40 protein-coding genes (1 of these 40 running past the window's edge) are annotated in these 57,671 nt (G+C 64.4%); 16 read left to right on the top strand and 24 right to left on the bottom strand.

The window, feature by feature from the left end; translation table 11 throughout:
• From H6718_06945 to H6718_06925, 5 genes are all read right to left on the bottom strand, one after another.
• Nucleotides 1–197, bottom strand: partial view of a hypothetical protein gene (locus H6718_06945; protein ID MCB9585116.1) — the start only. Its footprint begins 412 nt before the window's first position; 197 of the gene's 609 nt are visible here — the first part of the coding sequence; its start codon is at nt 195–197; its stop codon lies off the left edge, out of view.
• A 57-nt stretch (nt 198–254) separates the two neighbouring features.
• Complete coding sequence (locus tag H6718_06940) at nt 255–1,079, bottom strand: DUF1109 family protein (GenBank protein MCB9585115.1); 825 nt, start codon at nt 1,077–1,079, stop codon at nt 255–257.
• Nucleotides 1,080–1,154: 75 nt separating this feature from the next.
• A complete protein-coding gene (locus H6718_06935; protein MCB9585114.1) occupies nt 1,155–1,748 on the bottom strand; it encodes an RNA polymerase sigma factor in 594 nt (197 codons plus the stop codon).
• A gap of 179 nt (nt 1,749–1,927) precedes the next feature.
• The gene (locus H6718_06930; GenBank protein MCB9585113.1) at nt 1,928–3,577 is read right to left on the bottom strand and encodes a hypothetical protein; all 1,650 of its coding nucleotides are present in this window, start codon (nt 3,575–3,577) and stop codon (nt 1,928–1,930) included.
• A 10-nt stretch (nt 3,578–3,587) separates the two neighbouring features.
• The gene (locus H6718_06925; GenBank protein ID MCB9585112.1) at nt 3,588–7,310 is read right to left on the bottom strand and encodes a DUF255 domain-containing protein; all 3,723 of its coding nucleotides are present in this window, start codon (nt 7,308–7,310) and stop codon (nt 3,588–3,590) included.
• A gap of 536 nt (nt 7,311–7,846) precedes the next feature.
• Between H6718_06925 and H6718_06920 the strand changes: the two genes are divergently transcribed.
• The gene (locus H6718_06920) at nt 7,847–8,452 is read left to right on the top strand and encodes a hypothetical protein (GenBank protein MCB9585111.1); all 606 of its coding nucleotides are present in this window, start codon (nt 7,847–7,849) and stop codon (nt 8,450–8,452) included.
• Nucleotides 8,453–8,550: 98 nt separating this feature from the next.
• Here H6718_06920 and ppc read toward each other — a convergent pair whose 3' ends face one another.
• The gene (ppc, locus tag H6718_06915; protein MCB9585110.1) at nt 8,551–11,310 is read right to left on the bottom strand and encodes a phosphoenolpyruvate carboxylase; all 2,760 of its coding nucleotides are present in this window, start codon (nt 11,308–11,310) and stop codon (nt 8,551–8,553) included.
• A gap of 254 nt (nt 11,311–11,564) precedes the next feature.
• Here ppc and H6718_06910 point away from each other — a divergent pair, with 254 nt between their 5' ends.
• The 5 genes from H6718_06910 to H6718_06890 all read left to right on the top strand — a co-directional run bounded on the left by H6718_06910 (nt 11,565) and on the right by H6718_06890 (nt 16,005).
• On the top strand, nt 11,565–13,559 hold the full coding sequence (locus H6718_06910; GenBank protein MCB9585109.1) for a YgiQ family radical SAM protein: 1,995 nt from the start codon (nt 11,565–11,567) through the stop codon (nt 13,557–13,559).
• A gap of 59 nt (nt 13,560–13,618) precedes the next feature.
• Nucleotides 13,619–14,095: a hypothetical protein gene (locus H6718_06905; protein ID MCB9585108.1), complete on the top strand. Its 477-nt coding sequence runs from the start codon at nt 13,619–13,621 to the stop codon at nt 14,093–14,095.
• A gap of 80 nt (nt 14,096–14,175) precedes the next feature.
• Nucleotides 14,176–14,556 (top strand): VOC family protein, encoded by a 381-nt coding sequence (locus H6718_06900; GenBank protein ID MCB9585107.1) that lies wholly within the window; start codon nt 14,176–14,178, stop codon nt 14,554–14,556.
• Between the two features lie 138 nt (nt 14,557–14,694).
• Nucleotides 14,695–15,129, top strand: a complete 435-nt coding sequence (locus H6718_06895; protein ID MCB9585106.1) for a hypothetical protein — start codon at nt 14,695–14,697, stop codon at nt 15,127–15,129.
• An 84-nt stretch (nt 15,130–15,213) separates the two neighbouring features.
• Nucleotides 15,214–16,005, top strand: a complete 792-nt coding sequence (locus H6718_06890; protein ID MCB9585105.1) for a hypothetical protein — start codon at nt 15,214–15,216, stop codon at nt 16,003–16,005.
• On the opposite strand, the gene H6718_06885 is transcribed toward H6718_06890, so the two are convergent.
• From H6718_06885 to H6718_06860, 6 genes are all read right to left on the bottom strand, one after another.
• Nucleotides 15,985–16,578, bottom strand: a complete 594-nt coding sequence (locus tag H6718_06885) for a TetR/AcrR family transcriptional regulator (GenBank protein ID MCB9585104.1) — start codon at nt 16,576–16,578, stop codon at nt 15,985–15,987. The genes H6718_06890 and H6718_06885 overlap by 21 nt on opposite strands.
• Nucleotides 16,579–17,221: 643 nt before the next feature.
• Nucleotides 17,222–17,512 (bottom strand): hypothetical protein, encoded by a 291-nt coding sequence (locus H6718_06880; protein MCB9585103.1) that lies wholly within the window; start codon nt 17,510–17,512, stop codon nt 17,222–17,224.
• Between the two features lie 109 nt (nt 17,513–17,621).
• Entirely contained in the window at nt 17,622–19,721 is a 2,100-nt protein-coding gene (locus H6718_06875) for a sodium-translocating pyrophosphatase (protein ID MCB9585102.1), read from the bottom strand.
• A gap of 529 nt (nt 19,722–20,250) precedes the next feature.
• Nucleotides 20,251–21,954 (bottom strand): hypothetical protein, encoded by a 1,704-nt coding sequence (locus tag H6718_06870; GenBank protein ID MCB9585101.1) that lies wholly within the window; start codon nt 21,952–21,954, stop codon nt 20,251–20,253.
• Nucleotides 21,955–22,190: 236 nt separating this feature from the next.
• On the bottom strand, nt 22,191–23,828 hold the full coding sequence (locus H6718_06865) for a hypothetical protein (protein ID MCB9585100.1): 1,638 nt from the start codon (nt 23,826–23,828) through the stop codon (nt 22,191–22,193).
• Between the two features lie 37 nt (nt 23,829–23,865).
• Nucleotides 23,866–25,671, bottom strand: a complete 1,806-nt coding sequence (locus H6718_06860; protein MCB9585099.1) for a hypothetical protein — start codon at nt 25,669–25,671, stop codon at nt 23,866–23,868.
• Nucleotides 25,672–26,016: 345 nt separating this feature from the next.
• On the opposite strand from H6718_06860, the gene H6718_06855 reads away from it, so the two are divergent.
• Nucleotides 26,017–26,451 carry a GtrA family protein gene (locus H6718_06855; GenBank protein ID MCB9585098.1) on the top strand — a complete coding sequence of 145 codons (435 nt, stop codon included), beginning with the start codon at nt 26,017–26,019 and terminating at the stop codon, nt 26,449–26,451.
• Nucleotides 26,448–27,599, top strand: coding sequence for a glycosyltransferase (locus tag H6718_06850; GenBank protein ID MCB9585097.1), 1,152 nt, complete (start codon nt 26,448–26,450; stop codon nt 27,597–27,599). Before H6718_06855 ends, H6718_06850 begins: the two co-directional genes overlap by 4 nt.
• Before the next feature lie 47 nt (nt 27,600–27,646).
• Here the strand turns inward: H6718_06850 and H6718_06845 are convergent, their stop codons facing one another.
• Nucleotides 27,647–28,870, bottom strand: a complete 1,224-nt coding sequence (locus H6718_06845) for an OmpA family protein (GenBank protein MCB9585096.1) — start codon at nt 28,868–28,870, stop codon at nt 27,647–27,649.
• A 24-nt stretch (nt 28,871–28,894) separates the two neighbouring features.
• Entirely contained in the window at nt 28,895–34,183 is a 5,289-nt protein-coding gene (locus tag H6718_06840) for a hypothetical protein (GenBank protein MCB9585095.1), read from the bottom strand.
• Between the two features lie 748 nt (nt 34,184–34,931).
• On the opposite strand from H6718_06840, the gene H6718_06835 reads away from it, so the two are divergent.
• Complete coding sequence (locus tag H6718_06835; GenBank protein MCB9585094.1) at nt 34,932–37,418, top strand: hypothetical protein; 2,487 nt, start codon at nt 34,932–34,934, stop codon at nt 37,416–37,418.
• A 39-nt stretch (nt 37,419–37,457) separates the two neighbouring features.
• Nucleotides 37,458–38,033 carry a hypothetical protein gene (locus H6718_06830; protein ID MCB9585093.1) on the top strand — a complete coding sequence of 192 codons (576 nt, stop codon included), beginning with the start codon at nt 37,458–37,460 and terminating at the stop codon, nt 38,031–38,033.
• 33 nt (nt 38,034–38,066) lie between these two features.
• On the opposite strand, the gene H6718_06825 is transcribed toward H6718_06830, so the two are convergent.
• Entirely contained in the window at nt 38,067–40,607 is a 2,541-nt protein-coding gene (locus H6718_06825; protein ID MCB9585092.1) for an alkaline phosphatase family protein, read from the bottom strand.
• Between the two features lie 587 nt (nt 40,608–41,194).
• On the opposite strand from H6718_06825, the gene H6718_06820 reads away from it, so the two are divergent.
• Genes H6718_06820 through H6718_06810 form a run of 3 tightly spaced genes read left to right on the top strand, consistent with a single transcriptional unit; the run spans nt 41,195 to nt 45,254 of the window.
• Nucleotides 41,195–42,835 carry a hypothetical protein gene (locus H6718_06820; protein MCB9585091.1) on the top strand — a complete coding sequence of 547 codons (1,641 nt, stop codon included), beginning with the start codon at nt 41,195–41,197 and terminating at the stop codon, nt 42,833–42,835.
• Nucleotides 42,835–44,493, top strand: a complete 1,659-nt coding sequence (locus H6718_06815) for a hypothetical protein (protein ID MCB9585090.1) — start codon at nt 42,835–42,837, stop codon at nt 44,491–44,493. The genes H6718_06820 and H6718_06815 overlap by 1 nt, the downstream gene beginning before the upstream one ends.
• Complete coding sequence (locus H6718_06810) at nt 44,493–45,254, top strand: hypothetical protein (protein MCB9585089.1); 762 nt, start codon at nt 44,493–44,495, stop codon at nt 45,252–45,254. The genes H6718_06815 and H6718_06810 overlap by 1 nt, the downstream gene beginning before the upstream one ends.
• Here the strand turns inward: H6718_06810 and H6718_06805 are convergent.
• The 3 genes from H6718_06805 to H6718_06795 all read right to left on the bottom strand — a co-directional run bounded on the left by H6718_06805 (nt 45,251) and on the right by H6718_06795 (nt 47,923).
• Nucleotides 45,251–45,724, bottom strand: coding sequence for a hypothetical protein (locus tag H6718_06805; GenBank protein MCB9585088.1), 474 nt, complete (start codon nt 45,722–45,724; stop codon nt 45,251–45,253). The genes H6718_06810 and H6718_06805 overlap by 4 nt on opposite strands.
• A gap of 210 nt (nt 45,725–45,934) precedes the next feature.
• Nucleotides 45,935–47,479 carry a L,D-transpeptidase family protein gene (locus H6718_06800; protein ID MCB9585087.1) on the bottom strand — a complete coding sequence of 515 codons (1,545 nt, stop codon included), beginning with the start codon at nt 47,477–47,479 and terminating at the stop codon, nt 45,935–45,937.
• A gap of 93 nt (nt 47,480–47,572) precedes the next feature.
• The gene (locus H6718_06795; GenBank protein MCB9585086.1) at nt 47,573–47,923 is read right to left on the bottom strand and encodes a hypothetical protein; all 351 of its coding nucleotides are present in this window, start codon (nt 47,921–47,923) and stop codon (nt 47,573–47,575) included.
• Between H6718_06795 and H6718_06790 the strand changes: the two genes are divergently transcribed.
• Genes H6718_06790 through H6718_06780 form a run of 3 tightly spaced genes read left to right on the top strand, consistent with a single transcriptional unit; the run spans nt 47,904 to nt 51,371 of the window.
• Nucleotides 47,904–48,944: a CapA family protein gene (locus H6718_06790; GenBank protein ID MCB9585085.1), complete on the top strand. Its 1,041-nt coding sequence runs from the start codon at nt 47,904–47,906 to the stop codon at nt 48,942–48,944. The two genes, H6718_06795 and H6718_06790, sit on opposite strands and share 20 nt — an antisense overlap.
• Nucleotides 48,941–50,002: an SUMF1/EgtB/PvdO family nonheme iron enzyme gene (locus H6718_06785; protein ID MCB9585084.1), complete on the top strand. Its 1,062-nt coding sequence runs from the start codon at nt 48,941–48,943 to the stop codon at nt 50,000–50,002. Before H6718_06790 ends, H6718_06785 begins: the two co-directional genes overlap by 4 nt.
• 10 nt (nt 50,003–50,012) lie before the next feature.
• Nucleotides 50,013–51,371, top strand: a complete 1,359-nt coding sequence (locus H6718_06780; GenBank protein ID MCB9585083.1) for a phenylacetate--CoA ligase family protein — start codon at nt 50,013–50,015, stop codon at nt 51,369–51,371.
• On the opposite strand, the gene H6718_06775 is transcribed toward H6718_06780, so the two are convergent.
• The 6 genes from H6718_06775 to H6718_06750 all read right to left on the bottom strand — a co-directional run.
• Nucleotides 51,368–52,369, bottom strand: a complete 1,002-nt coding sequence (locus H6718_06775; protein MCB9585082.1) for a hypothetical protein — start codon at nt 52,367–52,369, stop codon at nt 51,368–51,370. The genes H6718_06780 and H6718_06775 overlap by 4 nt on opposite strands.
• Before the next feature lie 48 nt (nt 52,370–52,417).
• Nucleotides 52,418–53,317, bottom strand: a complete 900-nt coding sequence (locus H6718_06770; protein MCB9585081.1) for a hypothetical protein — start codon at nt 53,315–53,317, stop codon at nt 52,418–52,420.
• A 38-nt stretch (nt 53,318–53,355) separates the two neighbouring features.
• Entirely contained in the window at nt 53,356–54,183 is an 828-nt protein-coding gene (locus H6718_06765) for a methyltransferase type 11 (protein MCB9585080.1), read from the bottom strand.
• The gene (locus tag H6718_06760) at nt 54,183–55,508 is read right to left on the bottom strand and encodes a UDP-glucose/GDP-mannose dehydrogenase family protein (GenBank protein MCB9585079.1); all 1,326 of its coding nucleotides are present in this window, start codon (nt 55,506–55,508) and stop codon (nt 54,183–54,185) included. Before H6718_06760 ends, H6718_06765 begins: the two co-directional genes overlap by 1 nt.
• 282 nt (nt 55,509–55,790) lie before the next feature.
• Nucleotides 55,791–57,044 (bottom strand): hypothetical protein, encoded by a 1,254-nt coding sequence (locus tag H6718_06755; GenBank protein MCB9585078.1) that lies wholly within the window; start codon nt 57,042–57,044, stop codon nt 55,791–55,793.
• Nucleotides 57,045–57,214: 170 nt separating this feature from the next.
• The coding region (locus H6718_06750) for a hypothetical protein (GenBank protein MCB9585077.1) at nt 57,215–57,671 on the bottom strand (457 nt) is incomplete at its 5' end.

Raw genomic sequence — 57,671 nt, 5'->3', positions numbered from 1 at the left:
TTGCTGGTCCAGCGCTCGCGCTCGAAGACGCGAATGTAGCTCGGTACCTCAACTTGCTCTGGCAGGCGCCGTGTCCGCAGGGAGATAGCGACCAAGCTGCCCTTGATGCAGCAGTCGGGATATGAGCGCTCAGCATGCGGCAAGCCGTCGAGGTACGCCTCGAGGTATCCACCCATCGCTCGCACGATGGCATGCACACCGAGCCTTGGGAAGCCGCTAGCGCGAAGTCGGTCGCGCCTGAGACCGCGCGGGCTTCAGGCTCGGATTCTTCCGCGCAGCGCCATCCAGCCCATGAGCGCGAAAAGCAGGGCGCTGAAGTGACCGAGGAGCAAATGTGCCGGATTCTGCAAGGGACAGTGGATGTGCAAAGCGAGCACTCCGCTCAGCCCGCCAGCCGCACCGGCGTGCAGCACCAAGGCAGGCGGCGCGAGCTTGTTGCGATCGAGCAACACCAGCATCAGGCCGAGGGGTAGGCTAGAGCCGACTCCGAACAAGAAGCAGCTCAGGGCGCGGCGACCAAAGCCGGGCGCTGACTCGACGAATGGAATTTCTCCAAGGAAACTCTGCGAGATGAAGTAGACGAAGGGCAGCCCGGCGGAGAGTGCCAGCAAGGCGCTCGTGCTGGCGCTGCTCTTCTGTTTGAGATGAGCGCCTCGCAGCGTGCCCCTCACCCCCAAGAAAACCAGGAGCAGGGCGACCACGAGCGGGCCCGAAAACTCGAGTAAGTGCAGGGAGTGAAGATCGGGTCGCGGCTTGCGGAAGTTCAGGGCGACCAACGCGCCTACCACTCCGAGCGCCAGCGCCACTCGTGCCGGCGTGCTCAGGCTCTTCAGGCGCTTGAGGCCCCGTTGTTCACTCGCGAGCTCTGCATCCAGCGCGCTGTGGAGCGCGCGCAGATCGGGCTCTGGAGTCGCCTGGGAGGCCGCCTGCGTGAGCGCGTCGCGTAAGGGCGGGTCCCACAGCTCCCTGCATCCCGCGCAGCTCTCGAGGTGCACCCGCGCCCAGTCGGGCTCGTCGCCTGACAGCAGCGCTTCGCGCAGCTCAGAGCAGGTGTGGGGGCTTTGGGAGGGCTGAGTCATGGGAGAACTTCGGAGCTTATGGTGGGCCGACCGCTCGGTTACGGCGCTCAGTGGGGTGAATGCGAAAAAGTCGCGCTAGTCCTGAGCAATCGGCTCATCGAGCAACGCGCGAAGCGCCTGATAGCCGCGGTGGGCGCGTACCTTCACGGCGGACAGACTGGCACCCACGACCTCCGCCACCTCGGGGAATGGGATCCCCTCGAACCAGTGCAGGGTGATGACTTCGGCCTGATCCGCGGGAATGCGCTGCAGCGCCCAGACCAGCGTGTGTTGCGCGTCCGCGCGCTGGTGGTCGCCCTGCACGCTGGTCGGATCACTGCGCCCGTCGAGGTCCAACGGCGCCTCGGGGCGGCGCTTCAGCCGTCGGAAGTGCTCCCGCTTCAGGTTGATCGCGATCGTGAACAGCCACGGACGCAGCCGCGCGCCTTCACGGAAATCGTTGCGACTCCGATGCAGCTGAAGAAACGTCTGCTGCACCAAATCGTTGGCTTCCTCCCGATTCGGCAGCTGGCGAGCCAACACCCTGAGCAGCACAGGAGCAAGGCGCTGGAATAGCTCATCTAACGCCGCCCGATCGCCGGCGACGTAGGCCGCCATCAGCTGCTCCTCACTGCGCGTGCAGTCAGTCAGCTCGGCGAGCGACGCCCGCGAGGCGCCTCGTTCCGTCACTCCACTCAAACCATCAGGCTCCGGCGCCGTACTACTCGCGCCAACTGCTGGGGTTACTCCGCGTGCGTCGATTTATTTCGTGGCCAACCAGTCGCCTGGAGGATCAGCGCGTTGCCGCGCCCTGAAGTCAGCCTGCGTTTGCTTTTTTGGGGGGGAGAGGAGCACCGCTTGCCGCAGCTCTAATGGGTCGGCAGCGGTCGCGGTACGAACACCGGGGCGCCCACGAACTCACAGCGCTCGGGTTCGGCGAGGGAGTGCTTCCCGCGCTCTCGCTTGCGTTCGTAGAAGCCGGTTGGCCCCATCAGGTCGCCGAGCCCCTCGCTCCAAACCTCGCCATGAGGACCAGCGTCCAAGCGGCCGAAGATGCTGTACTCTTGGAGCAGCGCCGGCCACTGCGCTTGCTTCAGCCAGGGACTGAACAGGTCCCGCTGAGTGGCGATCACCACGTCGTACTCGCCGCTACGTAGCCGCTCTGCGTATCCGAGCGGATACGACGATAGAGACACGTCTTCCGCCGACATCACCCGATCCCGCGGCACCTCGGAGCCCTGCAGGTAGCACGCCGCTCCGCGACCCAGGTACACACGTTCCCCGCAGCGCTGTCGAGCTTGGACGTAAGCGCAGAGCGCTTGCCCGTAGCTGTAATCAGCCTCCACGGGCAGACGCTTCGTCGGTCGCCAGATGGTCAGGCAAAGCAACGCAAGCACCACACTGTGTGCGATCCGCACGCTCGGCTTGCCAACGTTGGCGCGCCACACCAAGAGCGGCGCGCCGAGCATGCTGTAGAGGAAGAGCAGCACCATCAAGTTGTTCGGTCCCCCGAGGGCCTTGAACAACGCGACGAGTGCGAGAGGCGTATAAAGCAGCGTCGGCAAGCAGGCGCGAAGATAGGCTTGGTTTGCTGCACTAGCGCGTTGCCGCAGGGCAACCACTAGCCGGAAAGCAACGAGCGCGAACATCGGGTAGAGCGCGATCCCGATGCCGCTTGTAAAGTCCTTCAGCTTGAAGAGCTTGAACCCCGCCGATGAGGGAATGACCCACACCCAAGCCACGAAGTCAGCTCCCCACGCGACCCACATCAGCGCGAACGCCAGCGCAGACGACGCCGCGGCACCCAAGCACAAGAGCGCCCGCTCTCGTCGCTCGATGCCAGGCGAGAGCAGCGCGACCAACATCAGCGCTCCCGTCACCGCGACCGCGCCCGTCTGCTTGAAACAGAGCGCCAACGCAGGCAGCAGTAGCCACAGCGCCAGGCGTCGCTTGCGGCTCATGCTGGGAGCGCAGAAGCATGCCCAGCTCGCGCCCGCGAGCACCGCGAGCTCCAGGTTCGTTGGGTGCAACGAATCCGCGATCGGGTTCATGTACGCCGCGAGGGCCAGCAACATGGCGAGGCCAGCGCTTGACCAGCGCAAGGTACGCCTGTCACCTCTGAGCCCCGCGCCCGCTTGCTCCGCGCGCATCACCGAGAGACCTAGCCGCGCGGCCAAGTAGACGGCTGCACCGAGCCACAGCTGTGAGAGCAACTTGTGGGCGAAGAACGAGCGCACCAGCCCGAGCGGCTTCAGCAAGAGCCAGCCGAGATACGGCGCGCCTGGGGTGTAGATCCAGGAGTCCGCCTCGCTAGGGTTTCCGTACGGATGCTTCCCGAGGTCGATACGCAGCAGCGTCGTGAGGTAGTAGTCGTCAGGCCAGTACAGAAGATCGTAAGGAAACTGCAGACGGCGCCAGACGGCGCTGAGCACCCCTGCTAGCTGCCAAGCCACGAGTGCTAGGAGCGCGCCCCAAACGAACTGAGGGATCCAGCGCTTGCTGCTCTGGGGGTCGCGCATGCCGCGCTGACTATCGCACGCTGCTCGTCAGTTTCAGCAGGCTTTGCGTGTCGAAAGTCAGCGGGCTTCGCGCGCTTTCCAGGGCATCGTCCACGTACTCCTCCTGACGCATCCCGACGAGCACGGAGCTAACGCCCGGAGTCGCCAAGAGCGCCGCGACGGCCAGCTGGGACACCGGCCGCTCCGGAGCTCCGCTGTCTCTTAACGCGCCGCTGTCTCCTAGCGCGCCGCTGTCTGCCAGCGCCTGAGCGACCGGCGCGAGGGACTTCGCGCTGGCTTGGGCCGCCTGCTGCCGCAGCGCGGAGATGTACTCGTCCAGCGCACGGATGTAGCGCCCGCGCCACTCCCGCCAGGCTTCCCCCCGAGGTCCCGAAAACGCGTTGTCCAACGCCGACAAGTAGCGGCCCGTCTCCCGGGCGATCACTCGCTGCTCGAGGTCGTGCCACTGTAGCAAGCTCGAAATCCTGGATTCGTCGAGCTTTTCTCGGTGGAGCGCCCCGAGGCGCTCTGCCCAATTGAAGAAGCTCTCCGGCTTGAGGGGGCTACCTTGGGGAGCCCGCAAGTCTGGAGCGAAGTTGCGGCGGTACTCTTGCTCTAGCCCAGCCACGCGGCTCTGGGCGGCCTGCAGCGGCTCAGTTGTTTCCTTGAGGATTTGATCGGAGGGTGCCGCGAGGCGCAACAAGCCGTGCTCGGTGATGGCGTTCAAAGGCCTGTTCGCCAACACCAGGAGCCCGGCCCGCTGGGCCGCAGACAGCACGCTCTCCGGTCCGCTCGGGCCCTGATGGTTCAGCGTGAGCGCGGCGCCTGCCTCCAGCAGATTGAAAGGTAGCTGAACCACACGGAAATGATGTTCAGTTCGTTTGAGCACCTGCTTCGCGGCCGCTTCGGCGCACTCCAGGAAGCGACTCAAGTTGGTCGCTTCGGGTTGCTCTGCTGCCTGGATCAAGGTGTTGCTCGAGACACCGTAGGCCTGGATGCGGCCCCTTCGTACCTCACGCTCGAGCTGTTCAAAGGCGCGCGACACGCGCTCATAGAAGGCTTCACGATTAGCCTCGAGCTGCTGCTCGGTTTGGGAGCGGCCCGCTTCAGCGGCGTGGCTAAGGAAGTACTCCGGGTTGTGCAGCAAGTACACGTCGAGGGTCTCGAGCCCAAGGCGCGCGAGGCTCTCCGTGAGCTGATCCTCGATCCACTCCGGGTGCAGGCAATGCCAACAATCGTCGCTGTACTCGACCATCTCGGCGTACGGCTTGCCCTGTGCGACGCGCGCTCTCGCCTTCTCCAGGTTGGGACCTTGGACGTAGCCCACCTTGCTCACGACAACGACCGCGTCGCGCTCTACGTTGCCCTGGGCGTGCAGCTCGCTGAGCACCGACCCGATCAGCTCTTCGCTGTTTCCGCTGGTGTAGTTGGTGGAGGTATCGATCAGGTTTACGCCCGCGCTCAGCGCGTGGAGCAGCGCCACACGGTGGGCGGGGTGGCCTTGATCGATGCGGTAGCCTCCGAATCCAACACGGCTGACTTGCAGCTCGCTTCCGGACTTGAGTTGCCAGGGGGAAAAGCTACCGGAGGCGTGCGACTTCGCGTAAGCGCGGGTGCCTACGGTGTCTGCCTGCCCAGGTAATCGTTTGCCGGCGACGCGCGACTGTCCCTGCGTTGCCGACTCCTGGAGCGCGGCGCTGAGCGCGGCTGCGACCTGGTCTGGGTTGGTGACGGGAGCTTGGCAGGCGAAATTTCGGCAGATGAACAGCGCGGGTCGCGCGCTCTGCTTGCCTTCGGTGAGCGGGGTTGGCGGCTCTTCAGGGCGCGCGTGGGCGATGACTCGCGCCGGCAGGTAGAGCTTCGCCACTTGTTGCCTGAGCGCCTCGCTGGCTTCGAGGCTTCCAGAAAAGCACAGCTCGAGGGGAGCCGCAGCGAGGAAGCTCGCGGCGTGCAGGCTCGTGGCGAAGCTCCGCGGCTGACGCTGCATGAGTCCGGCGTAGGCGGAGAGGGCGCTGACCGCACGCTCCTCCATGGCGTTATCACCCAGGTGTTTGCCGAGGCGCGCCAGCACCCGCGCCGCTACTGCATTGGCGTTCGGAATGGCTCCATCGTGTCCTTCACGCGAGCGCACCAGTAGCGCCTCGTGTTGCCGTGCGGTATTAAAAAGCGCGCCCTCTTCCTCCGCGAAGTCCTGGAGCATGCGTGTAGTGAGCTGTCGCGCGGCGTCGAGCAAGTGGGTGGAGCCCCCCGCCTCGACCAAATCGATCAGGCCGTCCGCGAGGAAAGCGTAGTCTTCCAGGTACGCGTCGAGGTGCGCCTTGAGCTTGCCATCGGCTCTGCGCGCGGTGCGGAACAGCCCGCCATCGGGTCGACGTAGGTGCGCCAGCAAGAAGGCCGCTGCGCGCTCGGCGCTCTCCAGGTACCTACGGTCACCGAGTACTCGATACCCTTCGGCCATGCTCCCCAGCATCAGGCCGTTCCAGCTCACGAGGATCTTGTCGTCGAGCAATGGCTGGGGGCGGGCGGTGCGTGCCTGGTGCATTGCCTTGCGGATCCGCTCGAAGGCTTGGAGTAGCTCCTCTCCCCCAACCGAGCAGTCTTTCGCGACTGCAGAGAAGGGGCGGGGCGTGTGGGGGATGCTATGGCCCTCCCAGTTCCCGTCGTCGCTGATGTCGTAGTGCGCACAGAAAGCTTCGAGTGCGCCTTGCGGGAGCTGCAGCGACTGGCAAGCGGAGCGCACTTCCTGCGGCGTCCAAACGAAGAACTTACCTTCCTCGCCCTCGCTGTCGGCGTCGGTCGCGCTGTAGTAGCCGCCCTCCGCGTCCTGCATGTCGCGCACAATGTAGTCGAGGGTCTCGCGGGCGACCCGTGCGTAGTCTACGTCGCCAGTGAGCTGATATGCCTCCAGGTACACTCGGGAGAGCTGTGCGTTGTCGTACAGCATCTTCTCGAAATGAGGCACGAGCCAGCGTTCGTCGGTGGAGTAGCGACAGAAGCCGCCGACGATGTGGTCGTACATCCCGCCCCGCCGCATGCCGTCCAGGGTGCCGCGCAGCATCTCCAGCGAGCGTTCGTCCGCTGTTTGTGCGTGGAAAAGTGTCATCAGCCGCAGGGCGGGTGAAGGGGGGAACTTGGGTGCGCTGCCAAATCCGCCGTGCCGCGGATCGAAACTCTGGGATAGCTGAGCCACGGCTTGCTTCGTCCAGTCGAGGTTGATGGGCATCGGCCGGCCGGTGCTGGACTGCTCGCGGATGTGTTCGGTCAGTTCTCGCGCCTGCTCGAACAGCGACTCGCGTTCGCTTTCCCATGCCTCGGCCACTCGCTTCAGCAGGCTTGGGAAACCAGGTCGGCCATACTTGTCTTCCGGGGGGAAATAAGTTCCGGCGAAGAATGGTTCCTGGTTGGGGGTGAGGAAGACCGTCATCGGCCAACCGCCGCCACCACTCATCGCGACGGTTGCGGCCATGTAGATGTCGTCGAGATCCGGCCGTTCCTCGCGATCCACCTTGATGCAGACGAAGTGCTGGTTCATCAAGCGCGCGGTGCGTTCGTTCTCGAAGCTCTCGCGTTCCATCACGTGGCACCAGTGGCAAGCTGCGTAGCCAATGGACAGCAGGATGGGCTTGTCCTCTCGCTTGCTCTTCGCGAGGGCCTCGGCGCCCCACGGGAACCAGTCCACCGGGTTGTGGGCGTGCTGGAGCAGGTAGGGGCTCGTCTCGTGGATGAGGCGGTTGGCCGGTGCGTCGGTGCTCATGCACGGGGTCTAGGGCCGGCGCACCCGAAAGGCAAAACGCCACACTTTTGGCGCAGTTTTCCGAGGTTCGGACGCAGGCGTTAGGCTGCGCGTGGTCACTCAAAGCTCGGTCGGAGCCACAACCCTCGAGGGAGTCGTGAGCTTGCGCTCGGGAACGCGCTTCCGTACGAGTCGGTCCTGACCGCGTGGAATCGGCTACGCCGCGGTATGTGAATCGCGCCTCAGAGGTACAACCCCAAGGGGTGACTGCCGATGGGTTTTCTGCTTCCGCGGGGCGGCCCTCGGCAGTCCCCTGTCGCGTCTGGGTTCAAACTTCGAACCTGCTTCACATTCCCCACGGTAGCGAAACTCTCGTTACTATCGCGGGGCAGTCCCGACGAGTGCGTCGCTTCACGGAACCGGTTTCTCACTCCGGGTGAAAAGCATTCGCACCAGGAAACGCGTGACTTTGCCTCAGAGAAAATTGGGCAGATAAAATGACTTGGTTCGCGGAAAACGGGTGCCCATGGGAAAAAATAGACCTAGTATCCAGCGCGATGGCCAAAGCTAACTTCAAGTGGCCGGCTTCCGCGAAGAAGTCGCCGCCTCCGCCCATGAACCTGGCAGATGCCTACGAAATTGGGCGCATCGTCTACAACCACTTCGAAGAGCATCCTTTGCGAGCGATCATCGAGGAGGAGAAACTCTCCATCTCGAAGCTCACCCTACATCGTTGCCTCGCCGCGTACCGAGTGTTGTTGAACCTCGGCCACACTCCCGGGGATTGTCCCTTCTCCTTTGCGATCGCAGTGCGCCTCGACTTAGTAAAGCCAGAGCAGCAGAAGGCACTCGCAAAGCGTGTCGTCAGCGAGAAGCTTTCAACGAGCCAGCTCGAGTTCGAAATTTCCGCGCTGCGCCAGCAGGAGCCACCCAAGCCTGGTCGCCAGCCGATGCTGCGCTTCGCCCGCGCAATGGGCCGTTTAGAGGCGTTTGTCGATGGTCGCTACCATTTGGGTGGTGACCTGAACCGCGCGGATGAGCTCGACGATGCAAAGCGCGCACAGATGCTCAAGCTAGCCGCCACGGTTCGAGCTCAACTCGAGCAAGTCGAAAAGGCGCTTAGCTCGGGTAAGAAAGCCGCCAAGCGCGGTAAAAAGAAGTAGGCGTTTCAGCCACGTTCTAAGGGCTTTCCGCTGACGCTCACCCCTAGGGGTGAGCGTCTTGCATTTTGTTACCAAGTGGCGCGGAAACGCGGTTGTTCTTAGCCGGTGTTGCGCATGCCCTGCGCAATGCCATTTACGGTGATCCCCAGTGCGGACTCGATGAGTTCACGTTGACCGTCGTCGGCGTTTCCTTGACGTCGCAGTAGGCATACCTGGATCAGACTCAGCGGGTCGACGTACGGATTCCGAAGTTGTATCGCCGCCCGCAGGACTGGGGATCGCTGAAGCAGCGCCGACTGCTCGCGAATCGCTAGCAACGCTTGCACCGTTGTTCGGTACTCCTGCTCCAGGCGCGTGAAGAGTGCACGGTCCGCCCCGAGCTGCTCAACGTATAGCCTGGCAACGCCCAGGTCAGCTTTCGCACACACCATCTCGATCTTGCTGAGCAGGTCGTCGAAGAGCGGCCAGCGTTGAGCCATGTCTTGCAGCAGCGCGAGACCTCCCGGCTCCGCCAAGCAACTCTCGAGCGCGGTGCCGACGCCCAGCCACACCGGGAGCATCATGCGGTTTTGCGTCCAGCCGAAGGTCCAGGGGATGGCACGGATGCCTTGCATCGAGCCCGCTCCTCGCTGACGGTAGACTGGCCTCGAACCGAAGTGGACATGCGCGAGTTCCTTCACCGGTGTTGCCGCGAGGAACATCTCGAATACGCCGCGCTCTTCGTGCACCAGGCGGCGGTAGATGGGCAGGGCCGTCTGGCTCAAACGCTCCATGGTTTCGCGGAACAGCTGGATCTGCTCGTCAGGCACTCCGTCGCGCCAGTCCGTTTCCATTGCCATCAAGGTCCCGCTGAAGAGGACCTCCAGGCTGCGCTCTGCGATCGTGCGAATGCCGAACTTCTGGCTGATGATTTCCCCTTGTTCGGTGACCTTGATGCGCGGCCCGACGGTTCCAGGTGGGAGCGCCATCAGAGCACGGAACACTGGTGAGCCGCCGCCACGACCCACGCTGCCGCCGCGGCCGTGGAAGAGGGTGAGGCTGACTCCAAAGCGCGTCGCAACCTCCACTAGGCGCTCTTGCGCGCGATACAGCTCCCAACTTGCGCTCAGCAGACCTACGTCCTTCGCTGAGTCGCTGTAGCCGAGCATGACCTCCTGGCGCATACCCCGGGCGCGTAGCTGTCGAGCATAGGCCTCGTCGGCAAATAATTCCGCGAGGATATCCGGGCCGGCCAGCAGGTCGTCTCGAGTCTCGAACAAGGGCACCACGTCGAGCTGTGACTGCGGGTCACCCGGGCCTAGATCCACGAGCCCAGCTTCCCGACCGAGCACCAACACACGTAACAGGTCGGCGGCGCTCTTCGTCATCGAGATGATGTACGTCTTGGCCACTCGCTCACCGAGCTCGCGTTGTGCGCGCTGCATGGCACGGAAGACATCGACGGTCTTCTTGGTCTGCTCGTCCAGCGTGATGTGAGGCGAGAGTAGCGGGCGCCGCCCGGCGAGTTCCCGACGGAGCCCCGACGCGTCCAGCTCGGGGATCCCGATGGCACGCGTAATACCGGCGAGTGCCCGGGTGTGTGCCTCGGCGTCTTCCCGCACGTCCAGTCGGTGACCCGCGAAACCTAGAAAGCGGACCTGAGCGACCAAGGGCTCCACCAGGCTCTGACCCGCGTAGTCGGCGCCCGACCGCACCACGGCGTCGCGTATCAGCTCCAGATCCGTCAGTAGCTCCTGGTTGCGTGAATAGGCGTGTGGCTTGGTCAGCTGCTCGCCGCGTTCCCGTGCGGCAATGACGTCTCGCGTGGCATCCAGGCGCTCGGCGATGAAGCTCAGCTTCAATCGCAACGACTCAGAGGCATCCCTCCGAGCGTTCTGTTGCCAGATCTCGGGCATGGACTCGCGGTCGCTAGCTAGCGACTCCTCGAGCTCAGCGCTCACTGAAACCAAGCTATCCGAGATGCTCAGGCGCTCGATCAGCTCTTGCACCTTGTCGTAGTAGTGACTGATCAACGCCCGGGTGCTGCGGCGTACCGCGAACTCGGTGACCTCTGGAGTGACGAAGGGGTTGCCATCCCGGTCTCCGCCTACCCAGCTGCCGATCGGCACCTTCACCGAGACCCCAAGGGGCTCACCAAAGACTTGGTTGAAGGCGTTCTTCACCGCGTAGTCGAGCCATTCGCAACTCTCGTAGAGCTGATCTTCGAGGTACCAGATCACGTTGCTCACCTCGTCGAACACACTCGGGCGATCACGCCGCACCTCATCGGTGAGCCAGAGCAACTCGATCTCGCCTTCGATGGCTTGTTCTACCCGCGTGCGCTGGCTCTCAGTTCCCGTGTCTCGCTTGCGCAGCGCTCGCGCGACTCTCGCCTGGAGCTGCAGGATGGTGCGTCGTGTGGCTTCCGTGGGGTGCGCAGTCAACACTGGTCGTACTTCCATCCGCTCGACCAGCTCGCGCACCTCGCTTGGACTCTTTCCGCGTGCTTTCAGCTGACCGAAGGCCCAGCGCGGGGACGCCGGCTGAGGCTTCTTGTCGCTGCGCTCCCAGTACGCTGCTCGTCGTCGCACGCGGTGGACTTGCTCCGCGGTGTTGATCAACAAGAACAGCAGGCTGAAAGCGCGGGCTACCTTGCCGATGCGCTCTAGAGGGATGGCCTCCACCTCGGCCATGAGCTTCTCGAAGCCGCCATCGCTCGCCTCTCGCCGGCGGTCCCGGCTCAGCACGCGCAATGTTTCAACCGTGCGGAAACATTCGTCACCTTCGAGACGCTGTACGACGCGCCCCAGCAGGCCCGCCAACCAGCGGATGTCGGCGTACAGTGGTTGATCTTCGGGGCGGATATCCAGGCTGCTCACTCGATGTTTGTCACACGCAGCGCGGGCGCTGAAAAGGTTCGACCGCCGCTTTGACCTAGCTTTGCGCGGTGTGTAGGCGGGCTACGTAGGCCGGCGTTGGACCTCACCCCCAAACCCGACGTGGGCGGCCGAGAAGCACCATGTCTGATAGCAATTCTGTGGAGCGTCCACGGCGCCTGCGTGGTGTGGAGATGCGCCATGTTTGGCTGAGATTAGCTGCCGCGAGCGCCCCCTCTGCTATATGCGAGCAGAACATGTCCGCCCCGTTACAGCTGCGTCGCAAGGGTCAAGCGCCCGTGGGCGCCTTTTTGCCGACCACGCGTGACGAGCTCGAGGCGCGGGGCTGGGACGCATTGGACATCTTGCTGATCAACGGCGACGCCTACGTCGATCACCCCGCGTTCGGCGCTGCGCTGATCGGGCGCTTCCTCGAGGCGCGAGGTTTTCGCGTTGGCATCATCAGCCAGCCGCGCTGGGACACGCCTGAGGACCTGGTCCAGATGGGCGCGCCAAGGCTCTTCGTCGGTATTACCGCGGGGAATCTGGATTCGATGCTCAACAAGCTCACGGCGCAGAAGAAGGTGCGCTCGGAGGATCAGTACTCGCCGGGCGGCCGCGTTGGCCTGCGCCCAAACCGCGCGACCATCGTCTATGCGAACCTTGCCCGTCAGGCGTTCGGCAAGCTGCCGATCGTGATCGGCGGCATCGAGGCTTCGCTCCGGCGTATCGCACACTACGACTACTGGTCCGATGGCGTGCGTCGCTCCGTGTTGCTCGATGCCAAGGCGGATATGCTGATCTTTGGCATGGGCGAACGCCCGGTGTGGGAGCTCGCTGAGCGCATGCGCAAGGGCGAGGCGTTCGGGAGTATTCGCGACATTCGAGGCACTGCCTTTCGCCTGGGCAAGGGCGAAATCATTTCCTCGGGGCAAGATTGGTCGAACGTACCGTGGGAGCAGGTGGAGGCGAGCCGCTACGTCAGTGATCGGCGTCCGGTGCTGCTGCCGAGCTACGACAAGGTGAAGGACGACCTGAAGCTCTTCAGCCGCATGAGCGGCGCGTTCCAGCGGGAGACCAACCCTGGCAACGCTCGGCCGCTGATTCAGCGTCACGGTATGGAGGCGGTGTACTTCAACCCGCCGGCGGAGCCGCTGTCAGAGTCGTTGATGGACGAGCTCTACGATCTGCCGTTTCAGCGCTCCGCTCACCCTGGCTACAGCGAGCCGATCCCCGCCTTCGAGACGGTGAAGCACTCCATCGTGACCATGCGCGGCTGCTTCGGCGGTTGCTCGTTTTGCTCCATCACCGAGCACGAAGGCCGCGTGATTCAGAGCCGCTCGGCGGAGAGTGTGCTCAGAGAGGTGCGCCAGCTGCGGCGCATGGGCGACTTCCGTGGGGTGATCAGCGACGTGGGCGGCCCGACCGCCAATATGTACCAGATGCGTTGCCGGGAGGAAAAAATCGAGAAGGCCTGTCGGCGCTTGAGCTGCGTCCATCCCGGTGTGTGTGAGAACCTGGTGACGGATCACGCACCGTTGATCGATCTCTTGGGCAAAGTGCGCGAGGAGAAGGGGGTGAGGAAAGTCTTCATCGCCTCCGGCGTGCGCTACGATCTCGCTGAGCGGAGCCCGGAGTTCGTGGAGCAGCTGGCGCGTCACCACACGGGGGGTCAGCTCAGCGTCGCGCCTGAACACGTCGACGACGCGGTGCTGGACAAGATGAAGAAGCCCGGTGCGGAGAGCTATGAGCGCTTCGAGTCGCTGTTTCACTGTGCCAGCGAGAAGAGCGGCAAGGAGCAGCACTTGATTCCGTACTACATTTCCGGGCACCCCGGCTCGACGCTGAAGAGCATGATCGACCTGGCGGTGTACCTGAAGCGGAAGGGCCTGCGCCCGCGACAGGTGCAGGACTTCATCCCGACTCCGATGTCGATGGCGACCAGCATGTACTTCACTGGACTCGACCCCGTGAGTCAGGAGCCCGTCTACACCGCCAAGCACCTGCGGGATAAGCGCAAGCAAAAGGCGCTGCTCCAGTACTGGGATCCCACGCAGCACGACCTGGCTCGCGAAGCGCTCGCGGAGGCCAAGCGTGCGGATCTCATCGGCTCCGGGCCGGACTGCTTGGTCCCGCCGAAGCACGGCAAGGGGTCACTGTCGATCCATCGTCGGGGGAGCTCGGGTCCGGTGCGCAAGGGACGCACCGGGGCGCGAGGTGCTGGGAGTCGGCGTCCTCAGCGCTCGCGCTAGAGCCCGGGCCAACGCGGGCTTCGACTCCTAGCCTCCGAGAGGTAAGCTCCCGCGAAGCGATGTTGCGAGTCGAAACGACGAATCACAAAGATTCGGGTCCCTGTCCGTGTTGCGGCGATCTCACGCGCTCCGTATGGGGGCACGTCTTTCGCGACGACGAGCCGCGCGCCGTCTACTACGTGCGTTGGACGCTCAACCAGTCGAAGCATGGTGCGATCTGGATGCTTAGCATCGGTGACTGGGTGGACGCGGAGCACGGTCATCGAGAGTGCGTCGGTCTGGACTGTCGGGCACCGGATGGCAACATCGCCTTCATGCTGGTCGACGCAGCGACAACACCGTGGGGAAGCGCACCGGGTCTGGGTACGCCGCTCAAGCGTGAGGAGGTGCTCGGCACACCACTTGCGCAGGAGGCCTTCGACGTGGTGGACGCGGTGCTCGCCCAAGATGAGCGGTTGGCGCTGATGCGCGCCACGCTCGAACAGCCTCGTCCGGCTCGCGCGTGGAAGCCGGCGAGCCGCAAACGCCGTCGGTGAGTCCCAGCCAGGAGGCACGGGGGCACCGCCCATTCTCACCGGCGGTTTACGCGTTGCTTCGCCCAGGCTACTGAGACCGCATGCTCAAAAGTACCCAGCTCATCGCGTTCGTTGCCACCACGGACCCTGAGCGCAGCAAGGCGTTCTATCGCGACGTCCTGGGGCTCGAGTTAATCGCCGACGAAGCGTTCGCGGTGGTGTTCCAGGCGGGCGACACCATGTTGCGGATCCAGAAGGCGCAAGACTTCAAGCCTCAGCCGTTCACCGCGCTGGGTTGGAGGGTGGATGAAATCCGCCCGGTAATCGACCAGCTGCGCGCCAAGGGCGTGAAGTTCAAGCGCTACGACTTCTTCGAGCAGGACGCGTTCGATGTATGGACGACACCCGACGGCAGCGAGATCGCCTGGTTCGAAGATCCCGACGGAAATACGCTATCGTTGACCGCCTTCGCGAAGGTATGACGCTCGACCCGTGTGCAAACCCGGGAGGGTCAACTTGGGAGGCTGAGCCTCCGTCGTCTGACCCATCAGAGCTTCAATCAGCTGGCGCTTTCACCCTCTGATATCAGGTTCTGCCAGAAGCGGCCGTAGACTCAGGGGATGCTCAGCTCCCCCAGAATTCGTTGGTCACGGATCGCCCCTCTCATCGCCCTGCTGGGAGTCGCGCTGCTCGCCTGTAAGCAAAGCGACAGCCAGAACGGCTCTACGGCGGCGGCGGAGCAGCCCCAAGGCGCCGCGCAGGCGCCTCAGGCTGCCGCAACCGATGACTCCGAAGGTTGGAAGTGCAGCGCTGGGATGTTCTCTCCTTGCGACTGCCCCGACGGCAGCGAGGGGATCCACGCCTGTGACGACAACGGCAACTGGGGTGCCTGTGACTGCACCCCAGCAAAACCCGCGAAGCCTGCACCGAAAAAGGTCGCGGCAGCCGCTTGTCGCGACGGTCAGACCCGCGCCTGTCCGTGCGGTGACGGCACCTTCGGTCAGCAGACGTGTGACCGAGGCAAGTGGCTTTCTGGCTGCTTCATGTGTGACTGAGACCACCTCCCAGCGGTTGTTTTAATATTACACACCTGTAAGATTGAGGCGCGGCGCCAAAGCTGGCGCGGCCAGGAGCGCCTCATGATCTCGACTGCAGAGCCACTCACCCAGCCAGTCCAAGCGGCCCAGCGACGCCTCAAGCCGCGCCACGTCGGCTTCGCCCTGGCGAACGTGCTGTTCGTCTTCCAAGGCCTGGTCGGCTACGTGGGCGTGCTGCTCCACTGGCTCCCTCAGCAACCCACGGACGACATCGCCTTCCTGTGCGTCGCTCTGGCCTATCACGGCCCCTTCTTCGCTTTCTGGGACGCGTCCGGAGAACGCCGCAGCAAGGTCGAGAAGTGCCGCACCTTCATCAACTGGTGGCTACTGACCGCGATCACCGCGGTGCTCTTCTGGGAGCTGCCCTGGTACTACCTCGAAGACGACATCCTCCGCCGTGGCATCGCGATGGATCAGTTTCACGAGGGACTCGAGTACCTCTGGATCTTCTGGGGCTACGGCATCGCCGACAATCGTTTCCTAAACGGAAACGAAACGGTGCTCTCCATCGAGTTCTGTTCAATCCACACCGGGCTGCTGCTCATCCCCACCTACTTCGCCATGCAGAAGAACAAAGTCTGGGCCTACTGGCTCGGCGCCTTCGGCATGGCCGGCGTCTGCTACGTCACCATCGTTTACGTTATCTCCGACTGGCACCTCGGCTGGCCTCACATCAGCCCTCGTCCCTATGACTTCTGGGTGAAGTTCCTGCTCACCCAGACCCCATACGTATTCTACGGAGGCTTCGCCGCCTTCTGCGCGATGTACGTAGGCACCGAGCTAGCGATCGCAAACCGTATCCGCGAGGCAAAGCTAGTCGCGAAAGACGCGTGAAGTGAGCTCCCACAGCGCGGCCTTGGCATCCCGCTTATTTTTGGGGGAGAGGCCACGCGTGATCGCGTCGTGCACAATCCACTGCGCCGCCACCATGGTTGCCTTGAGCAGAGTCCGAGAAGGCGCCGTAAGCCCGCGCTCGCAATACCAGGCTTCCACCTCTTTCGCCGCGTCATCGAACGAACGCTGAACGATGGCGTAGGCGGGCGAACTGGGATCCGCCGACTCCACGAACACCAACTGCGCGAGCTTCGCATTCGCAAAAATTTCGTCCGCGAGCTTCTCAAGCCCCTCGCGAGTGCCACCCATCTGACCCCGGCGCAGCAACGACAGCATATTGAGCTCCACCGGCCCACGCACAGCCTGCTGGTAGAGCTGCTCTACTAGTGCCTCCTTATCGGCAAAACACCGGTAGAAGGTCGGCCGCGACACCTCAACGTGTTCACAGATCTGCGCGATGCTCACCCCGCGCGAGCCGCTCACCGCAAACAACTCAGCCGCCCCTTCGAGAATCAGTCTCCGCTGCTCATCGACCCCCGGCCGACTCTTGCTCCTGCCATCGCGCTGCTTCACCCAAAGCGAGGCTAGTCGCTCCAAAGCCTAAGGCAATGGTGACGAACCCCAAGGCAATGGGGCGGAGCCCCGAGCCGTGTCGCTTGAGTCTAAGGCAATGGGGCGCAGCCCCGAGCCGAAGAGACTCGTGTGCGAACCGGCACCCCCCTCGCAGCCCGCCAGCCTCAAAGCGCCATGAGTCCCTTCCTAGGCAATGGGCGCAGCCCGAGCCGAGCCGAAAAGCGCACGAGTCACCGGACGGCGCTCAGTCTCCCCGAGCAATCGGCGAAGCCGGAGCGAGCCGAAAAGCGCACGAGTCACCGGACGTCTCAGTCTTTGAGTGTCTGTAAGAGCCTTTGCCCCAGGCCAAGCGAGGGAGTTGTGGAGGCGGCGTAACGGCCCGCAGGGGGCGGGCGCAGAGGCGGGTGAGCGTAGCCGCTGTGAGGCCGATCACGCAGCGGGCCCTCACGAAGCTCTTCTTTAGAAGGCGCAGGCCGTTCCGTATCCAACGTTCGAAGCGCAGGCCGAGACTAGCCAGTTACCGCGCGGTAACCTACCTAGCGACCCCCATTCAAGCCCGCCCATCGCGGGTCGTGGGAGCCGCCGCTCTCTACGACTGAGCAATCTTCGCGGGCCGTGGGAGCCGCCGTTCTCTACGACTGAGTCAGTGCCATGCTTGAGCAGCCGCCACCGGCTTCCCGGTGCGATCATGCTCAGCAACCAACGCCTTGGCGCGGGTCACGCAACCAGCGCACGCCGGGAACTGCGAACCATGGTCACACACGATGACTCGACCACCCGCGAGGGCACCGTTGAACTCCGTCGGCTCCATGTGGCGACCACACGCAATGCAGTGGATGTGCTGTTGGTGGTGGTGATGGTGGTGCTCTTGCCCCGCAGCTTGCTGCTGGGCTTTGCGTTCCTTCTTCGTGAGCTGCTTCGCCTTCTTCGCCATGGGGCGGGAAGCATGCGTCGCACCTCCCCCCCAAAACAAACGAAAACGGCGCCAGTTCGTTCGAACCAGCGCCGTTCTCTGCTGCCCAAGAAGGCAGCCTATTGACTGATCACTTGGCCGCCAGGGCGATCAGCGGCGCGATAACCAGCGCCACGACGCTCATCAGCTTGACCAAGATGTTCAGCGAGGGACCCGCGGTGTCCTTGAAGGGGTCACCGACGGTGTCGCCCACGACGGCGGCCGAGTGTGCCTCGGAGCCCTTGGGGTGAACGGTGCCGTCCTTCATCTTGAAGCCGCCGCCTTCGAAGGACTTCTTCGCGTTGTCCCAGGCGCCGCCGGCGTTGCTCATGAAGATCGCGAGGAGCACGCCCGAGACCGTCACGCCAGCGAGCAAGCCGCCGAGCGCCTCAGGTCCCATGCCGAAGCCGATGGCGACGGGGGTCACGACGGCGAGCAGACCAGGAGCCACCATGCGCTTGATCGCGGCGCTGGTGCTGATGTCGACGCAGCGTGCGGTGTCCGGCTTGGCCTTGCCTTCGAGCAGACCCGGGATCTCGCGGAACTGACGGCGCACCTCTTCGATCATCTCCATCGCCGCTTCACCCACCGCGGCCATGGCCATGGAGGAGAAGAGGTAAGGCAGCATGCCGCCGAGGAAGATGCCCGCCATGACGGTGGGCTTCGAGATGTCGATGGTGGTGATGTTGGCCTGCTGCGCGAACGCGGCGAACAGCGCGAGGGCGGTCATGGCGGCGGAGCCGATGGCGAAGCCCTTGCCGATGGCCGCGGTGGTGTTCCCCACGGCATCGAGCTTGTCAGTGCGCTCGCGAACCGCGGGCTCCTGGTGGCTCATCTCGGCGATACCACCCGCGTTGTCCGCGATGGGGCCGTAGGCGTCGACGGCGAGCTGGATACCCGTGGTGGAGAGCATGCCGAGGGCCGCGATGGCCACGCCGTACAGGCCAGCGACGTAGGCGCTGCCGATGATGCCGATGGCGATCAGGATGATCGGAATCGCCGTCGACTGCATGCCGAGGCCCAGGCCTGCGATGATGTTGGTCGCGGTGCCCGTCTTGGACTGGTTCGCCACACCGTCGACCGGGCCCTTGTCCATCGAGCAGTAGTAGCTGGTGATCATGCCGACGCCGACGCCAGTCGCGAGGCCGATGACCGTGGCACCACCGACGTGCAGCCAGGTGACGACGTGGTCCACACCGCCGACCGTGGTGCCCGCTGCGGGCCAGAGGAACTTGGAGATGCCGAAGGTCGCTGCGGCCATCACGCCCGCGGCGCCGAATGAGCCGACATCCAGAGCGATCTGCGGGTTCCCGCCTTCCTTCGTGCGCACCACCAAGGTGCCGAGGATCGAGGCAATGATGCCACCCGCGGCGACGATCAGCGGGAGCAGGATGGGGCCCATGCTGCTGCCATCGGCAACCGCGCCGGCACCGAGGCCGAGCACCATCGCGCCGACGATCGCGCCGACGTAGCTCTCGAACAAGTCAGCGCCCATGCCGGCCACGTCACCGACGTTGTCGCCGACGTTATCCGCGATGACGGCGGGGTTACGCGGGTCATCTTCCGGCAGACCCGACTCCACCTTACCCACCAAGTCTGCGCCGACGTCGGCCGCCTTGGTGTAGATGCCGCCACCGACGCGCGCGAACAGCGCGATCGACGAAGCGCCCATCGAGAAGCCAGTGATGACGTTCAGCGTGACGTTGAGCTGTCCCTTGAACAGCACCGTCGTGAACAGGATGAACAGGCCACCGAGGCCGAGCAAGGCCAGACCGACCACGCTCATACCCATCACGGCGCCGCCGCTGAACGCGACCTGGAGCGCCTCGGGGAGAGACCTCTTGGCGGCTGCGGTCGTACGCACGTTGGCTTTGGTCGCGACGCGCATACCGAAGTAGCCGGCCAGACCCGAGCAGATCGCGCCAAGCACGAACGCGCCGGCGATGATCGGGCTGTGGTCCTTGCTGCCCATGTTGGCGACGGCGAGCAAGCCCGCGACCACCACCACGAACATCGCGAGCACCTTGTACTCGCGACCCAAGAAGGCCATCGCGCCCTTGGCGATTTCCGCGGCGATGTCCTTCATCGTTTGATCGCCAGCGTCCTGCTTGGTGATCCAGGACGCCTTTACGAAGGCGAAGATGAGCGCCAGTACCCCGGCGACTGGGGCGGCGTAGATCAGGTTTTCCATCTGGGAGTCTTCCTTCCAGGAGCCCAGGTTGCCGAGTTGGCTTTGGGGATCACGCCCTCGGGCGAGTTCTCGTCCCGACCAGTGGTTGGTCAGGAGCTACCGCGTGAGCGGTAGGCAGTGAGGTAAGGGGCCACTCGACACCTGTGGGTCCAACGAGCGCGCCCGCTATAGACCAAACCCCTCGCGATGCAAAGCCAACGGGGTGCAAACTCAGGGCCAGCCTGTCGAATTGTTACTTGTTCGCGCCTCCCGGGCGCGAATTGCTCACCGGCCACGGGTTTGGCCACTTTAAGCGCCAGATCATCGGTTGGGAGGTGAGTCGAAAGTGCGTTCCAAACACTGAACCCCTGGTCACGCGCTGCCCCGAGGGAGCCCCTCGGATTCCGTTCTAGATGGAATACTCGAGGCCTTCGATTGCCTCGCGGCAATTGATTGTTTGGGGGGGAGGAGCTCCGTCCGTCAGCTGTCGGCGCAGCGGCGTTACCGGGAGGATACGCTCCGTCGCCGGTCCCGCGCCTCGGTCCGATACTCAGAGCGGGTCGAGCAGTCCGACGAAGGCGTCTTTGCCGCCGTAGTTGGAGTTATTGGGCAGCGCTCCCTGCGTCCAGCCGCCGATCAGGAGTTGATTGCTCGGTGTCAGCTCGATCGACCAGGGATAATCCACACCCGGGCTCTGGATTTGTCGATAGCCGATCAGGGCGCCGTCACTGGTGTACTTCTGAATGAAGATGTCAGGGCCAGTCGTTGTGGTGCTTTCAAGCCCCTTTTGGGTGTAGCCCGTGACCCACAGCGTGCCGGAAGGATCCGCAAAGACGCCGTAGACGTTGTCGTAGCCGCCGCTCCCGATTTGTTTGCCCCATAGCGCATTCCCGTCTCGATCCAGCTTCTGAACGAACCCGTCGCTGCCGCCTTGGAGGGGACCGAGGAAGCTGCCGTCAGTCCAACCGCCGACGTAGATGGCGCCCGTGGCGTCTGCCGTCACCGAGCACGCCGTATCCGCGGTGTACCACCCCATGTCGTGATGCCAGACTTCGCTGCCGTCGGGAAGCAGCTTGCGAACCCTGATTTCGCGTTGTCCAATCGTACCCGCGCCGTTGATACCGGCGAAGCTCTCCACCAGAATCACGTTGCCGTCCGGATCTATGGTGAGCAACACGCCTTGCTCATCGTAGGCTGTTCCGTACTGCTTGCTCCAAACGAGACCGCCGGAGCCGTCATATCGACGCAGAATGACGTCAAAGCTGCCAAGGTTCGTGGCGTCGAGCGAGCCCAAGGTGGTCCCCGCAAGGTAGATCGCGTCGCTGCCCGAGGTCGCGATTGCGTTGACGACGTCATCGACGCTCGTTCCGAATTGTGTGCCCCAAAGCAGCTGTCCTTGAGGGTCGTACTTGCGCAGGAACGCGTCGTTGTTGCTCCAGCTTTCGCCGGGTAGCCTGGCCTGGATGTAGCCAGCGATCAGCGGGTTGCCCGAGCTGTCCACGGTCCCAGCTCTGAGTTCGTCATCGCTAGTGCCACCGTATTGCGCAGTCCAGAGCTCCTTGCCGAGCTTATCGTATTTCCGCACGAAAGCGTCTTGGCGGCCCACGGGGGAAGGCCCCAGCGACCCGGAAGTAGTTCCGAAGGCGTAGATGTCTCCGTTGGGATCCAGTCGAGCGCCCACGCTTAGTTCGGTTGCTGCGGTACCGTATTGAACGATCCACTCTGGGGCAGCGCCGCCGGTTCCAGCCATGCCCGCCGCGCCGCCAGTTCCAGCTGCGCCGCCAGTTCCGGCTGCGCCGCCAGTTCCAGCTGCGCCGCCAGTTCCGGCTGCGCCGCCAGTTCCAGCTGCGCCGCCAGTTCCAGCCGCGCCTGCAGTTCCAGCCGCGCCCGCTACGCCGCCAGTTCCGGCTGCGCCGCCAGTTCCGGCTGCGCCGCCAGTTCCGGCCGCGCCTGCAGTTCCGGCTGCGCCCGCTGCGCCGCCGGTTCCAGCAGTTCCGGCTGCGCCGCTGGTTCCAGCCGCGCCTGCCGCGCCGCCTGTCGCTGGAACGCCGCCAGCGCCCGCCGTGCCGCCTGTTCCCGCAAGGCCGCCAGCGCCCGCCGTCCCAGCTGCGCCTCCAGTCGCTGCGGTCCCGCCAACGCCGTCGCCCCCAGCGCCTGCCAACCCCGCGCCACCCGCGCCGGCTACTCCGCCGTTCCCAGAGCCGGCACTGCCGCCCGTCCCTGAGCTACCCCCGCCGTCACTACCGCAGGCCATGGCTAACGCTGCGAAACAAACAGTCAGATATCGGCTTCTTGCATGCATGGCTGGCTCCAAGGTCGCGGCGGCGCGCGGACGAAGCCGAAGAAGCTAGTTTGGATTGCGGCGTTCGGCAACTCGCGTAGGCAAACCGTGCGGTCGCGGCGCGTGCTAGTCCCTCGGCGCGTGCTAGTCCCTTGGGCGGGTGGTGCCTGCTCGGTCCCAGCTGCGCCACGCGGCCGCGGATACGCGCACTAGTCAAGTCTGCGATAAAGCCACCACTCACCTTCGTGAGCGACCAGCTGGATGCTCGGGTCGGCCTGGAACACGATGGCGGGATCCACCCGGTGGCGAACCAGGAAGGTGTCGAACCAAGCGCCGTGTTCGATGGTACGGAACGACTCAGGATGCCACTCGAGCATGTACGGCAAGCTCGGCGGCGTGTCCTCACCGCGAGGTCGATAGTGGATCGGATACAAGCCCCAGCGCACGAAATGGAAGTACAGTGAGCCACCTGTTTCCGCTTGGATCCACGCTGGTAGGTGAATGAAGGGGGTCGTGGAGCGATACGTACCTGCGTGATCGAAGACCAGGTAGAGGAGCCTTGGATGAGGGGGAACCTTCGCCTGAATCGCGTAGAAGTCCTGGTTCAGCCGCTCGAAGCCGAGCCACTGGCCGGCGACCAGCAGCGCCTGGCGCCCCGCGGTCAGCGCGAGTACTCCCACCAGAGCTACGCGGGGGAGTGCTCCCTTGGGCATTGCAGGGAGCAGCGCAAGCAGCAAGAAAAGCACGCTCAGCGCCTCCCGTGGGTACACGAAGAACCAGCTGCCCCAGGAGAGCGGCAGGCTCAGGTAGAGCCCGAACAAGCCCACACAGATCAGCGCGACCAGGATGTGTGAATCTCGGCGGAAACGGCGTAGGGCCGCAGCGCTCAGAGGTGCCAACGGCGTCGGTGCATCTTCAGGGGTTGGCTCAAGAGCTTTGGTGTCCGCGTGTTCTGGTGCGGACTGACGTCGCCTCCACACCAGGTTGCCAACCCCAAGCACCAGGCACGCGAACAGCCATAGCCAGCCGTCCAGCCGCTCGCGTTCGCCGACACTCGCGACGAAGCCTCCGAACACGTGTGTCGGGAGCTCGCTGACGCGGGTCGGTGCCCAGGTGAGCAGCAGCTGAGCGCCCGTTACGTGATCACGGCGGAACCAGAACACCAGGAACAAGACGAGCGACGGCAGTAGGGCGAGGCCGAAGAACTTGAACTCGCGCAACGCTCGCCCACTTCGCTTGGCGACGGCCGCCACGAGCAGCACCCCCACAAGCGCGAATGCATAGCGGTAGACGTGACTGAAAAGGGTCAGGAGCAGCATGCTGCCGAGGAGCCACGTCCGCAGCTTGCATTGCCGCAGGGATCCACCCTCGAATAGCATCAGTGCGGCGCCGACGCTCCCAGCAAAGAACCCCAAGGCGGCGATGTGGCTGATGAATCCCCAGTGAGTCAGCGTGGAGTAAACCAGGCCGAGCGCGATCAAACCCATGAAGCGCGGCTTGCCAAGGCCCCGAAAGAGCAGCGAGAGCCCCAGGGGTAGGCACCCCAGCAGCAGCACGCACGTCACCTTCACAGCGACGTGAATCGGCATGAGGAGGCTCAGCCCCGCACCAACCAGATACTGCAACATATATGGCGCGCTCAGCGGGTCGACGTAGAACTGGTCGCGAAAGTGATATTCAGGGTCCGAGTAGTGCCTCAGGATCGACGTATTTGCTGCGTGGAAAGGTAAGTCGGTGATTGGTGGATAGCGCACCAGCCAGAACGGATACACCAGCACGTACACGCAGAGCGCGCTCGCCCCGAGCAGCGCCACGGCGCCGAGCTTGCCCTCTCGGGTCCGCAGCATTTCTCGCAAGCGCAGCATTTCTCGCAAGCGCGGCCGCTCAGTACCCACTCGGCAACTCCACGCTTCCCCCGACTTCGGGCAGCTTGAAAGTGAGGAACTGACCGTAGTCGTCTCCCGGCTTGGGCGGGACCCAGCTCATGAAATGGTAGTTCCCACGCTTTACCGGTCGCTGCAGGTTGACCTCGATGCGCGTCGGGACGCCTTCTGTGTCCACGGCTCGCACGATGATCAACATCCCGGCGAGCTGCAGGCCCTCTCCAACCTCCATCGGGTACTGATGCCCTCGGTAGGTTCCGTCGAATGGGTCCGAGTAGAAGCCATATGGCGCTTCCAGGACCAGCTGTTGCTCCGTCTGCCGCTTCAGCGTCACTGGGCCCCTTCCGGCATGCAACATGCGGATATGTCGAGGCACTCGCAGGTTACGCGTCGCACGCAGCCCCAGCAGGCTCGCCACGTAGAAATAGGAGGGGCCACCGATCAATACCAAGTGCTCGTCGCTGTTCGGGTGACTCCACATCAAGCGCTCCGAGACCCGATCGAGCTGGTTGCCGAAGCGATACATGATGAGGCTGCGCTGGGGAAAGGTCATTGGCGCGACCACGCCATGAACTAGTAGGAGCGCAAAAGCGACTACGCGACCTGCAAGGTGGCGTGGGCTGGTGGCGGTCTTGGTCTGCTCAATGGCTTGCCGCACGGCAAGAGCCACAATCGCCATACCCCCAAGTCCGGTGAAGAACAGCAACCGATCCTGGGGCATCGCGGCGCACGCTGGCAGCGTGGCGAGCAAGGCACCAAAGAGCCAGAATCGCGCCGCCGGGTCACGGAGCGTTGGCCTGAGCCACCACAAGAACGCGGCCACGAGCGCGCTGACGACAGCAGCAAGCGAGTAGACGACGCTCGGGGGCAGCCTCCACCACGCTTCACAGTCGACCCCGAAGAGCTGGCCCGCGATCAGCGCTGGCAGCCGCCACAAGCTCTGACTTAAGAAGCGACCCGTGTCAGCGATGGGATCCAGGTGGAAGTCTGTGCCGTAAGTGCCGTGTCCGAGCCTGCGGTAGTAGTAGAGCCAGACCCCAAACGCGGCAAGGCTTGGCAGGAGCACGGCGGCGCGCTTCGCGATGTCAGTTGCGCGGGTCTTTCCGCGGGGCTCCAGCCAGAGCGCGTGGGCAGCCAAGTAGCCGAGTGCCCCAACCGCAAACTCTCCACACAAAAAGCCCACTCCCAGGCCGAGCGGCGCAACGATCGCCGCGGCTCCACGCGTCAACGCGGACTGGCCACTGCGCCGCCAGACATCGTGCGCCCAGATCGAGAACACCCCACACAGCGTCGCCAGAATCGCGTTACGGTTGGCAAGCCAACCCACCGGGTGCGCGTGGGCGTCGTCGATGGCGTATAGCAGAGTCGCGAGGGCCACCAGCCAGGGCACCGCCAGCAAGCGCCTGTACAGTGCCGCTGCCGCGAGGATCAGCAACGCGTACCACGCCAGGCTCTGAAGGTGCGCCAGCCAGGGCGATTCCGGGAAGTAGTGGTAGTCGACCCAATGGGTGAACGATGTAAGCGGACGCCAGAAGCTGACCTTGTAATCCTTCAGGGTGAACCACGGGATGGTGCCGAAGTCCTTCAAGCCATAGATGCCTGAGACGTTGCCGCTGATGTAGTTGAAGAGGTTGACCCGAGCTGGAGGGTCGACGACGCCGTCTCGAATGGCACGGAAGTGGTAGTAGTCCTCGGTCCGCAAGCCGGTGAACACACTTGGTAGCGCAAGCAGCACTCCGACCAGTGCCGCCCAAGCAGCGATGCGGCGCCTACCCAGCCACTGCAGGAAGGTTTCGAGCTGGCTCATTCCGCAGCTCCTCTTGCACTGCGGAAACGCGAGCGCCCGGCGACGGTCCCTTCGGTGACACCCGGGAAACGAAATGGTGGACGAGGTGGTCGCGATCTGCGTCGCCGCGTGCGCAGCGCGAATTGGTCACACCACTTTCTGTGAACCTCGCTTCGCATGTTCGGCGCCTTCGTCCAGAGCAAGTACGCGAAACTACTCGCCGACGCGAGTTGGCACAGCGTTCGCCTTACATTTCAGCGGTTCCGACGTCCGGCACCCGCGCAAGGAGACATCTCGGTGACCTGTGTAGTTCGTTCTGACCGTCCCTCCGCCCCACCTCAGGCAAGGACAGAGGTTCCAGTGTAGATGGAAAAGCCCGATCGCCTGGCTCGGCTCTGGCTGGTGGTTCGCTCCCTGAGCGTGGGCAGTCTGGCGACGCTCTTCGACCTCGGCACCCTAGCGCTCCTGGTGCACACCTTCGGTTTGGACCCGCGTCTAGCGAGCCTCCCCGCGCTGAGCATCGGGGTCGTTGCGCAGTTCTTCGGCAACAAGCTGTTCGCCTTTCAAGATTACCGCGCGGATTGGCTTCGGCAGGGTCTGTTGTTCCTCGCGGTAGAAGCGCTGGGCTTCGTCGCGAACCTCGTGTTGTTCCACGTCGCCGTGACTTTCACCCCTCTCCCCATCCTCCCCATGCGTCTCGCGATCACTAGCTTGGTCTACTTTGGCCTGTGCCTGCCGCTCTGGTCTCGCATCTTTTCCAATGCAGCTTCGAGCTCATCTGAGCTCAAGGGGGAGTCATGACACTGGTCGCCAACATCATTCTGGGCGTCTGCACGGCGTGGACACTAGCTGGGCTCACGGCCACCTACCGCGTCAGTCGCAAGCGTGTGCCAGTGCCTCAGAAGCTGCCTGCGGTGAGTGTTCTCAAGCCGCTATGCGGGGCGGACGCCGGTCTGGAGAAGAACCTGGAGACGTTCTTCCTGCAGGACCACCCGGATTTCGAGCTGGTGTTCGGCGTTGAAGACACGGCAGATCCGGCGCTCCTGGTGGTCGATACCTTGAGGAAACGCTACCCTCAGGTACACGTTCAGGTCGTGGTACATGGTCCCTCCGTGGTTAGCCTCGCCCAGGCAGGGATCAACCCCAAGGTGCGAAATCTACGGGGAATGCTGCCTCACGCAGTTCACGATTTGGTTTTGGTTAGTGACTCCAACGTCGCTGCGCCTCCCGACTACCTGGGTGATCTAGTGGCTACCCATGAGAGCGACCCGCGCATCGGTTTGGTGACAAACCTCTTTGCCGGAGTCGCGGAAGACACCCTCGGTGCCGCGCTTGAAAACGTTCAGCTCAACGGGTTCTGCGCCGGAGGCACTGCGCTTCCGACTCTGCTGGGCGACTCGTCTGTGGTGGGCAAGAGCATGCTGTTCAGGCGATCGCTGGTCCAAGAGCTGGGCGGCCTTGAGCGTGTCAAGGATGTCTTGGCGGAGGACTACGTCCTGGGGAAGACCTTTCAACACGCAGGTTACCGCGTGGCAATTGCATCCACCGTGCTGCACAACGTCACGTCCAAGATGAGCCTGAAGGCCTTTCATGAACGTCACTTGCGCTGGGGGATGTTGCGCTGGCGGTTGCGTCCAGTGGCGTACGCGGCGGAGCTTTTCGCGTCACCCTTGGTGCTGTTGCCGCTCGCGATGGCGACCCTCGGTCCCGCTGTGGGTCTCGCGTGGTGTGTATCCGTTGCGCTGTTGCGCGATGTCGGTGGCTGGTATTTGCTGCGAGGAGCGGAGCGTCTGTGGTTGCCTCTCGTGCTCTCACCGTTGCGTGAAGTGTGTATCCTGTTCACTTGGGGGCGCGCGTTGTTCAAGCGCCACCTTCAGTGGCGCAACAACCGCGTGCGCCTTGGGGCTGGCACCCTGCTCTTCGAACCCAAGTCGACCAAGGCGCACTGAGCTACTGCGCTGCAGACCTGCTGAACTTTGAGGCCCGGCTTCGGGCGTCATTCTTCTAGTAGCTCGAACTCCACTCGGCGGTTCCGTGCGGCACAATCTGAGGTGTGCTCTCGACACAGCGGGAGGTTCTCACCGTCGGCTTGGACCACGATGCGTGAGCCATCGACGCCGCAGCGCACCAGCCAGCGTGCGACGTTGCCGGCGCGTTCCGCCGATAGTTCGTGGTTGTACCCCGGGGATCCCGCTTCGTCTGCGTGGCCGTGGACGCGCACCCGCGCGCCGCTTCGCTTGCTCAGCTCATCGCAAACCGACTGAATCGCCGCCTCTTCGGAACCCAAGATACGGTGGCTGCGATAGTTAAAGTGCACGACTTGATCCATTGGGGTGCCCTTGGCATCGGGCGCGTCGCTAGTCGGCGTCTCCGGCGGTTTCTCGGGTGGGGGGGGAGGTGCTTCGTCGGGGCACCCGTCGTCATCCTTGTATTCGTTGTGGGTCTCGGCAGCATCGGGGCAGCGATCGCCGGAGTCGGGGATGCCGTCTTTGTCGTTGTCCGGATCCGGACAGCCGTCGTCGTCCTCGAAACCGTCCACGTCTTCAGGTTCCGTGGGGCAACGATCGCGATCGCCTCGCAACCCGTCACCGTCCCTGTCCGGCTCCTCGCTAACGGCGCGCTTTGGTAGACCGAGGCTCAGGATGATTCCGGCTCCCAAGAGGCGTGCGTCATCGGGCCCGCTCTCGGAGTCCGGCTGAAACACCTGGGTGTAGCGCACAACCGGACCAAGCCCAACGGAGTCGCTGAGAGCAAACTGCCAGCCAAGCCCGATGCTCATCACGGGGCGCTGAAGATCGCCCGTCAGTCCAAGTCCCACGTTGGCGTCGATGAAGAGGCCTTGCGGGCCCGGGCCCTTCATGGGAGCGAACCGCACACCACCCTCAGCGCTGATCAGTCGGCCCACGTCTCCAGACTGCGCGGGGAACCACCAGCTGCCGGTTCCAAGCTGCAGGTGCAAGGCGCCGATGACTGGCAGGCTCAGGTGACCCCGCAGATGACCGCCGGGATCAAAGCGATCAGCGGGAGTCCCTCCGACGACGAGATCGCCACCTCCTTCGAGGTGAAGCTGGAGCGACTCGAAGACGCTGCCGTCAGCGGAGGCCTCGGCGCTCCCATCGTTGGACGCCTCGGCCTCCAGGGTCTGAGCGTCAGCGCTGCTCGCTGTGGCTTGCGCGAGAACCAGGAGCGGGGTGAAGAATAGTGTGTGGTGAAGACGCATAGGTAAGCAGCGAAAAGGCGTCGATCAGCGGGAGATGCGCAGCCGGAATTGCTCGCAGCCGGACCCGGAGGCAACACGGTAGACACGCACGTATATCGTTGTTGGCCAACCCACGCTTCGGGTGCTGCAGTTCGTGTTGGCGTTGGTGCAGGTGTCGGTGAACTGCCAGTCGGTACGATTGTTCGCGCTCCCGCCATTGCCGCAGCTGAGCGTGCTGCCGCAAGAAGAGCGAATATCCAGGCGGAATACTGAGCCGTCGTTCGTGACCAGGCGAATGCGCGGCGTACCGGTTCCGTGGCGCCGGAAGTCAGCGTTCTCAGGGAAGCTGATGCGGTACCACGCTTCGTCGTTCGCTCCGGGTAGCACCTCTAGGGGCGAATCGACGCTGGTCCCGGCGCTCATGCTGCCGAGGTTCAGGACGCTGCCACAGGTGTTGGGCTGGCCCACGATGCATTGACCGCCACACAGCGCTCCGCCGTTGGCGCAGCCGCAGCTGCCTGCTAGGCACGTCTGACCCGCAGCACACACGGTGCCGCAGCTCCCGCAGTTGTTCGGGTCATTCGTGAGGTCCTTGCACAGCGTTCCACAGGTGCTCAGGCCGCTCCCGCAGGTCGCTTGGCAAGTGCCACCAGAGCAGACTTGCCCTGCGGCGCAGGCGTTCCCGCAACTGCCGCAGTTCAGCCGGTCCCCTTGGAGATCGCGACAGACGCCGCTGCAGTTGCTGAGGCCGCTTCCGCACGAAACCTGACAGGACCCTCCGCTACACACCTGACCCGCGCCGCACGTGTTGCCGCAGGTGCCGCAGTTCAGGCGGTCGGAGCTCAGGTCGCGACAGACGCCGCTGCAGTTGCTGAGACCAGTGCCACACGAAACCTGGCAGCTGCCGCCGCTACACACCTGACCCGCCGCGCAGGTCACGCCACAAGCGCCGCAGTTTGCGATGTCGGTCGCGAGATCACGACAGACGCCGCTACAGTCGCTGAGCCCACCGCCGCAGGACACCTGGCAGCTACCTGCGTTGCACACTTGCCCCGCCACACACGTGGTTCCACAAGCGCCACAGTTATTGCGATCGGTCGCCAGATCACGGCACGAACCGCTGCAGTTGCTAAGGCCGCTGCCGCAAGAGACTTGGCAGGTTCCACCGCTGCAAAGCTCGCCGGCACCGCAAGTCGTCCCACAGCCACCGCAGTTGTTGCGATCCGTGGAGAGATCACGACACGAGCCGCTGCAGTTGCTGAGTCCGCTACCGCAGGAGACCTGACAGGTTCCACCGCTACACACCTCGCCAGCCGCGCAGCTCACTCCGCAGCCGCCGCAGTTGTTGCGGTCGGTGGTTACGTCCCTGCAGGTGCCGCTGCAGTTGCTGAGTCCGCTGCCACAGGAGACCTGGCAGGTTCCGCCGCTGCAAACCTCACCGGCAGCGCAGGTATTCCCGCAGGTCCCGCAGTTTAGACGGTCCGTGGTCAAGTCCCGACACACGCCGCTGCACGTGGCCTGGCCGTTTCCGCACGAAACCTGACAAATGCCACCACTGCAGACTTCGCCTGCGCCGCACGCCGTACCGCAGGCGCCGCAGTTGCTCCGGTCCGTCGTCAGGTCGCGACAGATCCCGCTGCAGTTGGCGAGCCCGCCGCCGCACGACACCTGGCAGCTACCGCCGCTGCAGACCTCACCCGCGGCGCAAGTCGTGCCGCAGCCGCCGCAGTTCAGTCGGTCCGTCGCCAGGTCCCTGCAGGTACCACTGCAGTTGCTGAGGCCGCCCCCGCACGACACCTGACAGGTGCTGCCGCTACACAGCTCGCCCGCGGCGCACGGGCTGCCGCAGCCCCCACAGTTTGCGTTGTCCGTTGTGAGATCTCTGCAGGTACCACTGCAGTTGCTGAGCCCCGCACCGCAAGACACTTGGCAGGCGCCACCAGTGCAGACCTCACCCGCGGCGCAGAAGGTTCCGCAGCCCCCACAGTTGTTGCGGTCGTCTGTGAGGTCGCGGCACACGCCGCTGCAGTTGGTGAGCCCGGCGCCGCAGGAAACCTGGCAAGTGCCACCGCTGCACACTTCGCCGGCCGCGCAGGTGTTCCCGCAGGTGCCGCAGTTCAAGCGATCGCTCGAGAGGTCTCGACACGCTCCGCTACAGTTCGTCTGGCCGCTTCCGCAGGAAACCTGACAGGTGCCACCGCTACAGACTTCACCCGATGCGCAGGCGTTTCCGCAACTTCCGCAATTGGCGTTGTCGGTGCTCAGATCTCGGCAGACGCCACTGCAGTCGCTCAGGCCACCGCCGCAGGAGACCTGACACGACCCAGCGTTACACACCTCGCCCGCCGCGCACGCGATCCCACAACCCCCACAGTTCAGGCGGTCCGTGGATAGATCTCGGCAGACACCGCCACAGTTGCTGAGTCCAGCGCCGCAGGATACTTGGCAGGTGCCGGCGCTACAGAGTTCCCCGGCTGCGCACGCGGTAGTGCAGCTTCCGCAGTGGGCTGGGTCTGTGGTGAGATCACGACATACGCCAGAGCAGTCGGCCAGGCCGCCCTGGCAAGACAGCGTACAAGCCCCACCGCTGCACACCTGGCCTGGAGCGCAGCTGCTGCCGCAGGCTCCACAGTTCGTGTTATCCGTCGCGAGGTCGCGGCAGTTGCCGGAACAGTCAGTGAGGCCGGGCCCGCAGCTGGTTTGACAGGCGCCGGCGACACACGCCGTACCCGACGGGCAAGTGGTCCCACAGCTTCCGCAGTTCAGGCGATCGGTTGTGAGATCGCGACACACGCCGGAGCACTCCGCGAGCCCCGAGCCGCAAGATAGAGTGCACACGCTTGCGCTGCACACGTCGCCAGCGGCACAGGCGGTTCCACAGCCACCGCAGTTGGCGCGGTCCGTGGTCAGGTCTCTGCAGGTGCCACTGCAGTCGGTGAGTCCGACGCCGCAGTTCGTGGAACAGATCCCTGCGGAACAGATTTCGCCCGTCGCGCACGCTGTCCCGCAGGCTCCGCAGTTGGCGTTGTCCGAGGCCAAGTCCCGGCAGCTGCCACCGCAGTTCGTTTGACCGCCCCCGCACGAGACCGTGCACACGCCCGCGCTACATACCTCGCCAGAGGCGCAAGTGGTGCCGCAACCCCCGCAATTGGCGCGATCTGTGGTCAGGTCTCTGCAGCTCCCGCCGCAGTCAGTGAGTCCCGCGCCGCAGCTGGTGACGCACGCGCCGGCGCTGCATACCTCGCCTGCGGCGCACGTGGTCCCACAGGCGCCGCAGTTGAGTCGGTCACCAGTCAGGTCACGGCAGGTGCCGTTACAGTCAGTGAGCCCTGCACCGCAGCTGGTGAGGCAGGCGCCGGCTGAGCAGACTTCGCCTGCGGCGCAGGTGGTCCCACACGCACCGCAGTTGAGCCGGTCCGTCGCTAGGTCCCTGCAGCTGCCATTGCAGTCGCTCAGCCCCGCGCCGCAAGACAAGGTGCACGCACTTCCGCTGCAGACCTCGCCTGCGGCGCACGCGGTCCCGCACGCACCGCAGTTGGCGCGGTCCGTGGTCAGGTCTCTACAGCTGCCAATGCAGTCGGTGAGGCCTGAGCCACAGTTCGTGGAGCAGATCCCGGCGGAACAGACTTGACCCGCCGCGCAGGTCGTCCCGCAGGCTCCGCAGTTGACGTTGTCCGAAGCTAGGTCTCTGCAGCTACCGCCGCAGTTCGTGAGGCCTCCGCCGCACGAGACTGCGCATACACCCGCGTTACACACCTCACCGGCGGCGCACGGGCTACCGCAGGCTCCGCAGTTGGCGCGGTCAGTCGTCAGATCCCGGCAGGAGCCGGAGCAGTCCGTCAGCCCGGCGCCGCAGCTCGTGACACACGCGCCCGCGGAGCACACTTCACCCGCTGCACAGGCGGTCCCGCAGGCACCGCAGTTCAGGCGATCGCTCGCCAAATCACGGCAGCTCCCAGAGCAGTCCGTGAGTCCGGCACCACAGCTGGTGAGGCAGCTGCCTGCAGAGCACACCTCTCCCCCCCCGCACGCTGACCCACAGCTACCGCAGTTCAGCCGGTCAGTCGTCAAGTCGCGACAAGTTCCGTTGCAGTCGGTGAGACCATTTCCGCACGTAACCGCGCAAGTCCCAGCACTGCAGCGCTCACCAGCGGCGCAGAGGGTTCCACACGCTCCGCAGTTCGTGGAGTCCACCTGCAAGTCGCGGCAGGTGCCACTACAGTCCGTCAGTCCCCCGCCGCAGCTCGTCTGGCAGGTTCCAGCGCTGCATACCTCACCAGGTAGGCACGGTGAGCCGCAGGCTCCACAGTTGAGGTTGTCGGCGCTGAGATCCCGGCAGACGCCGTTGCAGTTCGTGAGTCCGCCGCCGCAGTTGGTCTGGCACTGGCCCGCGACGCACAGCGTTCCGGAAGGGCACGCCGTACCGCATGCGCCACAGTTGGTGGGGTCACTCTGCAGGTCGCGACAGATCCCCGAGCAGTCGGTTTGCCCATTTCCACACGTCGTTTGACAGCTACCGGAGCTGCACACCTCGCCCGGGGCGCAAGCGGTACCGCATGCGCCGCAGTTGCCGGGGTCGACGTTCAGATCTCGACAGCTCCCGCCACAGTCGCTCAAGCCCGGCGAGCACTGCGTCACGCAGCTCCCGGCCTGGCACGCCTCGCCGTTCGCGCAAGCCACACCGCAGCTGCCGCAGTTTGCCGGGTCCGTCTGCAGATCTGCGCAGCTGGCGTTGCACACCGTCTCACCCGGAGGACAGCTGTAGGTACAGTTCCCATCCAGGCACTGCTGACCCACCCCACACGCGTTCGCGCAGGCGCCGCAGTTCTCGCGGTCACTGTTGAGATCCGCGCAGTAGTCACTCCCACCGCCGTCGCCGTTGGTGCCTCCGCCGCTGCTGCAGGTGACGAGTCCGCCGCCGCAGGTCAGCTCACACTGGCCCAGGCTACACACCGTCCCGGAGCCGCACAGCGTGCCACATGCGCCGCAGTTCTCGATGTCCGTGCGGGTATCGACGCAGGCGCCGCCGCACAGGCTAAATTCCGCAGGGCAATTAGTGGTGCACTGTCCGTCGACGCAAGCCTCGTCGCTTGCGCATTGCGTGGCACAGCTTCCACAGTGCGTGGCGTCTCGGGTAGGATCCACGCAGGTTTGGTCGCACAACAGCGCACCCGCGGGACACTGAGGATTCGTTCCCGTGGAGGCGTCACCTGCGTCGGCGTCGCCGCCGACCAACGGTTGACCCGTACAGGCAAGCACGAACCAGCAGGCGAAGATTAGGAAAGTGGCGCGCCAGCCCAGTTGGCGTTGGCATGCGGCAACGGCAAGTCTCATGACACCCTCGAGCTCGAGGTTTGACTTATCGGCGCTGTGGTCGCGCCGGGTGGTTTGGGTCAGCCCAAAGCGCTTTGCACCTTCGGCTGCGCACGTTTCACTGGACGCCAGTAAAGGGGTACCGGTCCAGGTGTCCCGAGCTACTTCAGCTATCTCAAATCCGCGTGGTATTTTCAAGACCCAGTGAGGCGGATCGTCTCAGGCAGAAAGATTCTTACAGCTCTTGGTGATGCCGCTAAAGCCAACACTTTCTGTGTGAAAAAGGATCGTGCGATGCAGGCAGCTAAAGCATCCCCGCGCGGAGGTGTTGCCGCGGGGAAATTGCCGTGCGAGGTGCTGCGCGCGTGGTGTTGACAAGAGTCGGCTTGCGGAGTCGGTTGCCATCGCGCCTGGAGGGACCATTCCAGGTCTCCTGCAAATGGTCGCGCCTCATCAGGTTCCCGCGTGCGAATGGCAGTACGCTCGGCCTCAATGACGCGGTGCGCGTGATCGATGGCGGACGTTGGTGGCTGTGAAGCCTTCGCCAAGGGGCGGCTGTGCATAGACCCACCTACCCAGCACCAGCGCTTCGAGTCACGAGCGCTTCGAGTCACGAGCGCTTCGAGTCACGAGCGCTTCGAGTCACCAGCGCTTCGAGTCACCAGCGCTTCGAGTCACCCAGCGCCCCCAGCCGCTCGGATGGGGGCATTCTTCTTTTGGGGGCCGGATGGCTGATGCATACTCGTACGCTCCTACCTCGGAGGTACATGTGGGACAGCTACGTCGACAGGTCTTGGCTACGGGCCTCGTTCTTGGGGTGATCTGGGTTCACGGCTGCGGCGGAGATCCAGAGACGACCCAGGGCGGTGGAACCCCGTTTGGTGGAAGTGGAGGCAGCGGAGCTGCCGGCGCTGCGGGCGCCGCGGGCACAGCGAACGGCGGCACGCTCAACGTGGACGCTGGTGTCGGTGGCAGCTCGACCAACGACTGTCCCGGGGGTTGCCCCGAAGGCCGCTTCTGTTCCAACGGCGTGTGCGTGCTGCAGACTCAATGCAGCGCAGACGATGACTGCCAGAACGACTCCCACTGTGAGCAGGGTACGGGCTGCATTCCGTGGGGAGATGGGGAGAAAGACGACACCTGCCAGGTAGCAATTCCGCCTGGTAATTTTGCGCCTTCCATCAAGTGCGAGTTCTCCAAGGCCCCAGCGGGGGATCCATTCCCAAATCATGTCGACGTGCAGGCCACGCCGATGGTGGTCAACTTCAACGCTACGTCCGGTGGCACACCAAGCATCGTCGTTCCGTTCACCTACACCATTCCGAGCGGGTACGCGGAGGGCGAGGGGGTAATTCGCGTGTTGCGCGGGAGCGATTGCTCCCTCGAGGCAAACCTAGGAGGAGGTCAGTCGGGCTACGCGGGCTACATCGTGAGCTCGGCTCCAGTTGCGGTCGCCGATCTGGATGGCGACAAGGTCGCTGAGGTAGTCGCTCGTGGCGCTGACGGACGCTGGGTCGCCTTCACGCGCAAGTCCGGTGCCTGGGGCGTGCTCTGGACATCCACCGATGCAATCTCCGCCGCATGTAGTGGTTCGGGCAGCGGCTCCCGCTGCGGTGCGGGCTGGTCTGGTCCGTCCATTCACGATCTGGACGACGACGCCACTCCAGAGGTGATCGTGGAAGGCGTAGTGCTGAACGGTGCGACGGGCGCAACCCTCAGCTCACTTCCCGCCGGCTACACGAGCTACGGCCAGGGGCTGAACCCGGTGCTGGCGAACCTGGACACGGATCCCAACATCGAGCTGACCAACGGCGCGCTGGTATGGGAGTGGAATGCGGGTGCTTGGGTGCAGGAGACCTACTACGCCGGGCCCGCTGCGGGCTTCGTCGCGGTCGCTGACTTTGGGCCGTACGGCGCCTCGCTGCCCGCGACGAATCCGGAGCTGGCTTTGGTGTCCAATGGCACGCTGCGCGTGTTGGCCATGGACGGAAGCGTGGTTCTGGGTCCAGTCGGTGTTCCTGGGGGTGGCGGCGGAGCGCCAACCATCTCCGACTACGATGGTGATGGCCTTCCGGAGGTTGGCGTTGCGGGCGAGGCGTTCCTCACCGTCTACGACATCGATTGCACGCCCTCGCCGCGAACTGGAGGCACCTGCAGTGCTGGCAACGCCTGCGATGACTCGGCGGGTACGCCTGGCCCCTGCCCCGCGGGCATCCTGTGGTCTCGCCGAACCCAGGACAACTCGAGCAATGTCACCGGTTCGTCCGTGTTCGACTTCGAGGCCGATGGTGTGGCGGAGGTCGTGTACGCCGACGAGTGCTTCGTGCGTGTGTATGAGGGTACCAGCGGCGAGGTTCGCTTCAGCCAGTATCGGAGCTCGTGCACTTGGTACGAAAACCCGGTCGTTGCGGACACCGATGGTGATTTCCGCGCGGATCTGGTTGCGCCCTCCAATCTAGCGTGCTCGGATGGCGTGAACGGCATCGCCTGCGGCATGCTAGATGGAGGCGTCGACGCGCAGTTCGCTGGCTTGCGCTGCCAGGGGAACGCTGACTGTGCGTCGGGTGTGTGTGACTCTGGGTTGTGTCGCTGTACGGCGACAGCGGAGTGCTGCTCCGCCGCCACCGACGCTGACTGCCTCGAAGAGGGTTACGCGTGCGCCGCCCCACCCGCTGGCACGGCTGGCACGGGCAACACGTGCCGCGCCGCTCATCCCCATGGCGTCAGCGGAATCCGTGTGTATCAAGACGCCCACGACAGCTGGGTGCGCTCGAGGACGATCTGGAGTCAGCACGCCTACGCCGTTACTCACATCGAAGAAGACGGCACCGTGCCTCCGCGCAGCACGTGGCAAGACAACTGGCTGAACCCCGACCTGAACAACTTCAGGCAGAACGTGCCAGGTGTCGCAAACGGATTGGCCACCCCCGATCTCACCGCTGGAGCTTCGACGTTCAACTGCAGCTCCGCGGGCGCCGAGCTGAAAGCGCCGATCTGCAACCGTGGCGCCGAACCTATCGGAGCCGGTATCAGCGTCGGCTTCTACGCTGACGGGAATCTGGCTTGCGCCGGGATGACGTCGAAGGCGCTCAATCCGGGGGAGTGTGAGACCGTGGCCTGTACCTGGGCTGAGGCGCCGACTGGGAGCGAGGTCGACGTCACCGTGATTGCCGACGACAAGTCCGACCGCAACGAGTGTCGAGAAGCGAACAACCAGGGCACTATCCCCGGCGTCCGCTGCGAGCCTCCAGCCTGACCGTTGCCTGCCTCGAGAGGGGCAGGTAGCTTTCTCGCCATGAAAATCGATACAGCGACGATCGCGCGTTTGCGCGACGCGTTGATTCAAAGCGGGCGACGTCAAGCCGCGGTGATCTCTAGCGCCTACGAGACGCTCACCCGCCAAGGGCTGCTCACCGAGGAAGAGATGGATGCGCTTGCGCGCATCGAGCCCATGGTCGAGACGATGTTCTTGGTGATGTCCGCCGATGGCCGAGTTTCCGCTGGAGAAATGGACGCGATTCGCGGCGCCGTTCGTGGCCTCACTGAAGGCCTCCTGCAAGAAGGCACCATCAAGGTCATGCTCGAGGGTTGCGAGAAGCGTCTTGAACAAGAAGGACGCGATGCACGCCTGAAGGTGCTAACGAGCCAGCTCCGCGAAGACCGAGAGGACGCTGAGGGGGCCTTCGCACTGGCCGCCGCGATCGCCATGGCTGATCACGAAGTGGCCACCGAAGAGAACGAGCTGATCCTCGATCTGGGCGAACGCCTCGGCATTGGCACTGGACGGGCGGAGGCCATCCTCGAGCAGCTGGAAGAAGAGCGCAGCGATGAGGGCGCGCCCGACACCGACCGCAATCCGTCAACCACTTGAGGCCAGCAAACCCGGCGGACCTTCACCAGGTGCTCAGGCGCGACTCGGAACAAACGCGTGCTCTCGGGCGCTGCGGCGAGAACGCCACCATTCGAGTGCCCACCAGGAGATCGCGACTGCGCCCAAGCCCGTGAGGCTGAACGGTAGATCGCCAATCACTCGCAGTGCAGTCCAGTAGCTGCCCCCGCAGAAGAACAGCTCAAGCAGCAGTACCAGGAGGCGCCCGAGATAGGTGAGGACCAACGCGGGCAGCAGCTGGCGTTGACTCGAGACGTCCACACGACCCACGAACGCGGTGATAATCAAAATTTCCGCAAGGATATATTTCCAGCTCAGTGACGCGCCGACGACCCAGAGCGGGACATGTGGGTCGTTGAACGCTCCAGCCGCAAGGTCCATGCTGCCGAAGTCCAGCTGTCCCGTAAGCGCGATACGCTGGACGAAGACCAAGCCAAACACGAAGGTAACCGCTAGAAGCAAGTCGAAGTAGCCTGGCGCGTGTCGCCGCACTTCGTGGCGGGTACCCACCGGCTCGGAGTCTCGTGCCTCCTGCATGCGGGTACGCCAGGCATCGCCGGCGGCCTCCGCGAGTATCATGGTCGGGATGAAGCCGTACCACTCGCGATCACGGGACACCCAGGCAAAGCCTGCGAGGCCAAGCAGCGTCGCTATGCGCCTGTGTCCAAGTAGGCCAACCACGAGCGCAGCCAGGGGAAACACTACCAGCGCGCCGCGGCCGAACTGATGCGGGACATAGCGCCGTGCGATCAAGCACGCGATGATCCCCAGCGCGCCGAGCACCAGCGTTGGCAGCCGCTGCGCCGTTCTGCCGTGCGGATCCAACCGCGTGGATAGCGCGTACACCCCGATCAGCCCGATGGCGACGATCAGCTGGTTGCGCTCTGAAGCGACAAACCATCCCGGTAGCGAGTTCTCCGCCCGGACTCCCAGTGGCACCAGCATGATGATGCACACCAGCGCCAGCACGAGCCGTGGCCACTCGAGCGCCGTGCGGTTGACACGCAGTCGTTCCCAGCCATCGGAGCGGCGGCCAGGGCTGCCGATCGGCCCAAGCAGACAGAACAACACCGCGATAACCGCCACGGCAACGAAGCTCTCTGGCTGCGTATTCGCGGGGTAGCTTGCAACCAAAAAGCCAGGAAGCAGGGTGGGTGCAAGCCACTTCACGTTCTCGAAGCGTTTCGCGGTCCAGAGCGGTTTGAGCAGCGCCATGAGCGCGATCGAATTGCACGCCACGAAAAGCGTCACTCGAGAGATGTTTGGCCAGTGTCCAGGTAGCCGCTCGACGCTGAACACCAGCCACGTTCCGGCTGCCGCGAGGAATAGCGCCGGCGGAAGACTCCACAGCACTCGCTTCCCCACGGCAAACCAGGCGACGATGGCGCTTGCGAGAATGGACAAGAGGACCAAGACCAGCGCGTTCTGCGAGGCCAGCCCTGTCCGGAGCCCGATCTGCGTGTCGACGACTGCAGTGACTTTTCTGGCCGCCACCTCTCGCTCCCGATAGCTCGTCTTCGCCGTGCAGCGGTCGAGGCTTTGTCTGGCGGTTGCGATGACCGTCGCACCTAGCTTCGCTTCGCCGTAAGCGAAGATGCGGCGCGCGTCCTCGCACACTAGCTGCGCTCGCTTCGCCTCCGACATATCCAGCCACTCGGCGAGTACCTGCCCGCGACTTTGCTTCGGTGGGGTGGTACCGAGGAGCGCCGCTAGAGTGTTAGGTAGATCGACTTGATCCAGGGGTACCTTTGGATGGACGTTCTTGGCGATACCGGGCCCGTACGCGTAGAGCGGCGAGCGACGCTGCACCGGAACGTCTGCGCCATGAGTTCCCGAATCCGCCGCCCCATGATCACTGGTGACCACGACCGTCCACTCGAGGGGTATCTCCCCCAACAGATCCGAGAGCTGACGGTCGAATTGATGGATATGCTTTTGATACCGCGCGGAATGAATCCCGTAGGCGTGTCCCTGATGGTCTGGGGTGACGAAGTGTGCCACCAGAAAATTCGGCTCCTTGGCGAGGAGCTCCCGGGTGTCGCGGAAGGTCTGCTCGTTGAAGTCCGTGTCAATCGACACGCCCTTCGGATCGAGGCGTGTCTCCGCGAAACTCGGTCCGTACATGCGGTTCCACGCGGGATCGCCCACGAGCATCAGCGTCAAGCCGTCTTGCTTGGCGTTCTCTAGCCACGAGTTGAATGGCGGGGGATCGGGCGTGAGGTTGTTTACGACTTGTTCGAGTTGGCCCCGCTGTCCAGTGCCGTAGCTGAGGATCGCGCTGGTCGTCATTGACACGCGACCTGCCCAGATTTCCGCGCTGGAATTGCGCTGCATCGCCTCGGCGAAGCGCGGCATCAGCTCTCGGTCCGTGGCAACGTCGTAACGTAGGCCGTCCACGACGACGAACAGCAAATGCTCTGTCAGTCGCTCGTTCTTCGGGCCTGCTAGCTCGGTGGCGGGGGGGGTGTCCGGTCGCAGGACAACACCCAGCACGCCGTAGCTGACGCCTGCGATGAGCGCGCTGATGAGGATGAGCAGGATTAGCGGACGAGACACGGTGAGCTGGAGAACACAGGAGCCGATCGGATGCGCGCTTTGGCTCCGTTCACGGCACTGGTCAAGCTGGCTTGTAGTGCCGGACCCTCACTAGCTCAACCAATGATCCGCCCGCGTTTCAGCATGATCGCGCGGCCAGAGGCGCTAGCACCCCGGGTTCTTCCGCGCTTCTTGCCGTTGGGAAACCACCCTTGGCTCACTCCCGCCGAACCTGCGCGACACGGATGTCAGCGGATCGCGAGCCCTCACTCCGCGGGCTGTCGGATACGAGTTCTGAGGGATCGATGATTGGTCAATCATTTCAACCAATTGGTGTCTTGAACTGGTTGTTCGCGCCGCTGGCCCACTGCTTGCAAAACGCTAGTCATCCGCTTGGCGGGCTTACTTAACGCGCTGGCGTCCCGGGGCGCCGCCGCGTTGCTTTTGATCGGTTCGCTTAGATGATGCTTCCGCGGCCCTGAGGCCGCTCCTGCTTACTTGCTTGCTTAGGTCGGTCTGCGACCGGCGGTCGGTTGGGGATACCCACGGATGGGCTGCAGAAGCCCATCCGTGGGTCGTGTTGCGGTCTGCGACCGCGTGGGGTGTTGATGAGGTGGCGTGATTGGCAGTTGCGCTTGGGTTGGCCTTCGTTCGTCGCGGGGTGCGCGCTCTTGTCGCTCGGGCAGCTACACTGCGGCGACAGCAGCAACGATTCCGGCGAAGGGGGAGGCAGCGGTGGGACCTCGTCCGTCACTGGTGGAACTGGGGGCGGCGACAGCGGCTCGAACGGTGGAAGCGGTGGTGGCGGTGGCGTGGGTGGGCAAGAGCCCCCTCCTGAGCAGGAGCTCGAGAGCAGCTTCAAAGCCCCGGTAGCTACCGGGCGCTACGTCTGGACGGCGAACCCAGACAGCGGACGCGTCGCGCTGATCGATGCCTTGTCCTTCGAGGTGCAGGTGGTCGAGGCTGGCTTCCAGCCGACCTACCTCGCAGCGGTCTCCAAGCCTCAAGACGACCGTGACGTGGCTATCGTGCTCAATACGGGCAGCCTCGACGCCACGCTGTTCAGCGTGAGGCCTGACGGCATCGACAGCTACACCGCGAAGGTGCATCGGGGCGCCAACGCCTGGGCGCTTAGCCCCAGCGGCCGCTGGGCGGTGGCATGGACTGATTACCGCGAGGTAACGAACCTCGACCCGACGGACGGGTTTCAGGATCTCACGCTGCTCGACTTGAGTACGCCAACGCCAACGCCGACGCGCCTGTCCGTGGGCTTCCGTCCGACGCGGCTGTTCTTCGATGGCGACGAGGATCATGTGTTCGTCGTTACGGAGCCTGGGATCTCGACACTCGAGCTGGGCGACTCGCCGAGCGTTGGGCTCCTCATCCCCCTCGACCAGGATCAATTCGATTCCCCCACCGGACGCGACGTGACGGTCACCCCGGACGGGGCCCACGCTTTCGTGAGGCGCGAGGGCAGCCCAACGGTGGAAATCATCAACCTCGCTGATGGTGCGCGGAGTGAAGTCACTTTCTCCGCTGCGGTTACAGATTTGGATCTCACCGTGGACGGTACCCGCGGCGTCGCCGTCGTTCGAAGCAGCTCCGAGGTCGTGCTGTTCGACGTTGCGGAGATCCTGGCGGACACCACGAACTTCAACGTGGTGCCGATCGCGGGGTCAACCGTTGGTAGTGTCTCTCTGCCCAGCGATGCTCGTCGAGCGCTGCTCTACAGCAATGCGACAGGCAGCGATCGCGTGGTGGTTCTCAATCTCGAGCCTGGAGAACACTTCCTCGAGCAGCGAACCATTGCGCTGAAGGCGCCTGTGCTCGCCGTGTTCCCGACGGAAGATGCGGCACACGCGGTGAGTCTGATGACCAGGCCAACCGGGAGCAACAAGGCAGGCGCGTTCGGTGTGATCCCTGTGGATACGGCCCTGGCTCCGAAGATCGTGGGAACGGACGCCGCTCCACAACAGGTTGCCGTGTCTCCGGATGGGACCCGCGCCGTGGTGACGGTGCGGGACGACAACACCAAAGTATTTGGCGCCTACCTCGCACGGATGCCGTCCTTGCAGGTCGACTATCAATCGCTCTCGAGCCCGCCGCTGGCAGTGGGTGTGGTTCCTGCGGCGGATCGGGCATTTATTTCGCAGAGTCATCCTGAGGGTCGCATCACGTTCATCGACTTCAAGGATGGTAGCTCGCGCACGCTTACTGGATTCGAGCTTGGTGCAAAGGTGGTGGACTAATGACTGGGAGCGCGAAGCGGACTCGCAGCTTTCTTTCGCGATTGGGCGTTGGGTTGGCCGGCGCCCTGGCCGTTGGCCTTGGCGCCCTCAGCGTGGGCTGTGGTGACCTCGTGTGTGTGGTGGGTTGCGGCGACCGTGAGGCCAAGTGGGACAAGGGTCTCGAGCCCTCCGACTACCCACCGCAAGCGGTGGGCCTCACTGGGTCAGTTGCAGTCTACGATCGCCCGTTGAACCGTGTGGTGATGTTGACCAGCGGCAGCAGGCTCGATCTTGGGGTCGATTCCGTTGCCGTAGGGAAGAACATGGCCGCGATGAAGCCTTCGGCGGCTCGCGACAAGTTGTACGTCTTGAGCCGGGGGGTACAACCTCGCGTCAATCCGGAGGATGAGCTACCGAGCCTGAGCGTGATTGAGGGTGACTCGAGCCCCAAGCGGCTTGCGCGCTACGAGTTGACGGATCCGCTTAGTGGCTTGGCGGTCGACCCGGAAGGCGAATGGGTCGTCGTCTACGACGCGGGTGGCGTCGTGGTGAACCCCAACGAGTTGATCTTGGTGAAGGTCGACGAGCCCAACGTCGAGCCGATCACCAAGACCATCAGGAGCTTTGGCGCGCGGCCTCAGCGTCTGACGTTCACGAGTGAACTGAAGCTACCAAACGGTCCCGCGCGCCGGCTCTTGATCGTCGAGACCGAACAGGACGTTACCTTGGTCGACCTGCAGAACCCACTTCGGGACGAAGTAACCATCGTGTTGCCGAAGAACCCTGCGGGGGTTTCCAGTCAGCCTGCGCAGGTGGTGTTCGATGACGGCAACCCCGATGACGTGAACGACGCACGCATCGCGATCCGCTTGGCTGGTGAGTCTGACGTGATGATCTTGGAGCTTGGTCCGACCGCGGAGGAGGGCAAAGACTTCAAGCCAACCGTCAACGTCGCAGACGTGGGAGGTGTACCGAGTTCAATCGACTTCGTGGAAACCGATGGAGGCCTGCGCCTCGCCGCTCTGGTACCGTCGAATCGGCAGGCGGCGCTGGTCGACCCGGCAACCACGGTCGTGGACACAGTGAGCTTGCCGGGAGGATACAGTCAGCTAGCGAGGGTCACTGACTCGGTGGCTGAGAAGCCGGATTTCGGTGACGTTGCGCTGCTCTGGGGGGGATCGCAATCCGATGGGATCGCCTTCTGGTCCCTGGGGCGTACGACGGGCAAGCCGTACCGCAGTGTCGATCCCTATCAGATTGGGATCAACGTCACTCAGGTTCAGGACGTACCGGGAGACGAGCTCGGACAACGAAAGATCCTGGTCGGGCAAGGTGCCACGGAGTTCTACGTCTTGGACCTCGATGCGCGCACAAGTTTCCCAATGCTCACGAATCAGGGCGGCTTCGACCTCTCGGTTGCACCCGATGGTGGACGCGCATGGGCGCTCCGTCGAGGCACGCCAGAGTTCGCGCAGGTGAATCTGGAGTCGCTGCATCCCACGTCGCTGGAAGTGCAGCGGGATGTCTCGGCGGTGTTCGACATCGAGCGCCGGGACGGTGGGCGCGCCCTCGTCGCGCTCCACGGTAGCGGCTTGCTCGGCGCGACCATACTCGATGCCTTGGACCCTGACAGCGCGGAGACCCGCTTCTACCCCGCGCTCTTGCTTGGAGATCTGTGATGCTGACCGGTTTTCAGTTGCGGGGGCCCGTTCGTCTCCTCGGTCTTTGCCTCGCGGCAATACCCTTTTGCCTGGCCGGGACTGCCGGCGCTCAGGAGATCCCCAAGGACGAGGCGCCCAGCGAAGGGGACTCGCAAAGTCTCGGCAAGCATCAGGACCACACCCAGGTTTCCCTCGGCGTGCGCACCAGCTTGGTCAGGGACGCGGGGTACGACCCGTACGCCGAAGATGACGTGTTCACCCAGGGCAGCATCGGAGCGTCCCACGCGCTGTTCGTCGATGGAGCCTGGTCGGTCGCGGGCGCCTTCGGCTTCGACTTTGGTGGGGTGAACTCCAACGTGCGCGGCGAACACAGCGAGCTCGACGCCTATCGCTTCACGTTGGCGCCGGAGCTGCGCTTCCACCTGCTACCTCGCCTCTACTTCTTGGGACGCCTTGGGCCGTCCCTCACCTACGATCGGGTGAAGATCTCCGACGAAGTTGCGGCGACTGACCTCTCCAGTGCTGGGTTGAGCTTCGGCTTCGACGCCGCCCTCGGTGCTGCATACGAAGTGCTCGGGCGCACCAGCGGCGCCCACAAGGGACCCCGCGGCTGGATCCAGCTCGAGCTCGGCTATGGCTGGTCGTCGTCACGAGACATCACCCTCGAGGCTCGGGGTTCCGACGCTGACAGCGCGCCGGAGCGGCTCAACGGGGTCGCGATGCCCGCGCTGTCGCTGAGTGGGCCCGCAGTGAAGGTTGCCGTCGCGGCGAGTTTCTAGGGCTTTTTGGCGGGCTTGAGGCTTCGCGCCGGTGCAATCGGCACGTGGATGCGCGCGACCGTGGAATCTTCGAGCTCTACCGCCAGGCCGCTCTCCGAGTACTCATAGACGATCGCATCGCCGGCTGGATCGGCGCCGTTCGGTACCGCGCGGAGACGCTGAGTGGGCCCTGACAGCTTGCTCTCGAGCACCCTCAGGTTCTGCCCGATGCGCGCCCCATCCAGGTCCCCGTTGAACGCTTGAAACGTCCGCTCTCCTGGGGCCGTCGCGCTGCGCAGTGAGGACTTGTCTCCAGCTTGATGCACGATGGCGCGTTGTACTTTTCCGCTGGCGAGCTCGAACTCCAGACCTCGGCTCCAGTAGATACAAGCGCCCGCTTCGAGCGTCTCACACCGGCCGAGCTTGTGCTCGAGCACTTCCTTGAGCTCACCTAGCGCGATGCCTTGCACCTTGGGAGCGCGGTTCTTCAACTCAGAGGGCGACCGCGCAAAGACTCTTGGAATAGGCGTGGGGCTGCTTGGGACAGCGGCGCTTGAACGGGGCGCCTCACCCCCAGAAGAAGCCGTGGAAGAGCTGCCGCCGCCTTCAACACTGGATCTCTGGGGATGCGATTTGTCGCAGCCGGCGCTCAACAATACCAGCGCGCTACAGCCAACAACCGCCCCGGCGCGCATGGCGGCTTAGCCCTCGACCAGGATGAATGTGCTGTGCCCCATGCCGCGCCCCTGCACCATGCCCCATTTCTCGTTGAAGGCCGGTACCGTCCAGTCGAATACGCGCTTGGCGTCGATGGGAGAGAGGTTCACGCAGCCGCCCGACTTGCGCTCGCCGAAGTCTTCGTGCCAGTACGCCGCGTGGATCGCGTACGGCCGCTTGAAGTACTGCGTCCAGGGCACGTCGGCGATCCAGAACTTGCGCGGTTCGCCCATCTCCGTGGTCATGGTGCTGACCTGCTCCTTGGACTCGATCCAGTAGCGACCGTAGGGTGTGGCGCCTTCTTTTCCAGGGCTCATCAAGGTGGTGAACACCGCGCGATCGCCTTCGTAGAGTGTCAGCGTGCCGCTGTTTACTCGGATGTGCACCCACTTATTCTGTGGGGAAAAGTCGTGGGTGACCTCCCAAGGCGTCTTGCGCCGCTCCGCCACAGAAGCTTCATTCTCCGCGATGTAGAACCCGTCCTTCGTCTCGAGGTAGCGTTTGCCTGCCTGCTTGCGGGACTCCCCAGTGAGCTGCATCCAGGTGCGCGCCGGCCAGCTCTGGCTCGTCTGAACCAGCTGCTCACCCTCGAGGCGGAACTTGGAGCGCGCCGTCTTGCGTGCCCAAGCGATGGGTAGGTTCCGCTCGGAATTGAGTTCGAGGCCGTGGAACTTCGTGCGCCGAAATCGCAAGAGGCCCTTGGCAGGTACCACGGTGAGGTTCGTGGAGAGCACCCATACCTGGCCGTTCGCCTCGAACGCGCGGGTGTAGGCGATCATCGAGCCAAACGGCACCTTCTTGAAGAGCAGGCCCGGCTTCTTGCCCCAGGCGTTCGGCGCATGACCGCCGTCCTGGAGGAAGTCCGGCATCGGCCCATTGGGCTCGATGGGCTCTTTCTCGGCCAGTTCGTCGTGACCCACCGACCAACCGCGCAGCTTCTTGTAGTCCCGGGGGCCGGTGTCCCAACGATTCTCTTTATCCGTAGGGATACGCGTTAGCATCGGCGCGCCGAGGCTGAAAGCGTACTCATAGGGGAAGTCGCCTTCAGCTGGTTCGGTCCAGCGGTTCGCTTGCACGAACGGGTCCGACATATCCGTGGTGTTGCGGCGATCCGCACAGGCGAAGCCACCTTCCACCGGGACGTACTGCTGGCACTTGCCGAGGCCCGAGCTGAAGGCGGGCCCCGTGGCGGCGATGCTGTCTCCGACACGGATCCCACCGAGGGGCAGCGTCCTCGAGTCCGGGCGCGGGTGGATCCAGGAGCCCCACGTCTTTGAGGCGACGCGTCCGAACTCGCCGCCCTTGGGCAGCGGTGCTGGGTAGCCTGCGCCAAACGGGTCGACGGGCGGAGCCTCTGCCGTTGGTGTTGCCTTGGGAGCTGGGCCCGATGCCTTCCCTGCGCTGTGAGCGGATACCGGATCGCTCGCAGGTGACGTGGGCTGCGCGCTGCTGCGCGGGCTGTTCGGGCTCGCAGAGCAACTCACTCCGCTGACTGCCAACACGAACAGGCTGTATTTTAGGGACCCCATGACGCGGACATTTTGCCTTTGAAGCTATGGTTTTGGCCCAGATTGATGTGAGCGCAAACGCGCCGCTTGTTTTGGGGTGCAGGCCTCCTGCTTCTACACTTCGAGGGTGAGAGCTAGCGCGGCGACTTCTCGATTCACGAGCGCTGTGCGGTTGTTCACCTTGGCGTTGCTGCCGCTTGGGTGCGAGCAACCGGCGGAGCTCACCCCCAGCACTGCCGACACGTCGAGCGCCGAGGCGATTGCTTCAGCGAAACCCCAGGGAAATGCGGCCTCGTCGTCTTCGGTGAGCGCTGGGTCGACGAGTTCCTCAGCGTCGCAGAGTGGCCCAGCGTCGCAGAGTGGCCCAGCGTCGCAGAGTGGCCCAGCGTCGCAGAGTGGCCCAGCGCCGCAGAGCGGCCCAGTCGTGCTGCTTTTTGGCGGCGACGTGAACCTCGGGCGGGGCACTGGACAGCGCATCCTGCGCGACCCCGCTTATCAGCCGCTGCGTTTCATCAAGCCGTACTTTGACAGCGCTGACTTTCGTTTCGTGAACCTCGAGTGCCAGCTGTCGGATCAAGACGGAGTCACCCAGACCAAGCACCGACTGATCTTCACCGGACCACCAGGCGGTGCCGAGGTGCTGAAGAACGCCAACATCGACTTGGTGAGCGTCGCCAACAATCACATGTGGGACTTCGGTAAGTCCGCACTGCTCGAGACGTTCCAGAACCTCGATCGCGTAGGGGTGGGCTACGTCGGCGCGAGTCCAAACCCGGGCAAGGACTCCTACAACGCCGTTTCCGTGGAGGTGCGCGGCATCAAGATCGCGTTCTTTGCGGTCACGCAGATCTGGAACCAGGGCCCGATCAACGAGCACGAAGGACGTCACTACGTCGCCTGGGCGGACTTCGGGACGCTGGAGAAGCGCATCGCCAAAGCCAAGCAGAGCCACGACTTGGTGATCTTGAGCTACCACGGCGGCGCCGAGTACGTGGACGAGCCGATGATGTGGACGCGTCACTTCGTGCGCGCGGTGATGCGCTCGGGGGTCGACGTGTTCGTTGGACACCACCCGCACGTTCCCCATGGCGTTGGTTGGGCCGGATCGAGACCCGTGTTCTACAGTCTTGGAAACCTCGTGTTCCCCATGCACAGCGATCACACTTGGACCGGAACGAGCTTCCTTGCCAGGCTCAGCTTCGATAAGCAGCCAGGCGAGAAGCCGCGCCTGACCAAGACCGAAGCGTGCCCCTACTTCATCTTGGGACACGCGCCCAAGCCCTTCGAGGACAAGGCGGCGCCCGCGCGCCATGCCCAGTTTCGTCAGCATCTGGAGCTGATTTCCAAGTCTGTTGGCGGAACCCAGCTCGGCGAAGTCTCGCCCGATGGGTGCTATCCGTTGAATCCGCCCGGAAAACCGGGAGTGGGCGCTCCCCTCGTCGTGGGCCAGGCGCACCCCGTTTCGACCAGTCGAGGAACTCCATGATCCGCCCTTCGTTTTCGTGCGCCTGTGTTGCCTTGTCTCTGCTCTCTCTCGTTGGATGCAAGCGAGGGGGGGAGGAGAAGCTCCAAGAGAAAGCCAGCGCCAACACCGCGACTGAAAAGTCCGCGCCCCAGCAGCAAGCTGCGGAGTCAGCGGACCCCGGTGTACAGCCCGCGAGCCACACCGAAGCACTCGCCGGCTCAGACCCGAAGGCGCAGTGCAGCCCTGGTTGCAGCAGCCTCGAACGCTGCGTGAACGACGACAAGGGCGCCAGCAAGTGCGAGCCAGCGTGCCCAGAAGGCACTGTCTTCATCCCGCCCACCGGCCCCAAGGGCTTCGAAATGGGCCACGGCGCTCCGGGCAGCGACGATCAGAAGCACACGGTGATCCTGACGAAGCCCTTCTGCATGGACGCCACCGAGGTCACCGTGGCCGCGTACAAGAAGTGCGTCGAAGGCGGCAAGTGCAGCGTCCCCCAGCTGCGAGACATCAACGCGAACTATCGCTCGGAGTACGACCGCGCCAATCACCCGGTGAACATGGTCAACTACAAACAGGCGAAGGCCTACTGTGAAGCCCAGGGGCAGAGCCTGCCAACCGAAGCACAGTGGGAGTACGTGGCGAGCCATGGCGAGGGACGCCTGTATCCATGGGGCAATAGTCCCGACCCGACCTGTGAGAACGGCTACGCGGACTTCACGCCGGGAGGATCACCACACTCCGACCCGGCGGGTGATGTGGGTTGCCACGGCGGCGGCTCCAGCGAGGTGAAGGCACACCCGAACGGCAAGGCCAGCTACCCAGACGGTGACATCTACGACCTGGGTGGGAACGTCTGGGAGTGGACCCGAGACTGCTATGTGCCATATCCGCGCGGCACCGTTACGGACCCTGCGCCGGAGGCACACCCGAACCTCAAGGGCAGCTGCTATGTCTACTCCCTGCGCGGTGGCGGCTGGAACCGTAGCCGCTTCTCCATGCACACCTTCAGTCGCGCGGCGAGCAAGTGGACGTACCGCGTGCCCGGCCTCGGCTTTCGCTGCGTGAAGAACGCCGACTGAAAGGCGCGCGATGAGTGACGAGCGCCTGCTGCTAGACGCGCTGGCGCAAACCGCGCTGATGCGAGGGCCATCCGCCGCCGACGCTGACTTCCTGCAGAAGACCGAGTGCTGGCGGCCTGAGCAGTTTCGACCTCACCAACTGAAGCGTCTGCAGCAGCTTCTGCGTGTCGCCTCGCGTGATGTGCCGTACTACCGCGAGCGCGCTGCGTTGTACGCGCACTTCGTGAACGGCGAACCCACGTCGGGAGCGTGGCAAGGCCTGCCGTTGATCAGCCGCGACCAAGTGCTGGCGCACACCGAGGCGCTGCACTCCGAGGCGCTTCCCAAGGACCACGAGGTGGTCCGTGAAGCGAACAGCTCTGGCTCGACTGGGCGCCACGTGAGTGTGTGGGTGAGCCGCACGAGCGCACGGGTCGTGGACGCCATCTCTGAGCGCGATCATCGCTGGCATCAGCGGGACACATCGCTCAGCGCCGCGGCCATTCGCGCGGTTCCTCGAGGAACAGCAATCGCGAAGGTGGGTAAACACAGCTGGGGGCGCGGCGGAGGGCGTCTCTCCGTCTTGGAGGTACACACCCCGGTGCGTGAGCAGCTCGAGTGGTTGCGAGAGCGAGAGCCGGCCTACATCGCGACCTATGCCTCCAACGCCCGTGCGCTGCTGGAGTCTGCTCGTGACCTCGGCGTACGCTGGGAAGGGCTACGCGAAATGGGCACCTTCGGCGAGGTGGTAGATGACACCCTGCGCGAACTGGCGCGAGCTGTGTGGCAGGTCCCACTCATCGACGCTTACTCCTGCGTCGAGCTCGGGCACCTGGCGCTGCAGTGTCCGACGCGCGCGCACTATCACGTGCAGAGTGAAAACGTGCTCCTCGAGGTGCTAAAGCCTGACGGAAGCCCAGCAGAGCCGGGCGAGCTTGGGCGCGTCGTGGTGTCCACGCTGCACAACTTCGCGATGCCGCTAATTCGCTATGAATTGGGCGATTTCGCGATCGCTGGTGCGGCCTGCGACTGCGGTAAGGGCCTGCCGGTGCTCGAGAGCATCGTCGGCCGGGTGCGGAACCTGATGCGTGTACGCACGGAGGACGGCGAGGATCAGCTATGGCCGCGCTATGCCTCGAACGTGCTTGGGAAGTACTTTGCCGTGCGGCAATTTAGGCTGGTGCAGCAGAGCTATGAGGACTTCGAGCTGGAGCTGGTCAGCGAGCCGCTCGGTGATGCCGAGCTAGCAGACCTGCGCCGCATGGTCTTGCAGCAGCTCACGCGCAACGTACCTCACCCCCTGAAGCTCGAAGTGCGCTATGTCAGCGAGATCCCGCGTGGGCCGGGGGGCAAGTTCGAAGACTTCGTCTGCCGGTTTCGTGAGGATTAGAACCCGCCTTCGCAGTGGATATTGATGATGCTGCCAGCGTCGGGGTCGAGTTCTTGAAAGTAGCCGTAGTAGATCGTGGTTTGGCTGCCGCACGCATCCGTGAGCATCACGCGCGGGTTCGCGAAGCCCATCACCTCGGGTGGTATCACCGCGCTCAAGTCGGCGGTGAGCGTGTCCTTGTCGACGACGAAGCTGCCCGTGGCGGTCCCGCTTATCCACCCAGCATCGGGATCGAGGTACTCCCAGTAGAACTGGAAGGTCGCCGTGACGACCTCCACCGTGCCCGGCTTGATGTTGATGGTCCAGATGCGCGTTCCAACGTCAAACGTCGAGCCGCCGCCCTCGAACTCGGTGCAGTCGTTGATCGTGGGTGAGGGACAGTCGCGACACTGATAGGCGTCCCAATCGCGCCACTGAGGCGTGGGCGCGCTGCCTCCGCTGCCCCCGGTCGTGCTACCAGCGCCGCCGGCCGTTCCGCTGCTGCCGCCAGTTGCGCTGCCCGCGCTACCGCTGGTGCCGCCCGTCGCGCTGCCTGCGACACCGGCATCCGCGTTGACTCCGCCGCCGACCCCCATACCTGCGATGCCAATGGTGGTGAGCCCGCCGGTACCACCGGACCCTTGCCCCGCGGCACCGCTCGGGTTGCAGATCAGCGGAGCCAGGCCGCCCGTTCCGCCGGTCCCGCCGCCAGTCCCGCCCGCACCGCCACTACCGGCCGCGCCACCGCTCGTGCCGCCCGTTCCAGCACTGGCGTCCATACCTGCGGTGCCGCCTGCGCCGCCCGCGCCGGTTCCACCCATGCCGCCCGCCCCGCTCAGTCCGCCTGTCGCGCCGGTCCCTGCGGTGCTGCTACCAGCGCTGCCGCCATCCCCCGCCAGGGAGCCATCAGCGCCCGCGTCGGGGTTGCCCTTGGCGTTCTTCTTGGTGTCCTCGTCGGAGCAGGCGCTTGCTGCGGCGACGCCGATCAGCACGCTGGTGACGGTGATCGATCCGCGCATCCTTCAAGTGTAACCGGCCAGCTGGCCAGGCGCCAAGCGGTGCTCGAGTTATTGCTCGCAGTGGATGTTCAGCACCGTTCCACCGTCGGCATCCGGCTCGTTGATCACGCCGTAGTTGACGTAGGTGGTGGTACCGCAGGCGTCGGTTACCGTGATGTTCACACTATATAGGCTCATGACCTCTGGGGGCAGCGTACCCGAGAGGTCGGCAGTCAGCGTGTCCTTGTCGACGGTGAAGCTGCCACTGGTCGTCCCGTACTGGTAGCCGCCGTCCCCGTCGACGTAGCCCCAGTCGAGCGAGTAGGTCGCTGTCACCACTTCGAGCACACCCGGGCGCACGGTCAGCGTGAAGACTCGGGTGCCGAGGTCGAAGGTCGAACTCCCCGCCAGATCGAAATCCGCGCAGTTATTCACGGTCGGCGCGGGGCAGTCTCGGCACTGCCAGGCGTTCCAATCGCGCCATTGGCCTACGGGGCCCGCGCCTGCTGTTCCACCGGCGCCTGCTGTGCCACCGGTGCTCGCGCCGCCAACACCCGGTGCGCCCGCTGTCGACGCGTCGGGTAGGCCACCGCCGGTGCCTTGCCCTGCGGAACCGCTGCTGCCTCCGGTCGCGCCTGCATCCAGCGTGTTGCAGATCAGCATCATGCCGCCCACACCACCGGAACCACCAGCTCCGCCGCTTCCGGCAGCTCCGCCGGTTCCGGCACTCGCGTCCATTCCCGCGGTGCCACCGGAGCCGCCAGCCCCGGTTCCACCCATGCCCCCTGCACCGCCTGAGGCGCCGGTTCCTGCGGTGCTGCTACCGGCGCTTCCGCCGTCACCCGCCAGGGAGCCGTCAGCGCCCGCGTCGGGATTGCCCTTGGCGTTCTTCTTGGTGTCCTCGTCGGAGCAGGCGCTCGCCGCAGCGACGCCGATCAGCACGCTGGCTACCGTGATCTTACCGCGCATCCGCGGAGCTTAGCTGGCTTCCGCAACGCGCGCGAGGTCTAGGTCAGGACGAGCAACGGACAGCGCTCCGCAAGCTCGTAGCCGCCAACATCTCGGAAACGTGAGGCCCAGCCAGCGTTGGTCGCGACCTCTACGAAGTCGTCGCGAGAGGGAAATGAGTAAGTTTCTCGGGAGTCTGCGTACACGTCGATGGTTTGGATGTCCTCGAGGGACCAACCCGTGCGCTCTGCAAGCGCAGCGCGATCGGGGAATGTGCGATGGAACTTCCCCCACAGCGCCGCGACCTGCAGCGTGGAACCACGTTCGTTGCACAGGGCCATCGCGAGGCGCCACTTGAAGCCGTGAAAGCTCGCAGAGAGTTCTGGCGTGTCGCAAACCTGCTCTGGTGTCTCGGCGTTCGGGGTGACCGCGTTCATCGCCCCATCTATTTCCGCGGGGCTACGAACAAAGCAACGCAACACGACCCCGCCGTGCTTCGGGATCAGCTCCCGCAGGCGCTTCAGCACCTGGATCTGGGGGTGAGGGGAGGCCATTACATTGAGCGAGCCGTCGCCCACCGCGCACCCAAGTGGACCGATGCTAGGATCCAGCTCCGTCCAGTCGGCTCGCACTGCGCGTCGCTCGGCGTCATTGCCAATCCACAGCGCGTCGATCATTGCGTGGTTGCGATCGACCGCGACGAGCGGTGTGTGGATCGTTGCGAGCTCAGGGGTGACCCCGAGGAGCAAGCAGGCACGCTCGGGCTCGCGCGCCGCGGGAAACGCAGCCAGCTCTTCGCTCAGCGCCGCGACGACTTCCGGGGCAGGCCGAAGCGGCGGTCGCAGCCGCGACCACCGCGCGTGATAGGCCTCCCAGTGGCTGGTCATCAGCGAGGGTGCATCAGCGGGCGACCGACGCCGCGATAGCTGAAGCCCGCGTCCGTGAGGGTCTCGGGCACCATGCAGTTACGGCCATCGAAGACGAGGCGGCCGCGCATGGCTTGGGCGAGGCGCTCTGGATCCGGAGAGCGGAACTGGTTCCACTCCGTTGCGACGACCAGCGCGTCCGCGCCTACTGCCGCCTCATACATGTCGCCGAATAGGTCGATGCCTGCGCCGACGTTGCGGTACTTCAGCCCGTCCTGTGCGGTCTCCAGTGCTTGGGGATCCGTCGCGCGGATCGTTGCGCCCTTGGCCAGCAGTTGCTCTACCAGATCGAGCGCAGGCGCTTCGCGCACGTCGTCGGTCTTCGGCTTGAAGGACAGCCCCCACAGCGCGATCACCTTGTCCTTGAGGTCGCCTAGCGCGCCCTCCAGGTTCTTGACCATGTCTCGCACGGGCTCGCGGTTGGCGTTGATGGCGGCGGCGACAACGCCCATCTCTACGCCAAACTCTTGACCGGTTTGCACCAGCGCACGCGTATCCTTGGGGAAGCAGCTGCCCCCGAAGCCCAGCCCCGGGTAGAGGAAAGGGAAGCCGATTCGCCGATCGGAACCCACGGCAATACGTACGTCCTCCACGTCGCCCCCTGCGGCATCGCACAAACGCGCGACCTCGTTCATGAAGCTGATCTTCGTGGCCAGCATCGCGTTGGACGCGTACTTCACGATCTCCGCGCTCTCGGGGCTCATGCGCTGGAGGCGGTCGCGCTGGCGATTGAAGGGTGCGTAGAGCCGCCGCAGCGTCTCGAAGGCCATGTCGTCGTCAGTTCCGACCACGATGCGGTCCGGCTTGGCGAAGTCGCTAATCGCGTCGCCTTCCTTAAGAAACTCAGGGTTGCTCACGACAGCGATGGGGTGCTTGGCGAATTTCTCCACCACCGCGCGTACCTTCGCGTTGGTTCCGACAGGCACGGTGCTCTTCAAGACCAGCACGGTGCGGTGCTTGGCGAAGCGTGCAACATCCTCTGCGACCTTGAGCACGTAGCTCAGATCCGCTGAGCCGTCCTCGTTGGGCGGAGTGCCAACGGCGATGAAGACCGCCTGGCGTCCGGCGATCGACTCCTCGAGGTTCGAGCTAAAGCTCAGCCGGTCCGGCCAGTTGCGTTGAACCATCGCGGACAGGCCAGGCTCGAAGAAGGGCACCTCGCCGCGGCGCAGCTTCTCCAGCTTGGCCTCGTCGACGTCGACACACACCACCTCGGTCCCGGAATCGGCGAAACACGCTCCAGCAACCAGCCCTACGTAGCCCGACCCAACGACTGCGATTTTCACGGGCGGGTAATAACACATTCCGCGGCCCCGGCACCGGTTGCGAGCTTTTGGGCCGGGGGGGGCGGGGACGTCAGGACGCAGGGCGCCGCAAACGCGAAAGCCCCGCGTTTTTGCCCGGCGCAGACGCCGAGCCCCGGTGCCGCGGTCTGCGTCGCGCTCGCGGTCTGCGGCGCGCCCGCGGTCTGCGGCGCGCCCGCGGTCTGCGGCGCGCCCGCGGTCTCGCGCTATCCGCTGAGTTGCCTTCCAGTGAAGGCTGCTCACCTATCCGGGGTCGCGAACACCCTACCGGACGACGCTGGTCCAGATCATGAACTCATCGACCAGACCGGAAGCTGTCTCGCTGTCCAGGTTGTCCCAGGCGCCGATGAAGAAGCGTGCGTCTTCACTTTCTGCGGGGAAATTTAGCGCGCCGAAGCTGGTCTTGCCGTAGGTTGCTTCGACTCCGTCGAAGTAGATGTGGACGTTTTGTGCGGTGCCGCTGGCAACACGGAAGTCCCAGGTGATCTCGATGTGTACCCAGTCGCCTTGCTTCCAGCCGTAGTTCGCAGCGGACACGGTGGTTTCCTTCAGGATCGCCGGGCCGACGCCTTGCTGTATTGCCAGCACCTGGAATTCATTGGAGTTGGAACCCGAGGCCTTGCGAATTCGAATGCCGCCGGTGCTGTTCCAGCGCGCCTCGCCGTTCGACGCGAACAGGTGGTGATTCTTGTTGTCCGCGTGGTCGTAGCTCGGCTGGTACCAGAAGGAGATGGTGCCCTGCTGGTACTCGAAGTTCTGATATCCGTCCTTGATTTGACGATACGCGACGTAGCGGTCGCTGCCATCGATCCTGATGGCCGTCTGACACTGTGCCGTGCGGAAGCCATCGCCGGAGTAGTTTGCTCCGACAGCGTTCCCGTAGACCGGGTTCAAGATCGCGCTGTCGTCGTCCAGTGTGGTGTAGAGCGCCGGGTGCTCCATACCTGAAGGTGGCCCACACACCACGCCTCCGGTGCCTCCGGTGCCGCCCGCTGTGCTGCCGCCGGTGCCGGAGCCGCCGGTCGCACCGCCGCTCCCTCCGGCAGCGCCCGCGCTGCCTCCAGTGCTCGAGCCGCCGCCGGCGGTCCCGCCGGTCGCGCTGCCGCCGGTCGCGCTGCCGCCGGTCGCGCTGCCGCCGCTTCCTCCCGCAGCGCCCGCATTGCCCCCAGAGCCTGCGCTGCCACCGCTGGTGTTCCCGCCGCCGCCGGCATTCCCTGCGGAACTTCCGGCGTTCCCGTTGCCAGCGTCGCCACCGCTGGCCCCAGAGCCTGCGCTGCCACCGCTGCTGTCGCCACCGGCGCTGGAGCCGCCGCTGATTTGGCCTCCAGCGCTCGACCCGCCACTATTCGAGGAGCCGCCAGCGCTGGAGCCGCCGCTGCTGCTGCCGCCCGTGTCCGGCCCAAACAGGTCAGTCTCACCGTTTTCGCTACAACCCAGGAGCAGCGTCACCGCTGCCAATCCAATGCTCCAACGCCGCATCACGCCTCCAAAGCCAAGCTCGGCCAACTTGCTATGCAAGCTCGGTTCCGTACCAGGCGCCAGCTTCTTTTGAGCCGTTTGTCCTCGCTGCCTCGCTTCAGGCGGATTCGGTCAAGCGGCCGTATGGGCTGAGTGTGACCGCAGCGCGTAGCGCGGGGTGCAACTTTTTGCGGACCTGCGGGTGCTCTTCGGAGACGTCGTGCCTGGCGCTACCACGCCCCGCAGGCGTATCCACAGGCGCCGGGGTTAGCCGGATCCGTGCCGAAAACGCAGATCACCAGGTTGTAGTAGGCGTCGTATCCGTCAGGAAAGCGGTCAATGCATGCGTTGTAGCAGCTGTCATCGGTGCACGCGTTGAAGCAGTCGATCAAGTCGATGCAAGACACGTTGGATACGCAGTCATTCACTGGAAACTCGCAACAGCCTCCGGGATCGAAGCTCACGGTCTGACACTCATCACAGGTTTGACTCGGGCCGCCGTCGTTGCAGCCACCACCAAAGCCGCCTGCGCCTCCGAATCCGCTTCCGGCGTCTCCCCCAAAACCGCCTTCGCCGCCCTGGCTCCCACCGAATCCGCCGTCACCGCCGAATCCGCCGTCGGGGGAGCCGGCGCTGCCGCCCACGCTGACGCTGCCGCCTTGAGCGCTGCCGCCTTGAGCGCTGCCG

It is taken from the genome of Polyangiaceae bacterium, assembly GCA_020633205.1.
Classification (GTDB): Bacteria; Myxococcota_A; Polyangia; order Polyangiales; family Polyangiaceae; genus JAHBVY01.
Note: the sequence above shows the minus strand (reverse complement) of the source record. Positions and strands in the feature narration are given on the sequence as shown.

Excerpts from the sequence above, each read along its gene's own strand:
- H6718_06810 (MCB9585089.1), top strand. The coding sequence starts at position 44,493 with ATGCTGACCGGTTTTCAGTTGCGGGGGCCCGTTCGTCTCCTCGGTCTT.
- H6718_06770 (MCB9585081.1), bottom strand. The coding sequence starts at position 53,317 with ATGCGCGGTAAGATCACGGTAGCCAGCGTGCTGATCGGCGTCGCTGCG.
- H6718_06875 (MCB9585102.1), bottom strand. The coding sequence starts at position 19,721 with ATGGAAAACCTGATCTACGCCGCCCCAGTCGCCGGGGTACTGGCGCTC.
- H6718_06855 (MCB9585098.1), top strand. The coding sequence starts at position 26,017 with ATGGAAAAGCCCGATCGCCTGGCTCGGCTCTGGCTGGTGGTTCGCTCC.
- H6718_06905 (MCB9585108.1), top strand. The coding sequence starts at position 13,619 with ATGTTGCGAGTCGAAACGACGAATCACAAAGATTCGGGTCCCTGTCCG.
- H6718_06860 (MCB9585099.1), bottom strand. The coding sequence starts at position 25,671 with ATGAGCCAGCTCGAAACCTTCCTGCAGTGGCTGGGTAGGCGCCGCATC.
- H6718_06920 (MCB9585111.1), top strand. The coding sequence starts at position 7,847 with ATGGCCAAAGCTAACTTCAAGTGGCCGGCTTCCGCGAAGAAGTCGCCG.
- H6718_06930 (MCB9585113.1), bottom strand. The coding sequence starts at position 3,577 with ATGCGCGACCCCCAGAGCAGCAAGCGCTGGATCCCTCAGTTCGTTTGG.
- H6718_06865 (MCB9585100.1), bottom strand. The coding sequence starts at position 23,828 with ATGCTGCGGACCCGAGAGGGCAAGCTCGGCGCCGTGGCGCTGCTCGGG.
- H6718_06800 (MCB9585087.1), bottom strand. The coding sequence starts at position 47,479 with ATGGGGTCCCTAAAATACAGCCTGTTCGTGTTGGCAGTCAGCGGAGTG.
- H6718_06785 (MCB9585084.1), top strand. The coding sequence starts at position 48,941 with ATGATCCGCCCTTCGTTTTCGTGCGCCTGTGTTGCCTTGTCTCTGCTC.
- H6718_06895 (MCB9585106.1), top strand. The coding sequence starts at position 14,695 with ATGCTCAGCTCCCCCAGAATTCGTTGGTCACGGATCGCCCCTCTCATC.
- H6718_06910 (MCB9585109.1), top strand. The coding sequence starts at position 11,565 with ATGTCCGCCCCGTTACAGCTGCGTCGCAAGGGTCAAGCGCCCGTGGGC.
- H6718_06925 (MCB9585112.1), bottom strand. The coding sequence starts at position 7,310 with ATGAGCACCGACGCACCGGCCAACCGCCTCATCCACGAGACGAGCCCC.
- H6718_06780 (MCB9585083.1), top strand. The coding sequence starts at position 50,013 with ATGAGTGACGAGCGCCTGCTGCTAGACGCGCTGGCGCAAACCGCGCTG.
- H6718_06940 (MCB9585115.1), bottom strand. The coding sequence starts at position 1,079 with ATGACTCAGCCCTCCCAAAGCCCCCACACCTGCTCTGAGCTGCGCGAA.
- H6718_06830 (MCB9585093.1), top strand. The coding sequence starts at position 37,458 with ATGAAAATCGATACAGCGACGATCGCGCGTTTGCGCGACGCGTTGATT.
- H6718_06815 (MCB9585090.1), top strand. The coding sequence starts at position 42,835 with ATGACTGGGAGCGCGAAGCGGACTCGCAGCTTTCTTTCGCGATTGGGC.
- H6718_06890 (MCB9585105.1), top strand. The coding sequence starts at position 15,214 with ATGATCTCGACTGCAGAGCCACTCACCCAGCCAGTCCAAGCGGCCCAG.
- H6718_06840 (MCB9585095.1), bottom strand. The coding sequence starts at position 34,183 with ATGAGACTTGCCGTTGCCGCATGCCAACGCCAACTGGGCTGGCGCGCC.
- H6718_06845 (MCB9585096.1), bottom strand. The coding sequence starts at position 28,870 with ATGCGTCTTCACCACACACTATTCTTCACCCCGCTCCTGGTTCTCGCG.
- H6718_06870 (MCB9585101.1), bottom strand. The coding sequence starts at position 21,954 with ATGGCCTGCGGTAGTGACGGCGGGGGTAGCTCAGGGACGGGCGGCAGT.
- H6718_06850 (MCB9585097.1), top strand. The coding sequence starts at position 26,448 with ATGACACTGGTCGCCAACATCATTCTGGGCGTCTGCACGGCGTGGACA.
- H6718_06900 (MCB9585107.1), top strand. The coding sequence starts at position 14,176 with ATGCTCAAAAGTACCCAGCTCATCGCGTTCGTTGCCACCACGGACCCT.
- H6718_06765 (MCB9585080.1), bottom strand. The coding sequence starts at position 54,183 with ATGACCAGCCACTGGGAGGCCTATCACGCGCGGTGGTCGCGGCTGCGA.
- H6718_06775 (MCB9585082.1), bottom strand. The coding sequence starts at position 52,369 with ATGCGCGGATCGATCACCGTCACCAGCGTGCTGATCGGCGTCGCCGCA.
- H6718_06880 (MCB9585103.1), bottom strand. The coding sequence starts at position 17,512 with ATGGCGAAGAAGGCGAAGCAGCTCACGAAGAAGGAACGCAAAGCCCAG.
- H6718_06820 (MCB9585091.1), top strand. The coding sequence starts at position 41,195 with ATGAGGTGGCGTGATTGGCAGTTGCGCTTGGGTTGGCCTTCGTTCGTC.